Here is a 52,761-nt window from a genome sequence, read left to right on the forward strand (position 1 = left end):
AAGGCGCCCGCCGGGCGCCCGCGGATCAGCGGCGACGGGCTCGCCGCGGTCGGCGGCAGCCTGTTCGACCTCATCCGTCTCGACATCGCGCTGAAGGCTTCGGACGAGATCTATGTGACCGGCATGGGGCTCGAATCCGAATGGAAGGCCGACATCGTGCTGCGCGGGACGACCGAGGCACCGCGCGTGACCGGCGAAATCGAACTGGTGCGCGGCACGCTGGGCTTCGCGGGCCGTTCGTTCGAGCTTGAGGAGGGCCGGGTGACCTTCCCGACCGGCGATGCCTTCGACCCTGCGATCCGCCTGCTCGCCAGCGACACGATCGAAACGGTGACGGTGAACATCAGCGTCACGGGCCGCGCAAGCAACCCGCAAATTGCCTTCTCGAGCGTTCCCGGCCTGCCGCAGGACGAGATCGTGTCGCGCATCCTGTTCGGCGATTCGATCACGACATTGTCCCCGCTGCAGGCGGTGCAACTCGCCTCGTCGCTCAACACGCTGAGCAGCGGGGGCGGGGGATTGAGTCCGCTTGGCGCGCTCCAGTCGGCGACCGGCATCGACCGGCTTCGCGTCCTCGGTCCCGACGACACGGTCGGCCGCGGCGCCGCGCTCGCCGCCGGGCAATATATAACCAAGGATATCTATCTCGAGGTGATCACCGATGCGCGGGGCTATACCGCCACACAGCTCGAGATCAGCCTGACCCCGGCGTTGTCGCTGCTCAGCCAGGCGGGCGGTTCGGGCCAGTCGAACCTCAGCATCCGCTATCGCAAGGATTATTGATGCGCGCCGCCGTTGCCTTGCTCGTGCCGCTGCTGCTCCTCGCTGCGTGCAAGGACGAACCCGATTTCGATACGCGGTACGACAAGGCGGCAAAGGAGATCGAGATGCGCGCCAGGGCGATGGACGCCGACATCGCCGAGTCCGAAAAGGCTGCGGCGGCTTCGGACTTGCCAGCGCCGGCGAAGCCCGCTAACGCCGCCCCGTCATCTGGGGAGTAGCCAGCCGTCTTTCGGGACGGGCCATCGCATCAACATACTTGGCCGAGAGGTCATGGTGCGTGGGAGCGGGATCACCGCTTGGGCGAGACCAATGGCATCGCACCTTCGTCCGGGCCGGGCGGCGGGTTCGATGTCCGTTGGAATCGCAAGCTGCTCGGCCCCGGAGTACCCATGGAAGCCCTGTTCACGTCGACCGCGGTCGTCGCTCTCGCCGAAATCGGCGACAAGACGCAATTGCTCGCGATCCTGCTCGCGACGCGTTTCAACCGTCCATTGCCGATCATCCTCGGCATTCTCGTCGCGACGCTCGCCAATCATGCGCTCGCCGCACTGCTCGGCGCGTCGGCTGCAGCGTTCCTCGACAGCGACATCTTCCGGTACGCGATCGGCGTGTCGTTCGTCGCGATGGCGGCATGGACGCTGATCCCCGACAAGTTCGACGATGACGAAGCACCCAAGCCGCGCTTCGGTGCCTTCCTGACCACGCTCGTCGCCTTTTTCCTCGTCGAAATGGGTGACAAGACGCAGGTCGCGACGATCGCGCTGGGCGCGCAATATCATGACGTGGTCTCAGTGACCGCGGGCACGACGCTCGGCATGATGATCGCCAATGTCCCTGCGATCTTCCTTGGTCACGAATTGCTGAAGCGCGTCGATCTTGCCAAGGTCCGCATGGTCGCGGCGGGGTTGTTCCTGGTGATCGGTGTATGGGTGCTTGTGCAGACTGCGGGCTGGTTCGGCTAGTCCGAATTGCGCCCCGCGAGGGTGCGTTCAAAATGCCAGCTCGACGCGCACATCGCATCGAGGTCGCGCTCCGCTTTCCAGCCAAGCTCGTGCGCCGCACGTTCGGGGCTGGCAAAGCAGCTCGCTACGTCGCCGTCGCGGCGGGGCGCGATGCGATAGGGTATGCGCACCCCGTTCACACGCTCGAATGCCTCGACCATGTCGAGCACCGAATAGCCCTGGCCGGTGCCGAGGTTCCAGGTCGACAACGGCCGGTCGCTCTTAGCGATCGCGTCGAGCGCCGCGACATGGCCGTCGGCGAGGTCGACGACATGAATATAGTCACGCACGCCCGTGCCGTCGGGTGTGTCGTAATCATTGCCGAACACCGATAGCTCGCTCAACCGTCCGGCGGCGACGCGGCTGACGAAGGGCATCAGATTGTTGGGAACGCCGTTCGGATTTTCGCCGATCAACCCGCTGTCGTGCGCGCCGACGGGATTGAAATAGCGCAGGATCGCGATGCGCCATTCGGGATCGGCGGCGGCGACGTCGGCCAGCATCTCCTCGATCATCAGCTTGGTCCGGCCATAGGGATTGGTCGCCGAGGTCGGGTGGTTTTCGTCGAGCGGCAGATATTGTGGCTGGCCATAGACGGTGGCGCTCGAGGAGAAGACAAGCGTCCTGGCACCGCAATCGGCCATCGCTTCGAGAAGCGATAGCGTGCCGCGGACATTGTTGTCGTAATATTTCATCGGTTCGGCGACCGACTCGCCGACGGCCTTCAGTCCCGCGAAATGGATCACAGCCTCGATCCCATTGTCGCGGATGACCCGGCGCAGCGCCTCGCCATCGCGAATATCGCCGGTAACGAGTGGAATGGCGTGGCCCGTAATCGCCTCCAGTCGTTCGATGACGACCGGATCGCTGTTCGACAGATTATCGAAGCACACGACCTTGTGCCCGGACGATACCAGCGGCGCCGCGACATGGCTGCCGATATAGCCCGCACCGCCCGTCAGCAGGATATTCATGCCTTATCCGTCTCCATTCGTGTGCCGTTCGTCGCAGGGCTCCTATTCTATCGGCGACGACCTGCCAAATCATTGCCTCCCGACCCGCCGCAACTTTCGCACCGCCTCCCGCGAACTTGGGATGAGCGACGCCTCGATCGACACCTGCACAGCGGCCTCACGCCGATACAGCGCGGTGAGCCATGCGCGGGTGCCTCTGACCGGGTTACGATCGTCGGACCCTTGCTCCGCTGGTAATGGCAATGAAGGTCATCGGGGCGAAACGACGTGAACTCTCGTGTCCAGATCAGCAACCCATCGATTCAAAAGTTCGCCAAGTTTGTTAGGTAGATGCCATAGTCGTTCTTCGCGAAATGCCGAGCGCGTATCGACAGCTTTTCGTGATCGATCCAGCCCATATTAAACGCGACCTCATCGGGCGAGCCGACTTGCTGGCCCTGCCGTTCGGTGAGTGTGCGAACGAAGTTTCCGGCATCGAGCAGCGATGCGTGCGTGCCCGTATCGAGCCAGGCATAGCCGCGGCCCATCCGCTTGACCGAAAGTGTCCCGTCGCGAAGATAGCTTTCGAGAAGCGTGGTGATCTCCAGCTCTCCTCTGGCCGAGGGTTTTACCTGGCGTGCGCGCTCGGGGGCTGTTCCGTCGACGAAATAGAGACCCGCAACGGCGTAGTTGGACGGCGCGACAGGCGGCTTTTCGATGATCGCGCGGACCGCCCCGTTCTCGTCGAAATCGACCACGCCATAGCGTTCCGGGTCCGCCACATGATATCCGAAGATCGTCGCACCAACCGGGTTTGCGTCGGCTTCCTGCAAAAGGTCAGGCAGCCCGTGGCCAAAGAAGATATTGTCGCCCAGAACCATCGCGGACGGGGCGCCGTCCAGAAACTCCTCGGCGAGGATAAAGGCCTGTGCAAGCCCGTCAGGACTGGGCTGGACCTTATAGCCGATCCTGATGCCCCATTGGCTTCCGTCCCCCAGGGTGCGCTCGAATTGCTCCTGATCGTGCGGCGTGGTGATGACGAGGATATCCCGGATACCCGCCAGCATCAAAGCGGTCAGAGGGTAATAGATCATGGGCTTGTCGTAAATCGGCAGCAGCTGCTTCGAGATGCTGACGGTGATGGGATAAAGCCGCGTGCCCGATCCGCCGGCGAGGATGATTCCCTTGCGCGCCGTCATGCTGTTTCTTCCAGTTCTTCCAATATGTCATCGAGTGCCGCTCGCCAGTCGGGGCGGGTCAGGCCGAAGGTGGCTTCGGTCGTCCTGCAGTCGAGCCGGGAGCTGGGCGGCCGTTCAGCGCTTGCGGGATAAGCGCTTGCGGGAATTGGTCTGAGGTCCGGGGCGCTGTTCGTACGGGAAAGGATTTCCGAGGCGAATTGATACCAGCTGACGTCCGGCGCGCCGCTGAAATGATAGGTGCCGGATTTTCCTCTGTCGGCGGTCAACTGCTCCGCGATCGAGCGGCAGGCCGCGGCGATGGCCGAGGCGGGCGTCGGTCCGCCGATCTGGTCCTCCACGACATTCAGCATCTCGTGCGTTCGGGACAAGCGAAGCATGGTTTTTACGAAGTTCGATCCGTGGGCGGAAAAGACCCACGAAGTGCGGAGGATGGCATGGCAACCGGCCGCCGCCCTGATGGCCTTTTCACCGAGATACTTTGTCCGGCCATATGCATTTACGGGGCGGGCAGGATCTTCCGGCTTCGATGCCTTCCCGCCGGTGCCGTCGAAGACATAGTCCGTCGAGATATGGACAAAGGGGATGTCCATTTCAGCGCATGTACGGGCCATGGCGGCCGGTGCTTCGCCATTTATCACCCTCGCCAGAGCCTCTTCTTCCTCGGCGCGGTCGACGAAGGTGTAGGCCGCGGCATTGATGACCGCGTGCGGGGCGTGCGCGACAATGGCGGCGGCGCAGGCCGCAGGATTACCGAGATCGGCCGCGCTTCTGTCCAGCGCCGTGACCTCGGCATATTTCTGCAGTTCGATGGCGACCTGGCCGGTTTTACCGAAGACGAGGATTGTCATGCCGCCTTCCTGCCGGTTCCGAGGCGTTGACCGAGGCCTTGCTGCTCCAGCATGGGACGCCACCAGCCCTCGTTCTCGAGATACCAGCGTATCGTCGTCTCCAGCCCCTCTTCGACGGTAACGGACGGGCGCCAGCCGAGCTCGTTGCCGATGCGTGACGCGTCGATGGCATAGCGTGCGTCATGGCCCGGACGATCGGTTACATAGGCGATGAGATCGGCGTAGGACTTCCCGTTCACGCGCGGGCGAATATCGTCGAGGATCGCGCAGATGGCCTGCACGATTTCCAGATTTGTCCGCTCGTTTTCGCCGCCGATATTGTAACTGCGCCCGACGCGGCCTTTTTCGGCTACCAACAGCAAGGCCTCGGCATGGTCGAGCACGAACAGCCAGTCACGAACGTTCGAACCGTTGCCGTAGATCGGTATCGGACGGTCCGATATCGCATTGAGGATCACGACCGGAATGAGCTTTTCGGGAAATTGATAGGGTCCGTAGTTATTCGAACAATTTGTGAGGACGACGGGCAAGCCATAGGTTTCATGCCACGCCCTCACCAGATGGTCGGAACTGGCCTTGGACGCCGAATAGGGGCTGCGCGGATCATATGGCGTGTCTTCGCAGAAGCGGTCGGCTGGATCGGCGGACAGCGAACCGAAAACTTCATCGGTGCTGATATGATGAAAACAGAAACCATCAGGTTTACCGGCACCGGACCAGTATGTCCGCGCGGCCTCGAGCATGTTGAACGTGCCGACGATATTGGTCTGGATGAAGTCACCCGGGCCATCGATCGAACGGTCCACGTGCGATTCCGCAGCGAGATGCATCACCATATCGGGACGATGCTTCGAAAATATCCTCGCAATCGCGGCGCGGTCGCGAATATCGGCCTGCTCGAAACAGTACAGGGCGCTGTCCGAAACGGTCGCCAGGTTTTCCAGACAGGCCGCGTAGGTCAGCGCATCGAGATTCACCACCTCGTGTCCGCGCGATATCGCCAGCCGAACCACCGCCGAACCGATGAAGCCTGCTCCGCCTGTGACGAGTATCTTCATGCGTCACCTTCCCAGATAAATGGGCTCTCGAGATCGTGGAGCGGAGACGCCTCGGCGTCCCGGGTGCTCAGCACCGGGTGGCCCGACAGCGGCCATTCGATCCCGATCGCCGGATCATTCCAGCGCACGGTTCCTTCGGCCTCGGGCGCATAATAATCGGAGCATTTGTAGGATATTTCGGTATCGGCTTCCTGCGTGATAAATCCGTGGAGGAAGCCCGCCGGGATCAGGAGTTGCCTGGCGTTTTCAGAACTGAGCTCGATCCCGAACCATTTGCCGTAAGTCGGAGAGCCGGTGCGAATGTCCACCGCAACGTCGAATAGCCGACCGCGGCCGCAGCGGACCAGTTTCGCTTGGGCATGGGGCGGGGATTGATAATGGAGGCCGCGAACAGTTCCGGCCTGCGCCGAGAAGGAGATATTGTCCTGAACAAATTCGATGTCGATCCCCAGCCTTTTAAAGCTCCTGCGATTCCATGTCTCGCAAAAGAACCCCCGGTGATCGCCATGGCGATCCGGCGTAACAAGCTTGAGTCCGGGAATTGGTTCGTAGATTTCCATCATGGTCCGTTTGGCAATTGATATTGTCGGTCTCTGCAAGGTCTAGAATGAGTTGGTGTGCACGATCACCTTGAAGGTCTGGAACACGATCCGGATGTCATTCCAGAAGGACCAGGACTGCAGATATTGAAGATCAGCCTCGACCCGGTCGACCAGATCCTTGACGCAGCCCGTCGCGCCGCGCAGCCCCTGGATCTGGGCGAGGCCCGTAAGGCCGGGGCGGCAGGCGTGGCGGTGCCAGTAGCGATTGTCGATGTCCCAGAAGAGCCGGTCTTCGGCCGTGGAACTAACCGCATGCGGGCGCGGCCCGACGACGCTCATGTCGCCTTTCAATATGTTGATGAGTTGGGGCAATTCATCGATGCTGGTTCGGCGGATGAAGTTCCCGACGCGGGTGATGCGCTCGTCCAGACGGCTCGTCGACTGGACACCGGCCTTGTCGCAGCAATCCTGCCGCATGCTGCGGAACTTGATCAACTGAAACAGCTGGTTTTGCCGGCCGATCCGCGGTTGGACAAAGAAGACCGGACCGGGACTGTCGATCTTGATGACGATCGCCGCCGCGACGATAACGGGGGACAGCAGAACGAGGGCCATAGCGGAAAAGGCCACGTCGAAACCGCGCTTGATGATCCGGTCGTGGAGGTTCAGCGGCCCGCGCGCAACGACCACCGTGCGGCTTCCGTTATGTTCGCCGATGCCCAGCGGGCGGATGTCGGTCCATTCCCTGGCCATGAACTCGGCATGGACGTTCATCCCCTGAAGGACGTCGGCCCACGCCGGACGACGCTCGTTGGCGCAATGCACGATAACGCGGTCCGCGCCGCCGATGACATGAGCCAGCCGGTCGAAGCTGGCGGGGGTAGGCCGGGCGGGGTCGAAAAAGAAATTCGTTTCCACGCCCGGATCGCTTCCCGGATCGCTGTCCATCCCGGGAAGCGCCCCGTCATACAGTTCGATCGTCGAGTAAAGCGAGCCGCCCAGGGCCCCGTTCGTGTATTTGGCATGGAAATAGTGGATGATCGAGATCAGCACCGCCGAGAGCGCGAATGTCAGCGCCATGCCGACGCGGGACACGTGGGGCCCCACGCCCAGCGAGAAGATGATCATTCCCAGCACTGTCGCGCTGATCAGCAATGCGAGCATTACGCCGCCGATCGACGTGCTGGGCTTCAGGATTTCGGGGCCTGAGTAGGCGCGCACCATGAAAGCGCAAATCAGGAAGATCGGAATTACCGACCCGACCGCAAAACCCAGCCCGCGCAAGATGGGCGTGCCCACAAACATCAGGTTTACCGCCATGAAAACCATCTGGATCGACAGAATGTCCATCATGATCAAAATGGTAATAAGACGAAGACGCACGACCTGCTTCGAGGGTTTGCTCCGGAAGTGCACGACGACGGCATTGCGAAAGTCATGAGCGAAGCTGTTCATGGCTTGCCCCGTTCGCTGCAGTTCATGGCGCGATCGCTTGTCATCTGGCAATCACCCGCCGCGCCGGAGGCATTGAGCCCGGTCGTCGCGCGGAAATTCCGCACAGTTCCAGCGCGCCGTGCCCGGATCGCCGGGGCCCTGTTTGATATAGCTGAACGACAGGGCATCAATCGCCGCGCCCGATACGGGAAACTGGCCCGCCTTGCGGCTCGGATTGGTCCAGCCCAGAAACCGGCAGGTCGCCTTCCCCGCACAGGCTTGCTCGGCCTCGCGGATGAAATTGTCGGGACCGGACTTGTTCAGGGTCATAAGGAAGACATCGGCATCGGGAGTTCGCGCCTGATCGGGCAGCGCCTCTCGAGCGGCCGCGAGCAGATTTTCCATCCGCGCCGGTGCGGCAATCGCCGAAGGTGCGAATTGTGTTGCGGAAGGCATGGGCTCATCGCCGGGCGACCCGGGAATGCGGTGAGCGATCGACAATTGCGCCATCTTCGCGATCACGGGCTCCGATCCCGAATAGCGCGTACCGAAGGCTCGCGGCTCTCCGTAATTTCCGCGCCAGCGGAGAAACAGGTGGGTGGAGACGGATGCGATCTTCTGCATCTGCCCGCTCCAGACGGGATGGACCCAGTCGGTATGATAATGGGTGGCGAGGCCGACCGCCGGTTCGACGCGGCCGGTCAGCATTTCCATCGCGATCATGCGTGCCTGCCGCCACGCCGCGGGCGAAGGGCTGCGGCGCAGCATGGCGCCGTCGCACGTGAAGGTGAACTGGCAGCCCGTGGTCCGCTCCGAGCCCTGGAACACGACGCCGCATACCGAATGTGGAAAAGCGCTGTGACGCATCCGGTTCAAAATGACCTGCATCACCGCGCGCTGGTCAGCCGCTCCCGAACCCGCTTCATATATCCCGGCGGCGGCAAGGCAGTCGGTCGCGCGTTCGCGATCCATCGTTCCGCCGGCCCAGAAGACGGGTGCGGCCGGGACGCGCGCCTCCGGGACGAAGGCTATGCCAGCGTTGATGCTGCGCGCGACATCTGCCGCAGCGCCGACGTCGGGGGCGACCGCGGCGCCTGCAGGCAGTTCCGGCATTTTCGTCGGTGCATCGCCGACGGGGTATCCCGTCCGGACCCTTCCGACGCCCGGGGCGTCCAGCCCCGAACCGTGCTTGCCGTCGCTCGCAGTCATCACGTCAAGGATTGCGATCATCGCAAGGCTGAACCCGAGCAGCAACAGGACAAGCGCCTTGCCGTTCGCCAGCGGGCCGGTCAGTTTTCGCCATGGATCATCGGGGGTCCTGTAAGCGCCGCCTACTCGCGGATCGGGATGAGGAAGGCTTGCCACGACAGATATCAGCCCCGCCGGCCGGGCAGGGCGAGAGGATCGGAAAGGGCGCGGCAATCGCTATTCATGGAATGGCTCCGGTTCGCCCAAAGCCTGCGCCACCCCAAGCGGCATTCATATCGTCAAAAACTAGGCTGGAATCAGCCTTGAGGTTTTCCCTTCGGGATTCTTCATTGGTGGGAAAGGGGAGTGATAAATTGCCGGGATGAAGGGGGAATGCCCTTGCCGGGCCAATTGAGGCAATATGAGCCGACATGCATGGCAGGGGCAGGAAACTGGGGGAACACCGATATATAAGGCGGACGCTACCGGGCTTTGCGACAGACCTTGCAACTCGCTTGCCGGCTGTCCCGGAGGCGTTCGATACCGTCGTTCGGGGTTCGATCCGCGTCGCCTATCTCGTGAATGTCTATCCCAAGGTCAGCCACAGCTTCATTCGTACGGAAATCGCGGCGCTGGAGCGAGCGGGATTGAATGTCTCGCGCTTCACCATTCGCCGCACGCCCGAAAGCTTTGCTGACGAGGAGGATCAGGCGGAGGCCGCGCGGACGATTCCGCTGCTCGACGGAAATATCGCCCAGCTGGCGGGATCGGTCGTGCGCAGTTTTACAAGACGCCCCCGACGGACGCTGAATGCTCTGCGGCAATCGCTACGCAGCACGGGATTTTCGGTGCGCGCGCTTGCCTATTTTGCCGAGGCGGCGGCGCTCGCCGAGCGGATGGAACGCGGTAATATCCGGCATGTCCATGTCCATTTCGGAACCAACCCGGTCGCGGTCGCAAGGCTCGCCGCCCGGCTTTCGCCGATCACCTACAGTTTCACAGCGCATGGTCCGGACGAATTCGACGCACCACTCGCGCTCGATCTGCCGGGCAAGATTGCCGATGCGGCTTTCGCTGCCGGTGTTTCCAGTTTTGGCAGGAGCCAGCTCATGCGCTGGTCGTCGCCGCTGCATTGGGAGCGCATACAGGTGGTCCGCTGCGCGGTGGCGCCGCACTTCCTGGAAGAGGATGCAACCGACACGACGGGCCTGGCCACAAAGCGCCTCACATGCGTCGCCAGGCTCGGCGCCCAGAAGGGACTGCCCTTGCTGGCGACCGCCGCGGCACGGGTCGCAGATACCCATGATTTCATCATCGATGTGATCGGTGACGGGGACGGACGCGCTCAACTTGAGGAACAGATCGATCGGCTGGGGTTGACCGGTCGCGTTCGCCTGTCGGGATGGCGCTCCTCCGAAGACGTTCGCAGGGCGCTGACGGCATCGCGGGCGATGGTCTTGCCCAGCTTCGCCGAAGGCCTGCCGGTGGTACTGATGGAGGCGCTGGCGCTGGGCCGCCCGGTGATCGCGACATCGATCGCCGGCGTTCCCGAGTTGGTCGACGATGCCAATGGCTGGCTGGTGCCCGCCGGATCGGTCGACGCATTGGCCGAAGCGATGAAGGCCGTTCTCGATGCGCCGTACGAGCAGCTCCGCGAAATGGGGCAGGTTGGCCGGCAGCGGGTGCTCCTCGAGCATGACCCGGACCGCAACGCGCGTCATCTTGCGGGGCTGCTGATGCCTTTCCTTTAAGACGCGGCTTGCCGCTGCCGACCGTCAAAGCCCGGCGGGAGGGATGATCCGCAATGCAATCGACAGGCGCTTTCGCCACAACGCCGCGCTTTGCTGTCGCTGGGGAAGGGCGGTCGTCAGGCGAACGACGTCGCCGCGCGGCATTCCCGTTCTTTCGCAGAGGAACGGGTGCCGCGGATTCTGCGCGAAATAGCTGTAGAATATCGCCATCCGGTCTCGCGCGGTGGCAGGTTTCCCGCGATGGAAAAAGCGCGCCGTGTCGGTGAAGATCACGGTTCCTGCCGGTCCGCAGCAACTGATGATGTCATCGGCATAGGATGGTCCCAGCCTTTCGACCAACGTGGCGTGATCGGCGAGCTCATAGTTGAACCCGTCGTGATCGTTCTGCATCGTGTCCTGCCGCTTTATCATCTGGAACGGTCCGGCGCCTTCGTCGACATCGTGCAGATACAGGGCGACCTTGAGCATGCGCCGGTCTTCCCAGTCGCGATGCCATTTGCGCGTCGAAACTTCGCGGCCATCGGCGACCGTATAGTTGATCGTCACGCCGTCATAAGCCGGGGGAAGTCCGATATAGCTTTCCGCAATGTCCAGCAGTCTGTCCTGCAGCCCGAGCAGATAGATCGAAGGATAGTCGATGACGCGATCGGGGGGGACAAAGGTGAAGACCTCGCCCTTCGCTATCTGTTCGTGCGCTTCCTGTGCGAAGCTTTCGGCCAGAGCCTTCGCTTCGCCAACCACCCTGTCGCCATTGGCAAGCCCGAGGGCTTCGATCGTCGTGATGAAGATTCCGTCCTTTTCAAGCGCGCCGACGATTTTTGCGTCGATACCCGTGAGAGATGGCAGGGCCGGCTGATGGATATACAGCGCCTTGCCATATTTGCGGCCAAGCATGATCCGCACCCGGGGCCGGTTAAAGAGCTTCAGCGCCATCCGTGCGGGAAGATCCCTCAGCCAGCGGCGTCGCCTTGCGATCATTTGATGGAGCATTGTCGACCCTTCGCGAAAACGGAATGGAAAGACACGGGGATGCCAACCGGGCGAGAGCCGAAAAGGCCTGCCGCGCGGTTCAGGGCGGGGTGATCAGGCCCTCTCAAGCCGGTTGATGCACGGTCTCCAACAGATAATAGTCGCCATATTCAGACGTCTGCGGCGGACTGGAGATGGACATGTTGAGCACGGTACCGATCACCGGCGTCGGATTGAGCGATTTGATGGTGTTCATCAAGGCGCGCCTGGAGGTACGCGCTTCCTGAACGACCATGATGACGCTCTCGATCGCGGGAGCAATCAGCATGATGTCGTCGTGAATCACCGCCGGCGGCGTGTCGATGATGCAGATCGGCTGATCTTCCGAATTGCGAAGGGCGTCGGTCATCTCGGTCAGCTTGCTGGTGGATAGCAGGGCCTCGGGATTGGGCGTGGCGTTGCGCACACGATGAACCGTGAGGTCGGTACCGTGAATGTGGATGCCCGTTTCCTGAAGCCCGACATATCCCGCAAGATAATCGTCGATCCCGGCATGAAAGCCCGGCAGCCCAAGGCACTGCCCGACGGAGGGGCGCCGCAGATCCAGTTCGACCAGCACTGTCGGATGAATACGCGCCATTGCCGCCGCCAGATTGACCGCGACATGCGTCTTCCCGTTGCCGGGCTGAACCGACATGATCGCAAAAACCCGCTTGCCCGTGCACCGGACGTGCTTGAGCAATTGGGATCTCAGGACAGAGAAGGGGTGGACGTCCTCGCTGTTCGTGGGCTCGAAGCCGACGATCAGGTTGCGGTGAAGCAACTCGAGGTCCAGCATGTGATCCCTTATGGGGCCCAGCTTTTGATCCGGCGCGGCAGCCGCATCGCCGGCGATCGGGTTCAGCGGAACGATTTTTCCGGTTTCAGCTTCAGCGTGCATGGCGTCCTGCTTTCTGAAAATAACTGGCCCAATTGCTTGCATTCGCGTGAGCCCTGAGTCGGCTGATCCACGCATGGAGGCGCGCGTAGGGTTGCGGGCGGTCGGCTGCCGGAATGACCGTCAGGGGCGGTGCTCCGAGCAGACGGGTCAACGTTTCGGCACCATGGATCGTACCCGCCGAGAGTTCGTAGGCGAGGATCGACCCAACGCCGATCACCAGCCCGGCGAACAGGCCCGCAAGCAGGATTGCGGCGGGATGCGCGCCCAGCGGGTGATGGGGCATGCTGGATTCATCGACGACCGAGAAGCGCTCGCCCTTGTCTTCGGACTGGAGCGTTACCGACACCTGCGCGTCGAGCTGCTTTTCCCGCAACGCTTCATATTGCCGGCGAATATTCTCATACTCCCGCTCGATCATGTTCAGCTCATAGGCCGCCTGCGGGGCTTGCGCGGTGCGGCGTTCCATATCCGCAATGGATTGCACCAGTTCGGCGCGCCGCACGGAAAGCATCCGGGTGCGGGCATGGCTGGCAGCGATCTCGCGCTGGATCACACTGGGGCCTTGCGCCGCCTGCTCCTGGCGTAGCGCGGCGCGCTGCTGTCTTACCGCCGCGCGGGCGGCGATGACTTCCGGATAATCGTCGGCATATACCGCCGAGAGCTGGCTCAACCGCTCTTCGGCCCGACGCAGCGCGTCGATGCCCGGCGGGGTGCGCGTGTCTTCGTCGGCGCGGGCCGCAAGAAGGCTGGCCTGCTGTGAAAGCCCCTGCGTTTCCGCATCGATACGCGACACTTCGGCGCGCAAGGCGGAGTGCGATTGGGCACTCATCGCGACCTGATCCGGCAAGCCTCCGGCATAACGGGCCTCGACTTCGCGCCGCTTGTCTTCGAGGCTGGCAAGTTGACGGCGAAGCTCATCGGCCCGCCGTCCCAGAAAGGCCGCGGTGCCGGTGACCTGTTCGGTACGGAACCGTTTGTCCTCCACCAGAAAAGTGTTCGTCAATTGACGGGTAACGGCCTGAGCCTTTGCAGGATCAAAATAGGTGAAGGAGAGAGTGAAGGCGATTGTCGAACCGCCACCGCCCGGCTGTCCTTCGTTCGCGCCCACCAGATCGACCTTGATCGCCTTGCGGACCAGATCGAGCAGGTCGTCGATCGGCATGTTCGGGCGTTGATCGGGAAAAAGGTTATTGTCTTCGACCAGCGCGGCAAGACTCTCGCGGCTCAGGATCTGCTGGCGGATCTTGGCGATGCGTTCGTTCGCAATATGGGCGAGCGGGGAGGCGACGACGGTGGTCGGGATCTGCTGGGAATCGATCAGAAGGGTCGCCGTCGATCGGTACTGGTCTTTTTGAAGCAGGATCGCGGTCGCCGCCACGAGCAGCCCCAGCAACACCGGCACGATCACCCAAAGGCGCTTGCGGTAGAGCGCGGCGATGATCTCGCGTGGGAAGATGCCCAGACCTTCGGTGTCCTGCTCCGCGCTCATGGGCGTGCTCCTCTTATTGATAGACCGATCTGAAAGATGAATGCGTCGGCCTTTTCGCCCGCGCGCCGGTTGCGCTGCAGATAGGCGAGACTGGGGGTCAGATAGACGTTGCGGCGGACGCGGTGCTCATACCGGATCGAGCTGGCAAAGACGCGGGCGGCGGCGTCATATCCGGGAAGCCTGGCGCGACGGTAATCCGCTTCGGCGCTGACGGTCCCGAACTCCGACATCCGGTGGCGGATATCGGCTCCCACCGAAAACTCGCGCTGAAGGCCGCCGAGGCCGCTGACCTCGCTGCCGATCGCGGTCCGGATACAGGCCGTGGTCTGCGCAGGCTCGTAACAAAGATGGGCAGCGCCATTAAACCGGGCCCGGCTCTCTCGTGCCAGGCTCACCGGGGCGTACAGTTTGGACCATTCGATGCCAAGCTGCGTGCCGCCATACCAATATGCCGAAAAGCGCCGGACGGCCGTGGCGTTCAGCGACGTGACCGACGTGTCCTCGCCGCCCAGAACATTGCTCATGGTCCTGTGCGCCTGCACCCCTACCGTCAGCTTTTCATCCAGTCGCCTGCTGGCGGCGATGCCGAAATCGAAAGCCTTGGTCGTGTCGAGCAGCGTGGAGCCCGGATATCGCAGCCGGCGCCAGCCTCCGTCTCCCACAATCGTGGTTATCGCATTGGGGCTCCACGCCACGGACGTGCGGGCATCGACGCTTTCGCGGATGCTGCGGGTATCGACGGCGAAGTCGATGCTGTCGGTCAGGGAGTCGGATATGAGATCGCGTGCATAGATTGCCCGGCCGGTGACAGTCAGATGTTCGTTGCGGCGGTGGCGGACCTGCAGATCCGAACGCCCCGTCACGAAATTGCCATAGCGCCTGCTGTACTGACGAACGCCGACCTCACCCGTGAAATCGAGATTGGTCCTGGGATCGAGGTTCAACTCGGCACGCGGTCTTGCGACGAGCTCGACCGCTCCGGTCGCCCGCTCCTTCTCCGTGGTCAGGAACGGGTTGTCCGATACAAGAACATTCGCGTCGAATTCCAACGTGATCGCGGATCGCGCCTCACTCTTCACGGCAAGGGAAAATGCCACCAGAAGAGCAAGGAATCCGACCGCAATCAGACGCGAAGCCGCCTCGATATGGTCAGGGAATGACAAGAACATCGCCGCTCAGCAGCATGGGGAGCGGGTTGCTCAACATGCCCGCGTCCATTGCGCGCCCGCCTTTGAGGATGGTCGATAGCCTGACCGGTTCGACGACCTGCCCGGCGGGGGTCTGGCGCAGGATCACGGCATTCTTGATGTCGGCGAATTCGGCTGTGCCGCCCGCCATGCTGAGCGCCTGCAGGATGTTGACCGAGGTTCCGCTCGTATAGCTGCCCGGCGTCCGGACTTTCCCGACAACGTAAAATCGCATTCCGGTCGCGTCGCGGACCGACACCGTCACATCCGGAACCGACGACCGGTAATTGACCGTGATGCGTTCGCGAATCTCGGCGGCGATATCGGTCACATTGCGATCGCGAGCCTGTATGGTGCCTGCGAGCGGGAAGGCGAATGTGCCGTCCGGCTGCACCCGCACGGCGCGTTGCATCCGTTCTTCGCCCCAGACGAAGATGTCCAGTTCGTCTCCCGCGTTGACCAGATACTGGCTCTGCTGACCGGCGCCCGCCGCGGCTTCCGGGGCCATGGAGCCTTGCTGGGCGACGGCCTGGCCATGGAGTGCCATCCCGATGCAGGCTACCGCCGAGCAGGCAGACCTGACGGGATTCTTGGAGCGACGGTCTGCGGCTTCACGGCGTGTTGAGAACACGATTTCGACTCCCGGAACAATTGATCGGAGACCATCCTACTTCTCCATCTTGTCACCCGAAATTCGATGATTGCGGTCCTTCCTATGGGGTGGGGATAATTCAGATGCCTTTTTATGTGGCACGCACTGTCCCGGAGGCGGCCGCGGTTCCTCGTCCCATTGGGCATAATCGGAAGGGGATTCGCCTAGCAGAATTGGCGCGTCATATCTGCATAATGCGGCATGGTTCGCGTGCATTTCCGATGCGCGCGGCTGTCGTCTCTATCGCAAGAGGTTCGCCGCCTTGGCAACGTTGCATGCATCGCCAACATCGTCCGATCGCATGGGCCATGATGCGAGCGTCTTCATGGACCTCGCTTTCACGCCGCTGGCGATGCCTTCGGTGCTGAAAGCGATCGGCGCGCGGGGCGAAGATGCCCCGTTCGCCTATGTCGTGACGCCCAATGTCGATCATGTGGTGCGGCTGCAGCGCCGCCGGTCGGACCTGTGGCCGGCTTATCGTTCGGCATGGGCGACCTTGTGCGACAGCAGGATCATCGCGCTTCTGGCCCGTAACCTGGGCATCGCCTTGCCGGTTGTCCCGGGCAGCGACCTGACGCAGCAGATTTTCGAAAACGCCATCCAGCCGCACGACAAGATCGCGATCATCGGCGGCCACGCGGCGATGATCGGCCGGCTTTCCGGACAATATGGTCTCGAGAATGTGCATCACTACGATCCCCCCATGGGTTTCATCAAGGATCCGGTCGAGGTGATGCGGACCGTGCGGTTCGTCATCGACACCGGTGCGCGTTATTCCTTTTTTGCGGTGGGATCTCCCCAGCAGGAAATTCTTGCCTATCGCGTGAAACAGGCCGGCGGAGCCCGCGGTACCGGTTTCTGCGTCGGCGCCAGCCTCGATTTCCTCACCGGCGCCCAGAAGCGCGCGCCGCGGTTCATGCAGATGCTGGCAATGGAATGGCTCCACCGCCTTGCTTCCAATCCCGCGCGAATGTGGCGGAGATACCTGTACGACGGACCCGGCATCTTTCAGATCGCGCGGGACTGGAAACGCGGTGAGGGCCGGTGATGCGGACAAGCGCGCCGAAACTGCCGGGCTGGCGTGTGGTCGCGGCGCTGTCGGTCGTCGGCTTGGGGGGATGCATGACTGACACGAGCCCCCGCGCCCCGACGGGCATCTTCTCGGCCGCGTACGGCTCCGCAGACGATAGCCCGCGGAAACTGTTCATTTCCGGCCATAGTCTGACCGACCGGCCGCTCCCCGATTTTCTTGCGGCTCTGGCGGGCGGAGCTGGGCATGCGCTGGAATGGAATATGCAGCATCTGGAGGGTTCTTCGCTGCGCATGCGCACGCAGGGCAGCGGTCCGGGGGACCATAGTGGCTATCGTCAGGGGACCGACCGCAACCGGCAGCCGATCGACGTGCTGGATGAACTCGGGCGGCGGCCCGCCGAGCCTCCCTATGACACGCTGATCCTTACCGAAGTGCACACGCTTCTGGAAAGCCTGATCTGGAACGACACCATAGGCCATGCCGTGGACTATGAGGCCCGCTTCTTCGCCTCGAATCCCGGCGGGCAAACCTATCTCTATGCGGCCTGGCTCAATGTCGATGACCTCGACGATCCGAAGAACTGGATCGCTTATGAAGATGCAGCGACCAGAGCCTGGCAATGCACCGCCATACAGATCAACGATCGCCTTGCGGCCAAGGGGCGGACACGGCCGGTACGCCTCATACCGGCAGGTCCGGCGCTGGCCGCGCTGGTGGAGCGGGCCGTGTCGAAAGAGGGCGTGAAGGGGCTCAGTGCCTCGACACCTCGCGCGACGATGGAACGGCTTTTCAGGGACGATGTTCATCTGACCCCGCTTGGGAACTACTACATGGCGCTGGTGACCTATGTGGCGCTTTACGGCGACTTGCCCGCGGATCCGTGGCCTTCCGATCTCGATCCGTTGCTTGCTCGCGAACTACAGGTCTTCGCCGGTCGCTTTATGACGCGGTGGCACGAGGAACAGGCGCGCGTGCCGATCAATTGCTCGCAATATCTCGCGGACGAGTTCGCCGGGACCTATCTTTCCTATGTCCGCGATACAAAATGGCGCGAAGCGGACGGACGGCTCCGTGCCCATTACAAATGGGCACGTTTCTCCATGGAGTGGCCGCGTCTGTTGCGCGGAGACAGTCCGCAGAATCCCTTTCGGGCGGGTGACTCCGGATGAGGGACCCGACATGTCAATCGCCGGGCTCAAGAGCGGGGAAGCGATATGAGCATCCGCGTGCCTTTTCCGGGTACACAATGCTCAGCGGGAGATCGAAACCATGGCACAGAGCGGCGCGGGCATTCGCTCATCCATCTTCCGGGAAAGTCGATCGTTGAAGTTGGGGGCATTCATACTCGCCGCCGCAATGGCCGCTGCCGTCTTTTTCTCGGTCGTCGGCAAGGCAGACTCGGCCGAAGAGGCGAAGCCGCCCCCGCCGTTGGCGTCGGACGCGCGTACGGAACTGGGCATCAACCTGTTCGGACTTGCCAATTTCAACCGGGATCAGGTCTATCTGAATCTTATCACCCAGAGCGAATGGTTCTCGTCACACGGCGATGGCTGGACGCTGATGCCGAAGGAGCAGCTGGACCGGAATGGCTGGGTACGGGAGCTCAAGCCCGGACAGACGGCACCAAGGCCCCTGATCATGCCCCCGGCGCCATTTCGTACCGTGCAGGTTCGCTGTGAATATAAGGGGCACGGAGAAATCGCGGCGGGTGGCGTGGCACGCGTCCAGTCGCAAGGGGAAGGCTGGCTGACGCTCGACCTGTCGCCGACGGGAGCCGCGGACGAAGGTGGCTGGATCGAACTCGTCAGGACCGACGCGGCGAACCCGGTGCGCGATGTCGATTGCCGCGACGTTGCCTTTCCGCGCGGCGAACGCTTCCATCCGGCATTTCTGAAGTTCGTTCAGGATTTCAAGGTCGTCCGCTTTCTCGATTGGCAGCGGACCAACGACAATGCCGAAGTAGACTGGGCCGATCGGGCCACGCCCGAACATTCGAGTCAAGTCACGCCCTCCGGCGCGGCGATCGAAGATATGATTGCGGTCGCCAACCGGACCGGAGCCGACCCGTGGTTCCTCATGCCCTACAAGGCCGACGAGCAATATATTCGCGAATTCGCGCTGTTGGTCCACGACAAGCTCGATCCGGAACGAACCGTCTATGTCGAACTGGGCAATGAAGTGTGGAACGACATGTTCGACGCGGCGCAGCAGGCACAGCGCGAAGGCATGATGATGAAGCTCGGCGGCGGCGACGCCAAGCGTGCGCAGATGATCCGCTATGCGCAGAAGGTACGCGCGGCGATGAAGGTCTGGACCGAGGTTTACGCTGACAGGCCTGACCATCTCGTCAGGGTTGCGGCGAGTCAGCATGCCTATCCGGACCTCGCCAATATCATTCTCGAGGATGCCGATACCGTGCGCTGGGTCGACGCACTGGCTACGGCCCCCTACATCTGGTTCGACCTCAAAGGTTTCGGCACTGGCGATCTCGACAAGATATTTGCCGCGATGCCCGGGGCCATCGACCACACCATGAAATTTGCCGACGAGAACAGGGCGATCGCCGCGAAACACGCGAAACGATTCATCGCCTATGAAGGCGGCCAGCATCTTGTGACCTCAGATATCGCGCTTGCCCGCGCGGTACAGCGCGATCCGCGCATGGCCGGCGTTTACGAGCGCTATCTCGCCGAATGGGACAAGCGGGTTCGCAGCACCTTGACGCTCTATGCGTCCACGGCGCCGATCGCGGACTATGGTTCGTGGGGATTGACGGAATATGCCGGACAGCCGCTGGACCAGACACCCAAGCTTCGCGCAGTGAAGAAGTTTCAGACGGGGCGCCGCTGATGCCCGTGCCGATCATCATTCTGACCGGACTTGCCCTGGTCGTTCGCGTGGCGCTGGGCGGCTATCAGATCGTCAAACCCAGCCTGTTCGTGGGCACGGTCAGCGCCACGGCGATCTGCCTGTTTCTGTTCTGCCTCAAGAAGGATATTCGCAAGCCGATCGAAATACAGATGCTGGTGATCGCGGTGGCGATGCCGGTGTTGGCGTGGTCCGCGCCCACGCTTCCTTTGCTGTTTATCTGCATGTGTTTCTGGGTGCCGTTCGCCGCCGGGCGCTTCAGCCTTATCGTCCCGGTCTATCTGTTCAGCCTGCTATTGCTGCCAGCTCTCGACGACACGCTCTGGCTGGGGTCGCTCAAACTGGTCGAGTTCGGCGTGCACGACGCGCTGGCGCTGGGTGCGGCAGTGGCAGTCTTTGCAAATCCGGGCAAAGCCAGGTGCCGCGTCGAATGGGACATCATTGTCCTTTCGGTGGTATTCATGATCAGCATGGCCATCGCGCGCGAGACGACCATCTCGCATCATTTTCGCGCCCTCGCGGAAACGTCGCTCGACCTCGCCTTGCCATATTACATCGTCAGCCGCGGGCTGCGCACCAGCGAAGATTTGAGATCTGCCATGCTCTGGTTGGGCGCTGGCGGGGTAGTCATCGCTGCACTCCTTGTCTTCGAAGTGTGGAAGGGGTGGCCGATCTTCAATGAACTCTATCGTGTCTATGAATTGCCGACTCTGCTTCTCGTGAAAGTCAGGGCGGGGTTGATACGTGCCGGCGGCCCCTTTGGAGAGCCGACCTCGGTGGCGATGGTTCTGGCGATTTGTGCGCTGGCCCTTTACCTGTCGCGCGACTATTTCCGTAATCGTCGCACCTATATGCTGCTGATGGCCGTCATAGTAATCGGGCTGATCGCGCCTCAGTCGCGTGGTGCCTGGATCGGCGTGTGCATCGCGATTGCCGCGGCGGATATCCTGCGCGGTCATCATGTCCAGTTGGCCCGGAAGTTGTTTGTGGTTGGCGGCGCGATTTCCTGTCTGTTTCTCGCCGCACAATTCTCGTCCTACCTGTCGGAAACGCTGGGCCTCTCCGGAGGGTCGAGCGCGTCGTCGGATTACCGCCGTCTGCTGCTCCATCGGGGATTGGAAGAGTTTGCGAACCACCCGATACTCGGCCATTCCATGCAGGAACTGCAGCCCCGGATTCCCGATCTGGTCCAGGGCGAGGGGATCATCGATTTCGTCAACGCCTATATCTGGATCATGCTGATTGCCGGCTTGGTCGGCCTCGTCATCTTCGTTGGGCCTTTCATCCATTTCCTGATCGGCATTCTCCGTTCCGGACGGTTCCGGGGAGCAAGGAAGCGCGACGTCGAGGCCGGCGTGTTTGTCTTCGGCGCGCTGTTGATGTTCATGGAAATGTTGTTCTTCACCTCCTTCGGAACGACACGGCCGTCCTTCTATCTGTTCGCCTTGTTCGGCTTCGCCGCGGCCTTCCTCAGATTGCAGCGCCAACCCCATCTCTCGGCGCTGCCGGAGGAGCCGCGGGAAAAGCCGGCACCGCCGGTTCCCACGACGGGCCTGACGCCGCTTCTGTCGGATTAGGCGTTCGGCCATGGTTGACGCAGACGCCAGAGGGGCTGTGTCGCCTCCTCCGCCCGCGCAACAGCGAAAAGATCTAGACGAAGGGACGGATCAGTCGATCGCCTACCGCGCCGACAATGATCCCGGCGCCACCCGCTGCCAGAAAAAGCAGTTCCTGCCGGAGGTCCAGAAACTTCAGCCGGTGCATCTGGTTCCATTTGAGGATGACGGGAGGGATTTCCATCAATCCGACAGCGAGCACGAGGCCCAAGACCCCTCCCAGCGCATAGCCTGCAGGACCGGCAACACAGAACCATACCAGTTTTGCGACGTTCGCCTGGAAGGTCGCCTTGATATGCCCGGTTGCGGTCAGCGTTTCGTTGCCGGCGTATGATGCGAGTGCGAACAGCGGCGCGATCGCCAGTATCTGCAGATAGATGGCCGACGCTGCGTACCGCGGATCGTACAGCACGGCGATAACCAGCGGTGCGCTGCCGATCAGCCCGCCTGCGGCGAAGCAGTAGAGCAGCGACGGCAGGCGCCGTTTGGCGTAGAATAGCGCTCGCAGATTTTCCTCCCCGTCGCGCCAAGCCTGCGAATAGGTAGGAAACAATACCCGGCTGGCATAGGCGGTCGTGAAGGCGAGCGGGGCAGCGGCGAGGTTCCCGGCAAGGATGTAGAAGCCGAAATCGTCCAGCGACATCAAACTGCCCAGCGCGAATTTATCGCTCTGCAACAACAGCAGGGTGATGATGCTGGAACCCGTCACGAAACGCGCAAATTCCCAAAGCTCGCGGACATAGAGTCTGTCGAGCGCCGGCTTTCGCAGGGAGTTGGGGAATAACAGGTAGCTGAGCGACGTTTTGAACGCGCTGCCAATGAGCATGCTTACCAGAATGGCCCAATAGCTTCGCCAGAGATAGGCGAGGACGAAGGACAACAAAATCTGCAGCACGAGCACGGCCATCTCGATCAGCGAAAGCTTCAGCACCTTCCGGTGGCGTAGCGCCGTCAGCAGCGTAAGCGAGGCGAACCCTTCGATCACGAAGACGAGGGCAGATACTTCGATGAGGGATGCCAGTTCCGGCTTGCCGAACAATCCGGCGAGGGTCGGGGCGAGCATAAACGCAGCGCCGGTCAGGATGACCGACCGCAACACGGCCATTGTCCATATCGTATCGAGGAAGCGCGGTTTGTCCCCGTCGGGATGCCGCACGACGAAGGCCTGAAAGCCCAGATCCGACACCATGCCGAAAGCGAAGACGATCGATGCGATAACGCCCGAGATGCCAAACACTTCGGGGACCAGAAGGCGCGTGAGAACCACGCTGCTGAAGGCACGCAGCAGATTGCCGAGAACCACCGAGATGACGACGACATTCGTGTCTCGAAGCGCCAGATCGCGCAGCTTGTGGCCGGGCGGAGTCCGTAGCGGCACAGAATCCTCGACAAGCGCGGATGCAGGCGGGGGTGTCATTCCTTCCCGGTCCGCAGCGTGGCTTCATAGCATTCGATCAGCTGCGCGCCGACCGTCTCGACAGAAAAAGTAGCGGCGCAGTGCCGCATCCCGTTTTCTCCAACCCGGGCGGCGGCTTCCGGATGATCGAACATCCAGCCCAGCCGCTCGGCCAGAGCATCGGGATCGCCCACCGGCGTCAGGAAGCCGGTTTCGCCGTGCCGGATGATTTCATCGCTGCCCGGCCAGTCGGTCGAGAGCATCGGGCTGCCCGCCGCGAGCCCTTCCAGCAGCGCATAGGGGAAATTTTCCACCCGCGAGGCCAGAACCGTGACGAAAGCTGTCTGACGCAGCCGGGCTATTTCGACTGGCGTCAGGGTGCCGGTGAGTTCGATCTGCCGGACGGTCTCGGGCGAGAGGTTGCTGCGGGCATAATCCTCGAAACCGGCAAGCTGCCCTGGTCCCGTTTCGATACCGATCCGGGGACCGACCAGAGTCAGCTTCGCATCGGGATGGCGGCGCAGCAACTGTTCGAACGCGAGGAGCATCGTATCGGCTCCTTTCCAGTAATCGAAGCGGCCGACCATCAAGATTCGCTTGCGATCGCAGTCCTCCAGATTCCAGCGATTCTTTTCCGGTGCGGGGCGAATGGGATTGGGGATCACCGCATCACAATTCCGGGATGCCCGCCGGTAGTTTTCGCAAGTGACCTTCATCATCGCACGCGTGGGAGCGGTGAGGGTCAGCGAGGATCGCACGGCGCGGCCTTCGGTCTGGCAGCGTTGCAGGTCGTTGAGCTTTTCCCTGACCGTGCGCGGCTTGACCGGCTTCAGAAAATGAGGGCCGTGCAGGCGCGTGACGACCGGAATGCCCGTCAGCCGCCTTACCGTGTCCGACCAGCCGAAGCTCTCTTCCATTTCAACGATGTCGATCGGGTCGATTCGGTGTGCCGCCTCGACTTGAGCCGCCAGCAACTGGCCCCGGCCGGGCAATCCTCCATGGAAAGTGTCAAGCCGCCGCGAGATGCGCCGCTGCAGACGGTCGATACCGCCAAGCGTGTCGATCGGCGCAAGCAGGGGCACGTCGACGCCGCGGCTCGGAAAGAGCCGTCCATCGGACAGTATCGTCACCCTGTGCCCCTTGCCGATAAGGTGATCCCTTACCGTGGAGACATAGCTGACAATTCCGTTCGCCGCCCCCGCAGGTGGCCAGGTGGGAGAATAAAGTGCGATATGCACCGATGTCGTCTCCGGGATTTTCCGTGAGCTATTCTAACCTCGCCTCTCTTTTCTGTCGATTATGAGAACTCCCAAGGTGATTTCCCCCGGCTTGCTCCCCGATCCGCCAGCGTGTCTCATATGCCCCGATAATCCTGCCGCCCCATTCCGTGGAAAATTTGCTGGCAGGTCGACACGAACGAGATGGGAATGCATGTACTCGGTTTAACCGATCTGGGCGGATATCGGTGCTTCGATGCCGATCAATGCCGTGTGGCCGGTGATGCCTGGGGGGAGCAGTATCGGGCGAATCAGCCCTTTCCGCATATCGTCCTCGACGATTTTCTCGATCCCGACTTTCTTCGCGGTGTTGCTGCGGAATTCCCCGACAGCGAGGGGCAAAGCTGCTTCATGCGCGAGCAGGAGCGATTGAAGTTCCAGTTCCGCCCTGACGAGTGTCAGGGGCCATTGACGCGGATTTTATTCGCGGAGCTGAATTCTCGCGCCTTTTTGGCTTTCCTTTCCGGGCTGACCGGGATCGCCGGGCTGATTCCCGATCCGTACCATGCGGGCGCCGGACTGCACGAAACCAGGCAGGGTGGGCATCTCAGCATCCATGCCGATTTCCCTCATCACAAGGAAATGGGCGTGAACCGTCGGCTCAATCTCCTCATCTATCTCAATGAGGACTGGCGGGAGGAGTATGGCGGCGCGCTTGAACTTTGGGACAAGAATATGCGCGCGGCGGCGCGGCGGATCTTGCCGGTATTTGGCCGTGCGGTGATATTTTCGACTGATCGCGATACATTCCACGGCCATCCCGACCCGCTCTCCTGCCCCGACGATCGCTCACGCCGCTCTATCGCGACCTATTATTATACCGCTCGCGCTGAAAATGACGGGCTGATCGAACGGACGACCGATTTCCGCCAGCGCCCCGGAAGCGCAGACAAGCGGGACTGGCGGGTGATGCTGCAACATCTGAAGGCCGACTGGCTGCCACCCGCGTTGCAACGGCGAAGGGAAGGGTGACATCATGCCGAGGGGGCTTGGTGTCGGGGAAGGCAAGCGGTGATTGTCGCGGTCCTTTGCGTATGCGTGGCGGCGCTGGTGGCGCTTCTCGCGCTGGAGTGCCTGCTTGGCGTCAAGCGACAGGGCCCGCTCGCCTTGCGCGCGACGATGAAGCAACCGGATTTCACCGTGCTGATGCCGGCGCATGACGAGGCGCACGGTATCGCGCAGTCAATTGCGGCGGTCATGGCGCAGCTGAGTGACCGGGACAGGCTTCTGGTGGTTGCCGATAATTGCAGTGACGATACCGCGCATATCGCGCGTACCATGGGTGCGGAGGTGGTTGAACGTTTCGATCCGTCGCTCCGCGGCAAGGGCTATGCGCTCGAGTTCGGTCGCGCCTGCCTTTGCGGCAGTGCCGGCGATGTGGTCATCGTGCTCGACGCGGATTGCATCGCGGAAAAGGATGCGTTGGCGCGGCTCGCCACCGCGGCTTTCGCGCGGGATGCTGTGGTGCAGGGCGCCTATCTGCTTATGCCCCGCCCCGATGCCTCGGCCAAGGTGCGCATCTCCTGTTTCGCGTTTCTGATCAAAAATCTGGTGCGCCAGCGTGCGCTGAACCGCCTCGCCGGCGCCGCGTTGCTGCAGGGTTCCGGCATGGCGTTCCCGCGCCGGATTTTCGACAGCGTCGAGTGGAAAGCGGAATCGCTTGTCGAGGATCTCGACATGGGGGTGGATTTGCTGCTGGCGGGCGAGCGGGTCGTCTTCGAGGACTCTGCTGCATTTTTCAGCGACGCGAGTTCCGATGCGGGCACGGCGGGTCAGCGCAGGCGCTGGGAACATGGCATGCTGAATTCGATGGTGCGCCACGGACCGGCCCTGCTCCGACACGCGCTGGGGCGGGACGCGAGGCTGGCTTGGGTCGCGCTCGACTTGATGATCCCGCCGACGGTAATATTGATCGCTGGAGCGTTTCCGGTGCTCGCGATCGCGATCGCGATCGCGATGGCGGGGCTGGCCTTGCCGGTCGCATTGTTGGCATCGGCCCTGCTCCTGCTTGGCTTCGGCCTGGCGCGCGCGTGGCAAGCCGAAGGGCGCGCCATTCTGCCCCTGCAGAGCATCGGACAGATTCCAGCCTATATATTCTGGAAGCTGCCCATTGCCGCCCAGTTTATTTCTCGCCGCGAGAGGCAGTGGATACGGACGGAGCGCGAGCCGTGAGCGCCACGCCTCACCCCGCCGCGAGGTCGGCCCCGGTCGGTTTCGTTATTATCGGCCGTAACGAAGGCCACAGGCTTGCGACCTGTATCGACAGCGTGCTCAGGGAAGCGCAACTGGCGGTTTACGTCGATTCCGGTTCCGCCGATGGCAGTTGTGATCTTGCGCGTGCCCGCGGGTTGGCCGTGGTTGACCTTGACCCCGCGCGGCCGTTTACCGCGGCGCGCGCGCGTAACGCCGGAGCGGCATGGTTGATGGAGAACCATCCGGACCTGCAGTATATTCATTTCATCGATGGCGATTGCGAACTGGTGCCGGACTGGCTGGACGCAGCATTGGCGGCGATGCGCGCAGAGGCAGACCTCGCTTCGGTATGCGGCCGCAGACGCGAACGTTCTCCGGACGCGAGTCCCTACAACCAGCTATGCGATCGGGAATGGGATACGCCGGTCGGCATCGCCAGCACTTGTGGAGGAGATGCGCTGTTCCGTGTCGCCTCCTTCAAGCAGGTCGACGGTTTTTCGGAAGATCTGATCGCGGGCGAGGAGCCCGATCTTTGCCACCGTATCCGGCTCAACGGCTGGCGGATCCGGCGCATCGATCATGGCATGACCATTCACGACGCGGCGATGACCCAGTTTCACCAGTGGTGGCAGCGCAGCCGTCGTAGCGGCTATGCAACCGCCGAGGCATATAGTCGCAGGGGAGCCCACGAACCTTTGCTGGGCCGTCAGGTCGCCAGCAATACGCTGTGGGCGCTTCCGGTTTTCTGGCCGCTATGGCCTTTGCTGTGGCTCAGGGTCTATCTTAAGCAGGGGCCGCTGCAGGCCAGTTTCATCACATTGGGCAAGCTCCCGCACCTGCAGGGCCAGATCGACTTCTGGCGCCGCCGCCGCCGGCTGATCGAGTATAAATAATCGGCGCGAGATGCCGCCATTCCCTATTTTTACCACATGATTTGCCTACGGAGTTGTTGAAGTAGCTGCGTGCCGGCTTCCGACATACGATGTGTTCAAAGGAGAACACCATGGCGGGAACGGTGCCGCGCAGCATTTTGATCGGCCGCGAAACCCTGTTGGGCGAGTGCGGCAGGCTGTTGATCGACCAGCAGCACGAGATCGTTGCGGTCGTCGCGCCCGAAGGGCCCGCCGCCGCGTGGGCGCGTCGTACCGGGCTGCCGCTCTTTGCGCGACCCAAGGATCTGCTCGAAGCCGATCCGGGCCCGGTCGATTATCTGTTCAGCATCACCAATCTGTCCGTTCTGCCGGCAGATATTCTGGCGCTCGCATCGGTTGCCGCGATCAATTTCCACGATGGTCCGCTCCCCGCCTATGCCGGGCTCAATACGCCGAGCTGGGCGTTGCTGGCCGGCGAGCCCGAGCATGGGGTAACCTGGCATCTGATGACCGAAGATGTCGATTGCGGCGACATTCTGGCCAGTGAGGCGATCGCTGTCGAGGATGGCGAAACGTCGCTGTCGCTCAATACCAAATGTTTCGAGGCCGGTTTGCGGACCTTTGCAGCGCTCGCAGCGGATATGGACAGCGCGCTGGCACGCCGCCAGCCCGTGGCGGGCGCGCCCTTGCGTTTCTTCGGCAAGGAAGCAAGGCCCGCAGCGGCCGCGACCATCGACTGGCATGCGCCCGCGGAAGAGATCGCCCGGCAGGTGTCGGCGCTCGATTTCGGCGCCTATCGCAACCCGCTCGGTATCGCGAAGGCATTGCTGGGCCACCGGCTGTTGCTCGTGCGCGGCGTCACCGTGCTCGACAGCTGCAGCGGCGTGGCGCCGGGCACCGTGGTCGAGGCAGGGGAGGCGGCAATCGTCGCCACGGGAAGTCGCGACCTTCGTCTCGACCGGATCACCGGGGTCGACAGCGAACCGCTATCCGCGTCGTTTCTGAACGCAGGCGAGAGTTTCACGTCGCTGGAAGGCGAACGCCAGATCACGCTCGGCACGCTGGACAGTGCCGCGGCGCATTATGAAGGCTGGTGGCATCGCCGTCTTGCCGCGCTCGATCCCTTGCTGCTGCCACAGTTCCAGGCGACGGGTGGAGCCGGAGACGTCGCCCCTGTTGCCGCGGATCATTCCGTCGCGACGGGCCGGACGGCTTGTGACCTGCTGGCCGCCTGGGTCGCGTATCTCGGCCGCGTTGCGGATCGCGATTCCGTCGATATCGGTTACGTCGATCCGATCTACCGGTCGCGGCTCGAGGACGCTGCGCCATGGTTCGCGGATCAGATGCCGCTGCACGTCGCGATCGACTGGGAACAGCCGCTCGGCGTTTTCGCGGACCGGCTGGCGAACGAGATCGGGACAATGCACAGGGGCGTGGCCATCGCGCGCGATCTGATCGCGCGCATGCCCGATCTGCGCGGTTCGGCGGGCTTCGCCTGTCCCGTCTCGGTCGAGTTGGCCGACCAGCTAGATCAGGTCGTCGTGCCAGACGGCACGGTGCTGCATCTCGCGATCGCCAGCGATGGCAGCGCCTGCCGGTTGATCCACGACCCTGCGCGGATCGACGATGCCGCGGTTGCCGATCTGTGGACCGGTTTCGAAACGATGCTGGCTGCTTTCGATGCAGCGCCCGAGAGCGCGCTCGGCCGGCTTTCGCTGCTCGATGAAGCGGACTATCATCGCGTGATCCGGACATGGAATGCCGAAACCGGCGAAACGGCCGCGGTTGCGGGTGTCCATCACATGATCGCCGGGCAGGCGCGCCTTACGCCGGACCGGATTGCCGTCACCGCGCGTGGCCGCAGCCTGACCTATGCGGAGCTTGACGCGCGGGCGAACCGCCTTGCCCGCCACCTTCACGGGCTGGGCGTCGGACCCGACATATTGGTCGGCCTCAACGTCGAACGGTCGGTCGAGATGGCGGTCTGCGTGCTGGCGATCCACAAGGCTGGCGGGGCCTATGTTCCGCTCGATCCGGCCTATCCGCGCGACCGCCTGGCCCATATGATTTCAGACTCGGGCATGCCGGTCATCGTCACCCAGTCTTCGCTGGCCGGCGATCTGCCGCAAGCCGAGGCGCATCTTGTCTGCATCGATCAGCTGGACGCCGAGCTTTCGACCCTGTCCGCCGATCCCTTCGATGGTGGTGCGACCGGCGAGAATCTCGTCTATGCAATCTACACGTCGGGTTCGACCGGTCTGCCGAAGGGCGTGATGATCGAGCATCGGAACCTCGTCAATTTCTTTGCCGGAATGGATCGCAAGCTGGAGCCCGACGGCGTCTGGCTGGCGGTGACGAGCCTGAGTTTCGACATCTCGGTTCTCGAGATATGCTGGCCGCTGACCCGCGGCTATCATGTCGTTGTCGCCACCGAGCGCGAAGTGCGCGGCGAGGTCATATCGCGCGAAGGCAGCAAGGCGCCGCAGTTCAGCCTCTTCTATTTCGCGAGCTCGGACAGCACGAGCGCAGCTGACCAGTACCGACTGCTGATGGAAGGCGCCCGTTTTGCTGATGCCAACGGCTTCGAGGCTGTCTGGACGCCCGAACGGCATTTCCACGCCTTTGGCGGACCCTATCCCAATCCTGCCGTGATTTCGGCCGCACTGGCAGCATCGACCTCGCGGCTGAAGATTCGTGCCGGCAGCGTTGTCGCGACGCTGCACCATCCGGCGCGGATCGCGGAAGAATGGGCGCTGGTCGACAATCTGTCGGGCGGCCGTGTCGGGATCGCCTTTGCGTCAGGCTGGCAGCCGAACGACTTTATTTTCAATCCGGACAATTTCGCCGACCGTAACGGCGCGTTGAAGCGCTGCATGGACGACGTCCGCGCCCTGTGGCGCGGCGATGCGCGCAGTTTCCCCGGGCCGCTGGGCGACGTCGAGTTGCGCACCTATCCCCGTCCGGTGCAGCCCGAACTGCCCGTCTGGATCACATCGGCCGGCAACGTGCAGACTTTCGAAGAAGCGGGCCGTTCGGGCGCCAATGTGCTCACCCATCTGCTGGGACAGAGCGTCGAGGAAGTGGCCGGAAAAGTCGCCGCTTACCGCCGCGCCCGGGCAGAGGCGGGACACGCGGGCGAGGGGCATGTCACGCTGATGCTGCATTGCTTCGTCGGCGAAAATGCCGATGAGGTCCGTGCCATCGTTCAGCGCCCGCTGACCGAATATCTGCGCACGTCGACGAACTTGCTGAAGCAATATGCCTGGTCGTTCCCGACTTTCAAAAGCGCGACGGGCGCCGAAGCGAGCAACGAGCTCGATCTGTCCGGCCTCAGCGACGAGGAAACCGACGCGCTGCTCGGGCATGCGTTCAACCGTTATTTCGAAACCAGCGGGCTGTTCGGGACGCCGGAAGACTGCCTGCCGCTGGTCCGCAGCCTTCGCGGCATCGGCGTCGACGAGATCGGCTGCCTTGTCGACTTCGGCGTCGATACCGATACGGTCCTTGCCAGTCTGCCGACGCTCGATCGCCTGCGCCGCCTGTCCGCCGCCGAAGCCGAAGAGGCCGAAAACACGCTGCCCGAACTGATGGGCGAGCATGGCGTAACGCATCTTCAATGCACGCCGTCGCTGCTCAATGTGCTGGCCAGCGATGGCGCCGCCCGGCCGCATCTGGCCGAACTGAAACGTCTGATGGTCGGAGGGGAGGCGTTCCCGCCGCATCTTGCCCGCGACATGCTGTCGCTTGTCGAAGGCGCGGTCATGAACATGTACGGCCCGACCGAAACGACCATCTGGTCGACAGTCCACGCGCTGGGTGCAGGCGACGATTCACCGCCGCTCGGACGGCCGCTGCTCAATCAGCAGGTCTATATCCTGGACCGGCGGATGCAGCCGGTTCGGCCGGGAACTCCCGGCGAATTGATCATCGCCGGCGATGGCGTGGTGCGGGGCTATCTGAACCGCCCCGAACTGACGGCGGATCGTTTTATCGCCGATCCCGTATCATCGCAGGGGAGGGCCTATCGCACCGGCGATCTGGTGCGGCAGCGCCCGGACGGAACGCTGGAATTTCTTGGCCGGCTCGACCATCAGGTAAAGGTGCGCGGCTATCGCATCGAACTCGGCGAAATCGAGGCGCGGCTCGCCGAACATCCCGACGTGATCGAAGCAGTTGTCGTGGCGCATCGCGCCGCAGGGGCGGTCGATGCCCGGCTGGTCGCCTATCTGGCGGCGAACGGATCGCTGCCGAACGACATATTGCGGGATCATCTGCGCGCGAACCTGCCCGAGTTCATGGTGCCGTCGAGTTTCATTCAGATCGACGCATTGCCGAGGACGCCCAACGGCAAGATCGATCGCAAGGCGTTGCCCGACCCCGAAAGCGTCGTGATCGAGATTCCGGCAAGCCAGCCATCCGAACCGGCCAACGGGCTGGAGGCGCAGATACAGGGGGTATGGTGCGATCTGCTCAATCTGCCCCGCGTCGGGCTGCGCGACAATTTCTTCGATCTGGGCGGTCATTCGCTGCTTGCCGTCCAGCTTCACCGCCGCCTGTCGGCGGTTTCCGAAAAGCCCGTCTCGCTGACCGATATCTTCCGCTTTCCGACCGTGGCAACGCTTGCGGCCCATCTGTCGGTTTCGCAGCCGCAGGTCATCGCTGCGCGCGAGGGGCAGGATCGCGCGAGCAACCGGCGCGCAGCGCTCCAGCGGCGTGGCGCCGCGCGTGCCCTCGCCAGGAACTGATCGATGGAACAGAACCATGGTCCCTTCGATCCCGGTAACGAACCCGAGCTTCCGGAAGGCGCCATCGCCATTGTCGGCATGTCCTGCCGCTTCGCACAGGCGCGGGGCATCGACGAATATTGGGATCTGCTCCGCCATGGCCGGGAAGCGATCGAGACCTATTCCGACGAGGAGCTGATCGCGGCGGGGGTCAGCCCCGCGCACCTGCGCAACCGCAATTATGTCCGGCGCGGCGCTCCGCTGGCGGACATGGAGTGTTTCGACGCGACGCTGTTCGGGCTCAGCCCCCGCGATGCGGCGATCATGGACCCCCAGCATCGCCATTTCCTCGAATGCACGTGGGAGGCGTTCGAAAATGCCGGCCACACGCCGCAGCGCTTCGACGGGGTTGTCGGTGTTTTTGCCGGCTCGGGGCACAATGCCTATATGCCGTACAACCTGCTGACCAATTCGAAGCTGGTGCGGGACGTCGGCCTTTTCCTGCTCAGGCACACCAGCAACGACAAGGACTTCCTGACCACGCGCGTCTCCTATCTGTTCGACCTCAAGGGGCCGAGCATCAATGTGCAGACCGCCTGCTCGACGTCGCTCGTGTCGATCCATATGGCCGCGCAGAGCCTGCTCAACGGCGAATGCGACATGGCGATCGCGGGCGGTTCGTCGATCGAACTGCCGCACCGGCAGGGCTATCTCTACGAAGAAGGCGAGATACTTTCGCCCGACGGGCATTGCCGGCCGTTCGATGCCGGGTCGCAGGGCACGGTATTCGGCAGCGGCGTGGCGGTGCTCGCGTTGCGGCGGCTGGCCGATGCGGTCGAGGCGGGCGACCATATCTATGCCGTGCTGCGGGGGTCGGCGATCAACAATGATGGCGCGGGCAAGGTCGGATATCTGGCCCCGAGCGTCGACGGTCAGGCAAAGGTCATCGCCGAGGCGCTGGCGATGGCGGATGTCGATGCCGGCTCGATCAGCTATGTCGAGGCGCATGGTACGGGCACGCCGGTCGGCGACCCGATCGAACTCGCCGCGCTGACGCAGGCGTTTCGCCAGTCGACCGACGGCGTGGGTCATTGCGCGATCGGATCGGTGAAGGCGAACATCGGTCATACCGATACGGCCGCCGGCGCAGCCGGGGTGATCAAGGTCGCACTCGCGATGCACAATGGCGAGCTGCCTGCCTCGTTGAATTTCGAGGCGCCCAATCCGGCGCTGGCGCTGGAAGGCAGTCCTTTCCGGGTGCAGGCCGCCCATACGCCATGGAGCGCGTCGCCCGGGAGCGGATTGCGCCGCGCGGGGATCAGCTCGCTCGGCGTGGGGGGAACCAACGCGCATGTCGTGCTGGAAGAGGCCCCGCCGCGACCGGCGAGCGGGCCGAGCCGGCGCCGCCAGCTACTGCTTTGCACTGCCAAAACGCCGGCTGTGGTTCGGGCGAATGCCGCGGCACTGGCGGATTTTCTTGAAACGCGCGCGCATACGGATTTGGCCGATACGGCTTTCACGTTGGGCATCGGTCGCCAGCATCTGCCCGGACGTCGTTTCGTCGTTGCCGGGTCGGGCAAGGAAGCGGTTGCCGGCCTTCGCAACATTGCAGGGCAGGACGCGCCACTGCCGAAGCATGTACCGGATCGCCCGGTAGCGTTCATGTTCTGCGGCGCCGGACCGCAGCACGCCGATATGGCGCGCGGCCTTTACGATACCGAACCGCTCTTCCGGCAGGCCGTGGATGCGGGTCTGTCCATTCTCGACCGGATGGGGATGCAGACTGTGCGCCGGTGGCTGTTCCCCGGCGAAGCGGACAGGATAGCGGCCCCGGCGGAGCTGGCACGCCCGTCGGTCGCGCTGCCCGCGCTGTTCCTCATCCAGACGGCGCTGGCACGGCTGTGGATGTCGATCGGTATCCAGCCGTCGGCGATGATCGGGCACAGTTCCGGCGAATATGCCGCGGCGCATCTGGCAGGCGTCATCGATCTCGAGGCGGGGCTCCGGATCGTCACCACGCGCGGCCGCCTGTTCGAAACGATCAGCGATGGGGGCATGTTGAGCGTGCCGCTGTCCGAGGCGGAGTTGCAGTCCTTGCTGCCGCCCGACCTGTCCATCGCGGCGATCAACGCGCCGAACCTGTGTGTCGTTTCAGGGCCGGCCGATGCCATCGCGCGCTTTCATGATCGTCTCGCCGATCGCGAGGTCGAAGCGCAGATCGTCCGCATCTCGGTCGCGGCGCATTCGCCGATGCTCGATCCGATCCTTCCCGAATTCCGGGCGCTGATGCGGACGATCGATTTGCGCGCGCCGACCATTCCCTTCGCATCGAACCTCACGGGCGAGTGGGCAACGGCGGACGATGTCACCAACCCCGAATATTGGGTACGACATCTGCGCGAGACCGTGCGTTTTACGGGCGGATTGCACCGCTTGCTCGACGACGGGGAAAGGGCGCTTCTGGAAGTCGGCCCGGGTCGCGGCATGGCCAGCCTTGCCCGCCAGCATCCCGAGCGCGGGCGCGAGCAGCCGGTCATCAGTTCGATGCGCCATCCCGATCAGCAGCTCGACGATGATGCCGTCTGGCTCGATGCCCTGGGGCAGCTCTGGGCAGCGGGCGCGGCGGTGGACTGGGACGCCTTCTGGGCGGGCGAGCAACGTCTGCGGATTCCCTTGCCGACCTATCAGTTCGACCGCCAGCGTCACTGGTACGAGCCGGGCGCGCAACTCGCGGTGGCGGACGGCGCGCCGGACGATGCGGATCGTTCGGACGATACCGCCGAATGGCAGTATGAACCCGTCTGGGCGCGTTCCTTCCTTGCCGCCGCCGGCGTCCGCGAAGGCGCTGCGCTGGTGCTGGAAGACACGCAGGGACTGGGACGCCAGATCGTCGATCGGCTGCGAACAGCGGGGCGCGACGTGGTTGTGGTACGGGCGGGCGACCGCTTCCGGCGACTGGGGGAGGGGCTGTTTTCGGTCAATCCCGCCAGCCAGGCGGATTATGGCCGGCTGCTCGACACGCTGGGCGCGGAAGGCCGCCTGCCGACGCAGATCTATCACGGCTGGCTGGTCACCGGCTGTGGCCGCAAGCAGCCCGACGCGCGCAGGCTGCAGGAACTGGGCTTTTTCAGCCTGATCGCCCTTTCGCGCGAACTGGCGCATCAAATCGGCGACGAGCCGGTCGAAATCGCGCTGCTGACCGACCGGATGCAGCGCATCGGCGGCGACGGCGACCTGATGCCTCTGAAGGCGACGGTGCTCGGTGCGACCAGCGTCGTGCCGGCCGAATATCCCAATCTGCATGTCCGCTGTATCGATGTCGCACTGTCGCCGCGATCGGGCGTCCATACGAACGCGATGCTTGCCGGCGCGGTCGTGAACGAACTTGCGGCCGAATGGACCGACCGCGTGGTCGCCTATCGCGCGGGCGAGCGCTGGGTGCAGCAATTCAGCCGGGTCCCGGCCGCACACGCGGGTAGCGAGGCTGCAGAGCCGGCCCTCCGGTCGGACGCGACCTATCTCGTGACCGGCGGCCTCGGCGGTCTCGGGCTCACGATCGCGCGGCATATCGCCAAACAGGAGGGTGTTCGCATCGCCCTGCTCGGGCGGTCGGAGTTGCCGCCGCGCGCCGGTTGGGCGGATGCCCTCACCGAAGGCGCCACCGATCCGGTCGTACAGGATCGCATCCGCAAGGTGATGGCGCTGGAAGCATCGGGCGCGACGGTCGAACTCGTCACCGTCGACGTTGGCAACGCGCGCGCGCTGCGCGACGCGGTCCGGCATGTCACGACCCTGCTGGGCCCGGTCACGGGCGTATTTCATGCTGCGGGCACGCTGGATGACGGGCTGATCGAAACCAGGTCGCGCGCGGCGATGGAGGCCGTGCTGCGTCCCAAGGTCGCGGGGACGCTGGCGCTGGAAGAAGCGCTGAAAGGCCAAAGGCCGGAATTCGTCATGCTGTTCTCATCGATCAGCGCCTTTGCCGGTTTGCCCGGGCAAGCCGATTACGCCGCGGCCAATGCCTTTCTCGACAGCTACGCACAGGCACGGCATGGCGAAGACGGACCGCGCGTGCTGGCGGTCGGCTGGAGCCCGTGGCGGGAGGTCGGGATGGCGGCGGCGCTGAGCGGGAGCGGCGCCGAAGGGCTCGCTGACGAATTGCCCGAGGGCAAGGCGGTCGATCATCCCTTTCTCGAAAGCCTGCATGTCATTTCACCCGACGAGTTTGTTGTTTCGGCTACGCTTTGCCCCGAACGGCACTGGTTGCTGGACGAGCACCGGCTGGCGGGTGCGGGGACGCTGATACCCGGTACGGGCTTTCTCGAAATCGCACGGGCGGCATATGCGCTGGTCAATCCCGGGATGGTCATATTCTCCGACGTCAAGTTTCTCACACCCTTCGCAGTTCAGGACGGCGACGAACGCGCTTTGCGGGTACGGCTGAAGCGCCGCGTTGGCGATGACTGGAGTTTCACGATCCTGGGGCGGCCGGTCGATGGCGTCGCGACGGCGTGGGTCGAGCATGGCAGCGGTCAGGTGTCCGTGGTCGGCATGCTCGCCGTGCCGGATCCGATGGCTATCGCCGAACTGGAAGATCGCTGCCCGCAGGTGGCCGGCGAGAAGGAAGTCTCGAGCCCGGGGCTGCGGTTCGGACCGCGCTGGTCGAATGTCAGGCGCATTGCTTATGGCGAGCAAGAAGCGGTGCTGCGGCTGTCGATGGACCCCGCGTTCCACGACGAATTCGACCGCATACTGCTGCATCCCGCGCTGCTCGACTTCGCCACAGCAGGCGCGCAATCGCTGATCCCGGAATATGTGCCCGGCAAGGACTTTTTCGCGCCATTTTCCTATCGACGGCTCGTGTCGCATGCGCCCCTGACACCGATTATCGTCAGCCATATCCGTTATCGCCCGGTCGGAGCACACGCCAATCTGATGGCGATATTCGACGTGACCATTGCCGATGAGCATGGTCGTGTGCTCGCGGAAATCGCTGAATTCACCATGATGCGCGTGCGCGATACGGGTTTGCTGCCGCTGAAGGAGGGCGCGGCATCCGCCGGCCGCGCTGCGAACAACGACACCTCTTACCTCCAACGCCCCGATGCGATCCTGCCCGAAGAGGGGCTGAAGGTGATTGGCTCCCTGCTGGAAGGCCATGCCCGCCCGCAGGTCATCATCTCGCCATCGGATATCAATGCCGCGCTGGCGCGACTCCGGGCTCCGGCGCGCAGGCCCGGAAGGGACATCGCTGCGGACAACGGCGATGGCACCTTCGACCTGCCGGCCACGGAGATGGAACAGGCGATCGCCGATCTCTGGTCGGACCTTCTGGGTGTGCAGCCGATAGGCCGGAACGATGATTTTTTCGATCTGGGCGGCCATTCGCTGCTGGCGGTTCAGTTCACCAACCGGCTGCGCAAGAAGACCGGCAAGATCCTGCCGCTGGCAGCACTTCTCGACGCGCCCACAGTGGCATCCCTGGCAAGGAAGCTGGACCCCGAAGGCGCCGATGCTGCGGCGTCGGGCGGCTCGGTGGCGGACGTCGCCCGCCCGGCGTCGGACGAGGTGGTGACGATCCGGGGCGGGGGCGAGGAGACGCCAATCTTTTTCGTTCATGACGGGCTGGGCGAAACATTGCTCTACCGCGGCCTTGCCCTGCGGCTTGATCCGAACCGCCCGATCTATGGCGTCGAGCCGCTGAAAAATGCGGCGGGCGGCTACGCCCATACGCAAATTCACGAGATGGCCGCGAACTACATCGAGCGTATCCAGACGGTTCAGCCGCATGGTCCCTATTTTCTGGGCGGACTGTGCGCAGGCGGCGTCATCGCTTTCGAAATGGCGCGCCAGCTACAGGATGCAGGGGAAAGGGTCGCCTTTGTGGGAATCATCGACGCCGCCGACGTTTCGGCTGCGAAGCGGCCATTCTATATCACGCGCGCAAGGCTCGGCCGCGTCCGTTCGCTGTTGCAGGAAGAGCGCGTGACGACGCTCGTCCCCGCGCTCGCGCACAAGGCGACCAACGCGGTTCGATGGGAAATGGAATCCCGCATGGCAAAAGCCCGCGACCGGAGAGCCGTGCGCGAATTGCACGCCGCCGCCGCCGTAGCGGTGACCCGTCCGGCGGGGGACGAGCCCGCCATTCCCTTCCTGAAGCTTTATGAGGTGGCGCATACACGCCACCGGCCTGAAGGTCTGCTTGCTGAAGGCAGCGTCGTTCTGTTCAAGGCCGCCAATGGCAATGGCGACATCGACGACATACCCTATCAGGAAATTTACGGCGACGTTGCGTTGGGCTGGGGCAAGCGGATCGCCGGCCCGATCACCCTCGTTACAGTGCCCGGCGGGCACAGCAGCGCCTTGCAGGAACCCCATGTCGCTACGCTGGCTCCCTTGTTCCAAAATGCCCTCGACAGCGCCACGGACCGGGCGGATCTGGACGATCGAGCTGCCGGTGCGGGCATATCGCACGACCACGACATGGTAGCCGCGGAATGAGCGCGACCATATCCTATCTGCATCGACAGGGAACGGTCGACGTCGTCATCGTCAACTATCGCACCGGTACGCTCGTCATCCAGTGTCTGGAAAGCCTCGAGGAAGATCGGGAACAGTGTCCGGGTCTGCGGGTCATTGTCGTCGACAACGCTTCGAATGACGGGTCGGCCGACCTGATCGACGAGATCATCCGGTCGCGGGACTGGAACTGGGTTACCCTGATGCGGTCCGGGGAAAACCGGGGTTTCGGGGCCGGTAGCAATCTGGGCATCGCCTGGGCGCTGGACCGGCCCGATCCCGCCGACCTGATCTGGCTTCTCAATCCCGACACGCGGGTCATTCCGGGGGCGGGCGCCACATTGGCAGGCTTCATGGCGGCCCATCCCGAGGCAGGCATTGCCGGCAGCGCCTTGCTGGACGCCGACGGGAAGCCCTGGCCCTTTGCCTTCCGCTTTCCAAGCCTTCTGGGAGAGATCGAACGTGGATCGCGGCTGGGCTTCGTATCGCGACTGCTGCGCGACAGTGCCACGCTACGCCGGATGGGTGACCATTGTGAAAAGGTCGACTGGGTTTCGGGCGCCAGCTTCATCATCCGGCGCGAATTGCTCGAAGACGGCATGCGGTTCGACGAAGGCTATTTCCTCTATTATGAGGAAACCGATTTCTGCCTGCAGGCGCGGCGGAAGGGGTGGGATTGCTGGTATGTGCCGCATGCGGTGGTACTGCACATCGCCGGGCAAAGCACGGGCATCACCGGCAAGCAGATGAAACTGCGGCGTTTGCCTGCCTACTGGTTCCACTCGCGCCGGCGCTACTTCCTCAAGAACCACGGGCGGCTATACGGGGTGCTGGCGGATTTCAGCTGGATCGCCGCGCATGTCCTCGCGCGGTTCAAGCAGATGGTGCGGCGCGTCGCCGATCCCGACCCGCCGCATCTCTTTCAGGATTTCATCCGCCACGCGTCGTTCCTGCCCCGGCGTCGCTGACGGGCCGTCGTGACAACCGGGTTCGCCACATCGAGGTCCGAGACCGTTCTGAGCCTGCACGGGCTCGATGCACAGCGCCTGTCGTCTCCGCCCGACGGGTTTCCCATGTGGTTGATCGACACCCGGCGCTTCGATCCGCAAGCCCTGCAAGATGTGCTTTCCGAAGATGAAATGGCCGCGGCCGGTCGATTTCGCGAAGCGGCGCTGCGTAGCCGCTACATCGCCGCGCACGGCGGGTTGCGCGTTCTTTTGCGGGATCGCCATGATATCCCGCTCGACGCCCAGGCGATGGAATGGAGCCGTTTCGGAAAGCCGCGCCTGACGCGATATCCGCGGCTGCATTACAGCATCAGCTACAGCAGTCATTATGTCATGGTGGGCATCGGCGAAGATGAACCGGTCGGGGTCGATGTCGAAGTCGTCCGTCCGATCGAGGATGCAGCCGAGTTGATGGGCATGCATTTCACCGCGGCCGAGCAGGCCAAGGTCCGGAGCGGGGGGGCTTCCGGAACATGCGTCTCGAGACGATTTCTCGAGATATGGGTACGTAAAGAAGCCTGTCTGAAGGCTTTTGGCTGCGGCCTGACTATTCCGTTGAATAGCGTGGAATGCGCGCAGGAAGACCAATTGACGACGGTGCAGTCAAGCGAATGCCAATTCCGCACCGGCGCCCCTCAAAATATGGGCGACCCAATCATGGCTTGGTCTCGTCGTATAAGCGTCTAATCTCGGCGCGCTTTAATGCGCACCATTCATTTAGTGGGCAGTAGCCGCAATCTCGGGGTTGCCCCGATCTTGAGGAAGCAGCCCTTCCCTGATCACATGGGCGATCAGGTGTGCGCGGTTTCGCGTTCTGGTCTTGAGGCGAACGTTTTCAACGTGTCGTTCCACCGTGCAGGGCGCGATGGCAAGTTCCAGGGCCGCTTCTTTGGCTGAAAGGCCGAGGGCAACGAGACGAAGCACTTCATACTCGCGATCTGTAAGTCGAATATCCTCTGTATACCTAGACATGTGGTCCCTCCTCTGGCGATAAATGAGTAGTTAAGAAAGCCATGAGTGGGGTTAGAGTGTCCCAAGCATATGGGGTGAGTCACGCGAAATTTTATTGCGGAATCCGTGCTCGATCGGGCCTGCAAACGACCTGCGGCAGCCAATGATTAAAACTTGCTCATATGGCATTGACTCTGGAAAACTTTAGATTGTTCAATAATTTATTTCAATTTGATCTCGATCGATGGCGAGAGAGGCGGAAAACGGACGCCGATTTTCATTATGAATCTTGAGAGAGCCGGACATTCTTCATGTTTAAGGCTGTTCCAATTTGGGATAATAAATGGTAGTTAACGGCTCCGCGCCACGCGCGGCGCGAGACGATAGGGCGTGAAGGTCCCCAAATCGGACGAATCGACTCGTTTCAGACCACGCCGCGCACAGTATTCCGGTTTTCCGGATACCTCATCGCCGAGTCGAAATGGAATCGGGCATCGGAAGCCGGCGCAACATCCTGTGCTTCGTGCGCAGGAATAATCCCTTCCCGCAAGGCGTGAGCATCGCGAGCGTATCTGGTTTTTTCAGGATACCGGAGCCGGATGCATTGTGCGAACATCCTTCCCGGATGAACAATTGACGAGCAGTTTTGCCCGTACGGCACGTTCCGTCAGATGTTCAGGGGACAAGGGGTGGGGCGGAAAATGAGTTTTCCCGCTTTCGTAAAAAACTTGACGGTGCGTCGCACGGTCGTCCGCGACAGCCTGTCTGATCGTCCGGCCTATGGAGCCTGGTTGTGGCATCGTTCGGCCGAGATCGCCGGCGGACATTCCCCCGGAGCCGTCGCGAGGCGTATTCGCTTCCTGTACTTCGGGTGGAAACATCAGGATCTTCTGGAATGTTTCCAGGGCGGCTACCCCAATCATATATTGGGCAGGCTCGTCAGCGAGCGTCCCGATATCCTCAACGTCCTGGTCGCGCCCTATCAATCGACCAATTGGGACGTGCGCACGCGCCTTCGCAAGCTCCATTCCCATTATCAGGCGATGGACGAACTCGGGTGGCTGTTCGACCCGCTCACCGAGCGAGAGGTCGTGTTGGGCCGGGTTCCCGTCGTGCATCCACAGCTACGCATCGTTCTCGATTATGCGATCTGGTTCAATGACGAGGGGCCGCTGGTCTTCAATCTCTTCCTCGGGGACACGCGGATATTCTCGCTCGCTTTCGCGCTGCGTTTCGAACATGGCGAGTTGATCGCGCATGTTGGTGCCGTGCAGGGCCGCAACGCGCTCGAACTGCCCGAAGTGAAGGACATCTATCGCGAACTGACACATGGCGCCTTCGGGATGCGTCCACGCGATCTTCTCATCGAGACATTCCAGATACTTTGCCAGCATATCCGGGTGGCGCGGATTTTCCTCGTGTCGAGCGATCATCAGCAGCGCCGCGACGACTTGTTCGCGACAAGGCGGCACGAGGTGCACGCCAATTACGACGCGATCTGGCTCGAGCGCGGGGCTTGGCGACTGGACAAATCGACGTTCGAATTGCCGCTCCATCCCCGACACCGCGATCCTGCCGACATCCCGTCGCGCAAGCGCCGGCAATATGAACGCCGTTACGCCATGCTCGACGCGGCATCGGCGGATATCGCCGCGACGCTGCGCGAGCGTCGGGGCGAGGTTTCAGCCTTATCCGGAAAAGGGCAGGACGTTGCTCACCAATCTGCGTAAGCGCAATCTGACCGCTCGCCTTCGCCAGCCCGCCGACGAGCTCTGGGACCGCTATCTTGGCGTGCATACCTTCGGATATCATCCCGGCAGCGGCGGGCCCGGCGAACGCGAATGGTACATGCATTATATCCCTTCATCCTACAGAGACGTGTTCGCCGTTCTGGACCGGGCAGGCGTCGGCCCGGATGATGTCGTAACCGACCTCGGCTGCGGACTGGGCCGCGTCGTGTTTGCGGCCGGTCATCGCAGTGCTGCGCGGGTGGAGGGCGTCGATCTGGTCCCGTCGCTGATCGATGCAGCCAAGGCCAATCTGGCGGGCAGCCGGCTGAAGCATCGCGATATCCGGTTCCATGCGCGCAACGCGCTCGATCATGATCTTGGCATGACGACCCTCCTGTATCTCTTCCACCCCTTCGGGCCGGAGATACTGGGCGAGGTCATAGAAAAGGCGCGCGCAGATCGCCGCTCGGCCGGTGCCCGGCGTTCGCTGCGGATCGCATATGTCAATCCGGTCGCGGAATCGGTCCTGAATGAAGCTGGCTGGCTGCGGCCCGTCGGGGACATGCCGCCCCGGCCGGAGCTGTTCTCCAACGCGTTGCACTACCGCACGGCATTCTGGGAATCCACCGACGTCTGATTCCGCGATCGCCACCGGAGCCGGGTTCCCGGAGCCCGGGCAAGTCGAGTCACGATGGCTGCGTTTTCCGGAAAATGGTGAGCCCTGCTGGGTTCGAACCAGCGACCTACTGATTAAAAGTCAGTTGCTCTACCGACTGAGCTAAGGGCCCTTTCGGCGCCCGGATGTCGTGGCGCGCGAAATGAGCCGCCGCCCTAGTGCGACGATGCGCCCCGGTCAACCGGCTTTGGACGTGTCAGGCGCGCGGCAAGCTGGCGGATGCTGCGCCCGCTCAGCGGGTGCTGCCATCCGGGGACGATCGCGCGCAGCGGGCCGAGCACGAAGGCGCGCGCTTCGATCGCCGGATGCGGGATCGTCAGCCTGTCGTCCGACCAGACACCGCCCGACCAGAGCAGGATATCGAGATCGAGGGTGCGGGCGCTCCAGCGCTGGCCGGTGCGGCGGCCGAAACGCGCTTCGATCGCCTGCAGCCGTTCGAGCATTTCGGGCGGGCTCAGGGTCGATGCGACAAGCGCGACGGCGTTGGCGTAGCGTCGTCGCGACGGTCCTATCGGGTCGCTGGCGATGATCGCGCTCGCGTCAACCGCTTCGATATCGTCGCTTTCGAGCGCGGCGAGCGCAGCCAGCAGCACCGCGCGCGGATCGCCATGGCGCGCATGCCGCCGGTTCGACCCGAGGCCGATCGCATAGAGGGGAAGCGGCATTGCATTGCTCATGCCGCCGCGCCTATCGCAGATGCGTGGAGATTGACAGCCCGTTGCCCGGAACCGAGCCGCCGCGCGACTGCCCGCGCTGCCCGCGGCTCGTTGCGCTGCGCCGCGAATGCCGGGCCGAACATCCCGACTGGTGGAATGCGCCGGTCCATGCGTTCGGCGATCCCGATGCCTGGCTGGCGTTCGCCGGCCTCGCGCCGGGCAAGCACGGCGCGAACCGGACGGGGCGCCCGTTTACCGGCGACTATGCCGGCGACCTGCTCTTCGCGACGCTCGCCGAATTCGGGCTGAGCCAGGGGTGTTACGATGCACGTATCGACGACGGGCTGACGCTCGACGGTGCGATCATCGTCAACAGCGTCAAATGCCTGCCGCCGCAGAACAAGCCGATCCCGGCGGAGATCGCGAACTGCCGCCCGTTTTTCGAAACCCAGCTGGCAGCGCTGCCGCAGGTAAGCGTGATCATTGCGCTCGGGCGGATCGCGCATGATGCCGCGTTGCGGGCTTTCGGCGAGCGGCTCGCAGCGCATCCCTTTGCGCACGGCGCGATCCATATGCTGCCGGACGGGCGCCATCTCGTCTATAGCTATCACTGCTCGCGCTACAACACGAACACGGGTCGGCTGACGCCGGAAATGTTTGCCGATGTCTTCCGTACCGCGATCGCGCTCAAGGATCAGACGAGCGGACCGAATTCCTCGACCAGCCCGCGGTAAAGGACGCGCTTGAACGGCACGATCAGTTTCTCGATCTCGTTCAGTTCGGCCCATTTCCACGCGCGGAATTCCTGATGCTTCGTATGGATGTTGACGTCGCTGTCCTCGCCCATGAAACGCATCAGGAACCAGTGCTGGCGCTGGCCGCGATATTTGCCGCCCCACATCTTGCCGATCAGATGGTCGGGCAGGTCGTAGAAATATTCCTCGCGGCTGCGCGCTATGATTTCGACCAGCCCGCCATGAATGCCGGTTTCCTCGCCGAGTTCGCGGATAGCTGCTTCCTCGGCATCCTCGCCGTCATCGATGCCGCCCTGCGGCATCTGCCAAGCTTCGCTCGTCGTATCGAGACGCTGGCCGACAAAGACACGGCCGTCGCGGTTCGCAAGCATCACGCCGGCGCAGGGGCGATAGGGAAGGGCATTATGATCGATCATGCCGCCCCGGTAGCCTCGGCAACGATCGCCTTCAATACGGTCAATGCACCGCGAATATCTTCCTTGGCGCTCGGGATGCCCTGCGACAGGTTGATATAGCCGTGAATCGTGCCCCGCGCCTCGCGATAGGTGGTCGGCACGCCCGCCTCGATCAGCTTGGCCGCATAGGCGCGGCCCTGATCGCGCAGGGGATCGAGCCCTGCGGTGACGAGCAGCGTCGGCGGCAAGCCTTCGGCCGGAAAATCGAGCGGCGCCGCGCGATAGTCGGCGGGGTCCGCCGCATAATGATTGCCGAACCAGGTCATGCTGCCCTGCGTCAACAAATGGCCTTCGCCGAAATCGCGATAGCTCTGCCAGTCGTCGTGCGTCGTAACCGCGGGATAGATCGGATGGATCGCGACGACGGGTTTCAACGCGGGCTTGTCGCGCAGCGCCAGCGCGGTGGCGATCGTCAGATTGCCCCCGGCGCTTTCGCCCGAGAGGACGAGTCCGGTACAGGGGATGTTATCGGCGACCCAGCGTGTCGCGGCTTCGCAATCGATGGGCGCGGCGGGGAAGGGGTGTTCGGGCGCGAGGCGATAGTCGACCGCGATCACGGGCATGTCGAGCAGCCGCGCGGCCTCGGCGCAATAGGGATCGTGGGTGTCGAGATCGCCGATCACCCAGCCGCCGCCGTGATAGAAAACCATGACCGGGCCCGTTTCGCGGTCGGGGCGATTGTCATAGAGCCGGATGGCGATGTCGCCCGCGGGTCCCGGAATCGTCCGGTCCTCGACCTTCGCGATCTCGCCGCGCGGCACGTCGGCAAGCTGCCCCATCACGCGGAACATCTCGCGCGCGCCCTCGGGCGGCATCTCTTCCATCTTCGGGCCCTCCTGCGCGTTGAGGAAGGCGAGGAAAGCCGCCACGTCGGGGCGCGTGAAATGGGTGGTGCCGTCGGTCATCTGCGTCTCTCCCTGATCGCCGTTTTGGCCATGCTATTCGGTATCGACGGGGCAAATTCAATCCCGAAATGAAACTCACCGGCACTTCACCCTTTGCGGCGCACAATTTTTTCTGAATTGCGGCTTGGCGCGCACAGGCCTAGGCCAATGTCACAGGTTCGCAAAATTGAGGCAGAAGTGACAATGGCGACAGCGGTAGCGGACGGAACCGACAAGCGGACGTCCCCCCTTTCGGACGCGGTGGTAGTAAGATTTGCCGGAGACAGTGGCGACGGGATGCAGCTGACCGGCGGTCAGTTCACCCTTTCGTCTGCGCTGGCGGGCAACGACTTTGCGACCTTCCCCGATTTTCCTGCCGAAATCCGCGCGCCGCAAGGCACGCTGTTCGGGGTGTCGGCGTTCCAGATCAATTTCGGATCGTCGGCGATCGACACTGCGGGCGACGCGCCCGACGTGCTCGTCGCGATGAACCCCGCTGCGCTCAAGACCAATGTGCCGCAATTGAAGCAGGGCGGTCTGATCATCGCCGACGAGGGCGAGTTCAACGACCGCAACCTTGCCAAGGCGAAATATGACGCCAATCCGCTCGAGGACGGCAGCCTCGCCAAATGGCAGCTTCTGAAGCTCAACATCAGTCAGCTCACGATGGACGCGGTCAAGCCGTTCGGCCTCGGCAACAAGGAAGCGCTGCGCTGCAAGAACATGTGGACGCTGGGGCTTGCGCTCTGGATGTTCGACCGCGACCGCCAGCCGCTGATCGACTGGCTCAACGCGAAATTCGCAAAAGATCCCAATCTGGCAGCAGCGAACGTCGCGGCGCTCAACGCGGGCCACGCCTATGGCGAGACGGCCGAACTCGCGGGGCCGCTCAGGCAGCATCATGTCGATCCCGCGCCGGTTGCGCCTGGTCTCTATCGCACGCTGACGGGGGCCGAGGGCATCGCGCTCGGTCTCGTCGCGGGCGCGCAGCTGGCGAAGCTGCCGATGTTCTTCGGCGGCTATCCGATCACCCCCGCATCGGCGATCCTTCACCATCTGTCGCGCCTCAAGGAATATGACGTCACGACCTTCCAGGCCGAGGACGAAATCGCCGCGATCTGCTCGGCGATCGGCGCGAGCTATGGCGGTTCGCTCGGTGTCACCAGCTCGTCGGGTCCCGGTATCGCGCTGAAGGGCGAGGCGATGGGCCTTGCGATCATGACCGAGCTGCCGCTCGTCATCGTCAATTCGCAGCGCGGGGGACCGTCGACGGGCCTGCCGACCAAGACCGAGCAGTCCGATCTCTATCAGGCGGTTTATGGCCGTAACGGCGATGCGCCAATGCCGGTGATCGCCGCGCGCTCGCCGGGCGATGCGTTCGAATGTGCGATCGAGGCGGTACGGATTGCGGTGCAGTATATGACCCCCGTGATGCTGCTGACCGACGGCTATATCGCCAACGCCGCGGAGCCTTGGGCGGTGCCCGATCTCACCGCCTATGAGGCTTTCCCGGTCGAATTCCTCACCGAGGTGCCCGAGGGCGGCTTCAAGCCTTATGGCCGCGATGAAAAGCTGAAGCGCCCGTGGGTCAAACCCGGCACGCCGGGCCTTCTCCACCGCATCGGCGGGATCGAGAAGGAGCTCGACACCGGCCACATCAACTATGCGTCCGACAACCATCAGGCGATGACCGACATCCGCAAGAACAAGATCGATGGCGTCAAGGTGCCCGATCAGGTGGTCGAACTGGGCGCGGAGGGCGGGAAGCTCGCGGTGGTCGGCTGGGGATCGACCTTCGGTCCGATCCATCAGGCGGTGCGCCGCAAGCGCGCCGAGGGTGCGGACGTGAGCCACATCCATATCCGCCACATCTGGCCGTTGCCGGCGAACCTTGGCGAGTTGCTCAAGAGCTATGACAGGGTGATCGTGCCCGAAATGAACACCGGGCAATTGAAGACCGTGCTGCGCGACCAGTTTCTGGTCGATGCGAAGCCGGTGAACAAGGTGTCGGGCCAGCCCTTCACCATCGCCGAAATCGAAGCCGCCATCGAGGAGGCACTCAAGTGAACGAGATGACGACCATCGCGCGGACGACGACGCTCAAGGACTGGGAAACCGATCAGGAAGTCCGCTGGTGTCCCGGCTGCGGCGACTATGCGATCCTGAAGGCCGTGCAGCGCACGATGCCCGAGATTGGCACCGCGCCCGAAAATACCGTGTTTATCAGCGGTATCGGCTGCTCGTCGCGTTTCCCCTATTATATGGAAACCTATGGCTTTCACACGATCCACGGCCGTGCGCCGGCGTTTGCGACGGGGCTGAAGCTCGCCAATCCGTCGCTCGACATCTGGATCGTCACCGGCGACGGCGACGGGCTGTCGATCGGCGGCAACCACACGATGCACCTGATCCGCCGCAACCTCGATTGCCAGATCATGCTGTTCAACAACGAGATTTACGGACTGACCAAGGGGCAATATTCGCCGACGAGCCGCGTCGGGACGACGAGCCCGTCGACCCCCTATGGCTCGGTCGATCGCCCGGCGCAGCCCGCGGCCTTCGCGCTCGGTGCCGGCGCGCGCTTCGTGGCGCGCGGTTTCGACGTATCGAAGGAATTGCCGAACGTGCTGAAGGCGGCACACGCGCACAAGGGCGCGGCATTTATCGAGATTTTCCAGAACTGTATCGTCTACAATAAAGACGTGTTCGAGGATTTCGCGGCGCCCAAGGGGGCCGAAGACCGCCAGCTCTGGCTGAAGCAGGGCGAGCCGATGCTCTATGCCAAGGGCACGAAGGGTATCGCGCTCGACGCCGACGCGTTGCACCTCAAGACCGTCGATGTCGTCGATGGCGACTGGGAGGGCGCAGGGGTGATCGTCCATGACGTCACCAATCGCAGCGTCGCGCACATGCTCGTCGAAATGCGTTTCGGCGAGTTTCCGATGGCGCTTGGCGTACTGTACGACGATCCGCGCCCGACCTTCGAGGCCGATGTCGTCCGCCAGAATGAAGCCGCTGCCGCGGGCAAGACCGCCGATCTGCAGGGGTTGCTCAAGAAGGGGCAGACCTGGACGGTGACCGAGGGCGGGCCGGAGTTATAGGAATTAGCTCACACAAAGGCACGAAGGCACAAAGAATTTGGCTATTGATATCGAGATCGTTGCGCGGACCGCCATCGATTGTGGATATCATTTGCATAAAGATCTTGAGCCGGGCCTTTTAGAGGGCGTGTACGAAATTTTGATGGCCCAAGCCTTGCGGGATGCCGGATTGCATGTCGCTCGGCAGGTTCCTGTGCCCATCGAATATAAGGGTGTGACAATCGACAAGGCGTTTCGGATCGACCTCTTGGTCGAAAACCATTTGGTCATCGAACTCAAATCGGTCGAGCGCATGGCGCCCATTCACGGCAAGCAAGTTTTGACATATTTGCGGCTCATGAAGCTGCCTTTGGGCCTGCTCATCAACTTCGGGCAAGAGATGTTTCGCGAGATGTTTCGCGATGGTGTTAAGCGCGTCGCCAACGACTATTACGCGCCCTCTCGCCAATGACCCTTTGTGCCTTCGTGCCTTTGTGTGAGATCATTATTTCATGGACAACTTAACCCACAGCCTTGCCGGCGCCGTGCTCGGCCAGATGGGGCTCAAGAAGAAGACCGGGCTGGCGATGCCGACGCTGATCATCGCGGCGAATCTGCCCGATATCGACGCCGGATGCGCGATTTACGGCATCGAATCCCTGTCGATGCGGCGCGGGATCACGCACGGACCGATCGCGCTTGTCCTGCTGCCGATCCTGTTATGGGCGCTCATGATCGCGTTCGACCGCTGGCAGGACCGGCGTGGCAAGCGGCCGGCGGGGCGGTTGCCGGTTCATAAGGGCTGGCTCCTCGCGCTCGCCTTCATCGGCTGTTTCAGCCACCCCGCGCTCGACTGGCTCAACAATTACGGCATCCGCCTGCTCGAGCCGTTCAGCCATCGCTGGTTCTACGGCGACAGCATCTTCATCATCGACTTGTGGATATGGATCGCGCTCGGGCTATCCGTCTGGCTGTCGCTCCGCAGCGAGCGGCGCGGGGATGCGCGCTGGCAGCGACCGGCGTGGATCGGTTTTGCGGCGGTTTGCGCCTATATCTTCGCCAACGGCCTGATCACCGGCGCCGCCGAACGCATGGCATCGGGCGCGCTGGAAGCCGGCGGTCATCATGATGCGCTCGTCGTGGCGAGCCCGCCGCCGCTCGCCTTCTGGAAACGCGACATCTTCTGGCGGACCGCCGACCGCTATGGCACGGCCAGCTTCGTGCCCGGCGTTGGCGGCGACGTCGACCTGACGGGCGCGCCGACGGGCATGGGCGACCCGCGTCTCGCGGCGTGGGCCAAGGCCGATCCCGCGGCGCGCGCCTTCCTCTTCTGGTCGCGGATGCCGGTGGCGCAAGAGGATGGCGACGCGATCCTCCTCCGCGACCAGCGGTTCATGCATCCGCTCGCGCAGGACCGATTCCAGGTCCGGCTGACCGCGCCCGATACCGCGAGCTATCCCGAATGATCGGTCGCGGATGACGTCATGGCGGCGCGTGTTTCAACCGATTGTCAGCGCGGCGCGTTTGGGGCAGGAAGGTGATAATGAACACGCATGTCAGCCCGCGCCGCGGTAAGGAACTGCTCCGCGCCGACCGCGCCTATCGCACGGGGGGCGGCTTCGCCCGGCTGATCGCGCTGGCCCCCGCCGGCCTGTTCCACCGCATACTCGACCGGATCGACGCGGGGCTGATGCTCGGCACGATCGAGGGGCATCTGCCTGACGGTAGCGTGCGCCTGCTCGGGGGGCGCAGCAAGGGGCCGATCGCGGTCGTGCATCTTCATAGCTGGGCGGCGCTTGCGCGCCTTGCGCTGTCGGGATCGGTCGGCTGGTATCGCGCGTGGGAAGCGCGCGAATGGTCGTCGCCCGACCCGGTGCCGCTCTTCGATCTGTTCATGCGTAACGGCGAATCGCTGGGCAATGTCGGACGCGCGCATGGCCCGTGGCGCTGGCTGAACAAGGCGATCCATGCCCTGCACCGCAACGATCGGCGTGGCGCGAAGCGGAACATCCATGCCCATTATGATTTAGGCAATGATTTCTATCGCTTGTGGCTCGACGATGCGATGAATTATTCGAGCGCGCTGTTTACCGACCCAACGCAGTCGCTGGCCGAAGCGCAAGCGGCAAAGATCGACGCGATCCTCGATCGTCTCGATCTGCGTTCGGGGAGCCGGTTGCTGGAAATCGGCTGCGGATGGGGCGCGCTGGCGCAGCGTGCGATCGAGCGACACGACGTGCTTTATACCGGGATCACCCTGTCACCCGCACAGGCGGAAGTCGCCGATGCCCGGTTGCATGCCGTCGACCTGTCGGGGCGTTCGCGGATCGAGCTTTGCGATTATCGCGATGCGCAGGGCCCCTATGACGCGATCGCCAGCGTCGAGATGGTCGAGGCGGTCGGCGAGGCCTATTGGCCCGCCTATCTCGACGCGATCGCGCGGCTGCTGCGCCCCGGCGGCAAGGCGGCGATCCAGTATATCCTGATCAGCGACGCGCTGTTCGAACGTTATGCCGCGAGCAGCGACTTCATCCAGGCCTATATCTTTCCGGGCGGGTGCCTGATTTCGGAGGGCCGGTTTCGCGCCCTCGCCGAAGCGCGCGGGTTCGCGTGGCGCGACGTGCGCCGGTTCGGCAGTGATTATGCCGAAACGCTGCGCCAGTGGCGCGAGCGCTTCGACGCGGCGGTCGCGGCCGAGCAGCTACCGTCGGGGTTCGACGAGCGCTTCGTGCGACTCTGGCGTTATTATCTGCAGTATTGCGAGGGCGGCTTTCGCGGTGGCGGCATCGACGTCGCGCAGGTAACGCTCGAAAAAACAGCCTGAAAAGGGGAGGAAAGCATATGCGACGATTTTTGGCAGCGGTGCTGCTGTGCACCGCGGCGGCGGGGTGCAGCGCGCCCGCACCCACCGGGACGAACGACAAACTGCCAAAGGATCTGAATGTGCTGTTCTGGACCCAGGATCAACGCGACGCCGCCTTCCGCACGATGGAAACCGTCCCCAAGGTCGTGGTCAACAAGGTCGAGGCGGGCGGTCCCGTCTATCCGCTGCCGCAGGGCAAGCCGATAGACCTTGGCGTAGATGTCGACGCCTATATGGCGAAGCAGCGGAATGCGGGGCTGATCATCGTTCAGGACGGCAAGATCCGGCTCGAGAAATATGCGCTCGGCTATGGCGCCGCGGGGCGCTGGACGAGCTTTTCGGTGGCCAAGAGCTTCACCTCGACGCTGGTCGGTGCGGCGGTGAAGGACGGCTATATCAAGAGCCTCGACGACAAGGTGACCGTTTATATCCCCGGACTCAAGGGTTCGGCGTATGACGATGTGTCGGTGAAGCAGCTACTCACCATGACATCAGGCGTCAAATGGAACGAGGATTATACCGATCCCAAATCCGACGTCGCGCTGTTCAATATGCAGAAGCCGGTTGCGGGAGAAGACATAACGGTCAGCTATATGAAGACCTTGCCGCGCGAAGCACCCGCGGGATCGAAGTGGGTCTACAAGACCGGCGAGACCAATTTGATCGGCGTGCTCGTGTCGAGCGCGACGGGCAAGACGCTGTCGGCCTATCTGTCCGAAAAGGTCTGGAAGCCGTTCGGCATGGAGCAGGACGCAGTGTGGATGCTCGGCGCGACGGGGCACGAAATCAGCGGCTGTTGCATGTCGGCCAGCCTCAAGGATTATGCGCGCTTCGGCCAGTTCATCCTGAATGGCGGCGTCGCGGGCGGCAAGAAGGTGCTGCCCGACGACTGGCTCCCCGCTGCGACGACGAAGCAGGCGTCGATCGACCTGCCGGGCCGCGGCTATGGCTATCAATGGTGGACCAACGACGACGGCAGCTTCGCCGCACAGGGCATTTTCGGGCAGGGGATTTTCATCGATCCCAGGCGCAAGCTGGTGATCGCGTCGAACGGCAACTGGCCGACCGCGACCGATCCCGAAGGCGTCGGCGCGGCGCGCGAGGCATTCTACAAGAGCGTGCAGGCGGCGGTAGACAAGGAAGCCAAGTAAGCGTCGCCCCCGCGAAGGCGGGGGCCGCTATCGGCTTAGCGCAACATCTCCAGCGGCCCCC

At 63.1% G+C, this 52,761-nt stretch carries 42 protein-coding genes, 1 tRNA gene and 1 riboswitch; of the genes, 24 read left to right on the plus strand and 19 right to left on the minus strand.

Annotation, left to right across the window (positions count from 1 at the left end; translation table 11 throughout):
- The 3 genes from VN047_RS17065 to VN047_RS17075 all read left to right on the plus strand — a co-directional run.
- On the plus strand, nt 1–783 hold a 783-nt coding region (locus VN047_RS17065), incomplete at its 5' end, for a translocation/assembly module TamB domain-containing protein (RefSeq protein ID WP_325544757.1).
- Entirely contained in the window at nt 783–1,001 is a 219-nt protein-coding gene (locus tag VN047_RS17070) for a hypothetical protein (RefSeq protein ID WP_325544759.1), read from the plus strand. The genes VN047_RS17065 and VN047_RS17070, both read left to right, overlap by 1 nt.
- Nucleotides 980–1,155: riboswitch (yybP-ykoY riboswitch) on the plus strand. Its footprint overlaps the gene before it by 22 nt.
- Nucleotides 1,156–1,172: 17 nt before the next feature.
- On the plus strand, nt 1,173–1,745 hold the full coding sequence (locus tag VN047_RS17075; protein WP_325544761.1) for a TMEM165/GDT1 family protein: 573 nt from the start codon (nt 1,173–1,175) through the stop codon (nt 1,743–1,745).
- On the opposite strand, the gene galE is transcribed toward VN047_RS17075, so the two are convergent.
- The 7 genes from galE to VN047_RS17110 all read right to left on the minus strand — a co-directional run bounded on the left by galE (nt 1,742) and on the right by VN047_RS17110 (nt 9,183).
- The gene (gene galE / locus VN047_RS17080; RefSeq protein WP_325544763.1) at nt 1,742–2,758 is read right to left on the minus strand and encodes a UDP-glucose 4-epimerase GalE; all 1,017 of its coding nucleotides are present in this window, start codon (nt 2,756–2,758) and stop codon (nt 1,742–1,744) included. The genes VN047_RS17075 and galE overlap by 4 nt on opposite strands.
- A 302-nt stretch (nt 2,759–3,060) precedes the next feature.
- Nucleotides 3,061–3,936 (minus strand): glucose-1-phosphate thymidylyltransferase RfbA, encoded by an 876-nt coding sequence (gene rfbA, locus VN047_RS17085; RefSeq protein ID WP_325544764.1) that lies wholly within the window; start codon nt 3,934–3,936, stop codon nt 3,061–3,063.
- The gene (rfbD, locus tag VN047_RS17090) at nt 3,933–4,784 is read right to left on the minus strand and encodes a dTDP-4-dehydrorhamnose reductase (protein WP_325544766.1); all 852 of its coding nucleotides are present in this window, start codon (nt 4,782–4,784) and stop codon (nt 3,933–3,935) included. The genes rfbA and rfbD overlap by 4 nt, the downstream gene beginning before the upstream one ends.
- Nucleotides 4,781–5,842 carry a dTDP-glucose 4,6-dehydratase gene (gene rfbB, locus VN047_RS17095; protein ID WP_325544768.1) on the minus strand — a complete coding sequence of 354 codons (1,062 nt, stop codon included), beginning with the start codon at nt 5,840–5,842 and terminating at the stop codon, nt 4,781–4,783. The genes rfbD and rfbB overlap by 4 nt, the downstream gene beginning before the upstream one ends.
- Entirely contained in the window at nt 5,839–6,405 is a 567-nt protein-coding gene (gene rfbC / locus VN047_RS17100) for a dTDP-4-dehydrorhamnose 3,5-epimerase (protein ID WP_325544770.1), read from the minus strand. Before rfbC ends, rfbB begins: the two co-directional genes overlap by 4 nt.
- Before the next feature lie 39 nt (nt 6,406–6,444).
- The gene (locus VN047_RS17105) at nt 6,445–7,839 is read right to left on the minus strand and encodes a sugar transferase (protein WP_325544772.1); all 1,395 of its coding nucleotides are present in this window, start codon (nt 7,837–7,839) and stop codon (nt 6,445–6,447) included.
- A gap of 51 nt (nt 7,840–7,890) precedes the next feature.
- Nucleotides 7,891–9,183 carry a cell wall hydrolase gene (locus VN047_RS17110; protein ID WP_325544774.1) on the minus strand — a complete coding sequence of 431 codons (1,293 nt, stop codon included), beginning with the start codon at nt 9,181–9,183 and terminating at the stop codon, nt 7,891–7,893.
- A 338-nt stretch (nt 9,184–9,521) separates the two neighbouring features.
- Here VN047_RS17110 and VN047_RS17115 point away from each other — a divergent pair, with 338 nt between their 5' ends.
- A complete protein-coding gene (locus tag VN047_RS17115; RefSeq protein ID WP_325544776.1) occupies nt 9,522–10,757 on the plus strand; it encodes a glycosyltransferase in 1,236 nt (411 codons plus the stop codon).
- Between the two features lie 24 nt (nt 10,758–10,781).
- Here the strand turns inward: VN047_RS17115 and VN047_RS17120 are convergent, their stop codons facing one another.
- The 5 genes from VN047_RS17120 to VN047_RS17140 all read right to left on the minus strand — a co-directional run bounded on the left by VN047_RS17120 (nt 10,782) and on the right by VN047_RS17140 (nt 15,850).
- Entirely contained in the window at nt 10,782–11,735 is a 954-nt protein-coding gene (locus tag VN047_RS17120; RefSeq protein WP_325544778.1) for a hypothetical protein, read from the minus strand.
- A gap of 115 nt (nt 11,736–11,850) precedes the next feature.
- Nucleotides 11,851–12,666, minus strand: coding sequence for a CpsD/CapB family tyrosine-protein kinase (locus VN047_RS17125; protein WP_325544780.1), 816 nt, complete (start codon nt 12,664–12,666; stop codon nt 11,851–11,853).
- Complete coding sequence (locus VN047_RS17130; RefSeq protein WP_325544782.1) at nt 12,656–14,155, minus strand: lipopolysaccharide biosynthesis protein; 1,500 nt, start codon at nt 14,153–14,155, stop codon at nt 12,656–12,658. Before VN047_RS17130 ends, VN047_RS17125 begins: the two co-directional genes overlap by 11 nt.
- Nucleotides 14,152–15,324, minus strand: a complete 1,173-nt coding sequence (locus VN047_RS17135) for a hypothetical protein (RefSeq protein ID WP_325544784.1) — start codon at nt 15,322–15,324, stop codon at nt 14,152–14,154. Before VN047_RS17135 ends, VN047_RS17130 begins: the two co-directional genes overlap by 4 nt.
- A complete protein-coding gene (locus tag VN047_RS17140; protein ID WP_325544785.1) occupies nt 15,305–15,850 on the minus strand; it encodes a polysaccharide biosynthesis/export family protein in 546 nt (181 codons plus the stop codon). The genes VN047_RS17135 and VN047_RS17140 overlap by 20 nt, the downstream gene beginning before the upstream one ends.
- 469 nt (nt 15,851–16,319) lie before the next feature.
- On the opposite strand from VN047_RS17140, the gene VN047_RS17145 reads away from it, so the two are divergent.
- The 4 genes from VN047_RS17145 (at nt 16,320) to VN047_RS17160 (ending at nt 21,472) form a co-directional block, all read left to right on the plus strand.
- On the plus strand, nt 16,320–17,042 hold the full coding sequence (locus VN047_RS17145; RefSeq protein WP_325544787.1) for a WecB/TagA/CpsF family glycosyltransferase: 723 nt from the start codon (nt 16,320–16,322) through the stop codon (nt 17,040–17,042).
- 74 nt (nt 17,043–17,116) lie between these two features.
- Nucleotides 17,117–18,196 carry a hypothetical protein gene (locus VN047_RS17150; protein ID WP_325544789.1) on the plus strand — a complete coding sequence of 360 codons (1,080 nt, stop codon included), beginning with the start codon at nt 17,117–17,119 and terminating at the stop codon, nt 18,194–18,196.
- 154 nt (nt 18,197–18,350) lie between these two features.
- Nucleotides 18,351–19,877, plus strand: a complete 1,527-nt coding sequence (locus VN047_RS17155) for a hypothetical protein (protein WP_325544791.1) — start codon at nt 18,351–18,353, stop codon at nt 19,875–19,877.
- Nucleotides 19,877–21,472 (plus strand): O-antigen ligase family protein, encoded by a 1,596-nt coding sequence (locus VN047_RS17160; protein ID WP_325544793.1) that lies wholly within the window; start codon nt 19,877–19,879, stop codon nt 21,470–21,472. The genes VN047_RS17155 and VN047_RS17160 overlap by 1 nt, the downstream gene beginning before the upstream one ends.
- Nucleotides 21,473–21,545: 73 nt before the next feature.
- On the opposite strand, the gene VN047_RS17165 is transcribed toward VN047_RS17160, so the two are convergent.
- Together VN047_RS17165 and VN047_RS17170 are read right to left on the minus strand one after the other, a co-directional pair.
- A complete protein-coding gene (locus tag VN047_RS17165) occupies nt 21,546–22,928 on the minus strand; it encodes an oligosaccharide flippase family protein (RefSeq protein ID WP_325544795.1) in 1,383 nt (460 codons plus the stop codon).
- A complete protein-coding gene (locus VN047_RS17170) occupies nt 22,925–24,145 on the minus strand; it encodes a glycosyltransferase family 4 protein (protein WP_325544797.1) in 1,221 nt (406 codons plus the stop codon). The genes VN047_RS17165 and VN047_RS17170 overlap by 4 nt, the downstream gene beginning before the upstream one ends.
- A 189-nt stretch (nt 24,146–24,334) precedes the next feature.
- Between VN047_RS17170 and VN047_RS17175 the strand changes: the two genes are divergently transcribed.
- The 7 genes from VN047_RS17175 (at nt 24,335) to VN047_RS17205 (ending at nt 40,186) form a co-directional block, all read left to right on the plus strand.
- The gene (locus VN047_RS17175; protein WP_325544799.1) at nt 24,335–25,156 is read left to right on the plus strand and encodes a 2OG-Fe(II) oxygenase; all 822 of its coding nucleotides are present in this window, start codon (nt 24,335–24,337) and stop codon (nt 25,154–25,156) included.
- 39 nt (nt 25,157–25,195) lie between these two features.
- Nucleotides 25,196–26,356, plus strand: a complete 1,161-nt coding sequence (locus VN047_RS17180; protein WP_325544801.1) for a glycosyltransferase family 2 protein — start codon at nt 25,196–25,198, stop codon at nt 26,354–26,356.
- Entirely contained in the window at nt 26,353–27,270 is a 918-nt protein-coding gene (locus tag VN047_RS17185; RefSeq protein WP_325544803.1) for a glycosyltransferase family 2 protein, read from the plus strand. The genes VN047_RS17180 and VN047_RS17185 overlap by 4 nt, the downstream gene beginning before the upstream one ends.
- Before the next feature lie 110 nt (nt 27,271–27,380).
- Nucleotides 27,381–31,994 carry a MupA/Atu3671 family FMN-dependent luciferase-like monooxygenase gene (locus VN047_RS17190; RefSeq protein WP_325544805.1) on the plus strand — a complete coding sequence of 1,538 codons (4,614 nt, stop codon included), beginning with the start codon at nt 27,381–27,383 and terminating at the stop codon, nt 31,992–31,994.
- Between the two features lie 3 nt (nt 31,995–31,997).
- A complete protein-coding gene (locus VN047_RS17195; protein WP_325544807.1) occupies nt 31,998–38,474 on the plus strand; it encodes a polyketide synthase in 6,477 nt (2,158 codons plus the stop codon).
- Nucleotides 38,471–39,460, plus strand: coding sequence for a glycosyltransferase family 2 protein (locus VN047_RS17200; RefSeq protein WP_325544809.1), 990 nt, complete (start codon nt 38,471–38,473; stop codon nt 39,458–39,460). Before VN047_RS17195 ends, VN047_RS17200 begins: the two co-directional genes overlap by 4 nt.
- 105 nt (nt 39,461–39,565) lie before the next feature.
- Nucleotides 39,566–40,186, plus strand: coding sequence for a 4'-phosphopantetheinyl transferase family protein (locus VN047_RS17205; RefSeq protein ID WP_325544811.1), 621 nt, complete (start codon nt 39,566–39,568; stop codon nt 40,184–40,186).
- A gap of 30 nt (nt 40,187–40,216) precedes the next feature.
- Here VN047_RS17205 and VN047_RS17210 read toward each other — a convergent pair whose 3' ends face one another.
- Complete coding sequence (locus VN047_RS17210; RefSeq protein ID WP_325544813.1) at nt 40,217–40,471, minus strand: helix-turn-helix transcriptional regulator; 255 nt, start codon at nt 40,469–40,471, stop codon at nt 40,217–40,219.
- A gap of 713 nt (nt 40,472–41,184) precedes the next feature.
- Here VN047_RS17210 and VN047_RS17215 point away from each other — a divergent pair.
- Nucleotides 41,185–42,180, plus strand: a complete 996-nt coding sequence (locus VN047_RS17215) for a DUF535 family protein (protein ID WP_325544815.1) — start codon at nt 41,185–41,187, stop codon at nt 42,178–42,180.
- The gene (locus VN047_RS17220) at nt 42,161–42,817 is read left to right on the plus strand and encodes a class I SAM-dependent methyltransferase (protein ID WP_325544817.1); all 657 of its coding nucleotides are present in this window, start codon (nt 42,161–42,163) and stop codon (nt 42,815–42,817) included. Before VN047_RS17215 ends, VN047_RS17220 begins: the two co-directional genes overlap by 20 nt.
- 75 nt (nt 42,818–42,892) lie before the next feature.
- On the opposite strand, the gene VN047_RS17225 is transcribed toward VN047_RS17220, so the two are convergent.
- Nucleotides 42,893–42,968 (minus strand) — tRNA-Lys (locus VN047_RS17225).
- 43 nt (nt 42,969–43,011) lie between these two features.
- A complete protein-coding gene (gene folK, locus VN047_RS17230; protein ID WP_325544818.1) occupies nt 43,012–43,533 on the minus strand; it encodes a 2-amino-4-hydroxy-6-hydroxymethyldihydropteridine diphosphokinase in 522 nt (173 codons plus the stop codon).
- 23 nt (nt 43,534–43,556) lie between these two features.
- Here folK and VN047_RS17235 point away from each other — a divergent pair, with 23 nt between their 5' ends.
- The gene (locus tag VN047_RS17235; protein WP_325544819.1) at nt 43,557–44,246 is read left to right on the plus strand and encodes a uracil-DNA glycosylase; all 690 of its coding nucleotides are present in this window, start codon (nt 43,557–43,559) and stop codon (nt 44,244–44,246) included.
- Here VN047_RS17235 and VN047_RS17240 read toward each other — a convergent pair.
- Both VN047_RS17240 and VN047_RS17245 read right to left on the minus strand, forming a co-directional pair.
- Entirely contained in the window at nt 44,207–44,683 is a 477-nt protein-coding gene (locus VN047_RS17240) for an RNA pyrophosphohydrolase (RefSeq protein ID WP_325544820.1), read from the minus strand. The genes VN047_RS17235 and VN047_RS17240 overlap by 40 nt on opposite strands.
- Nucleotides 44,680–45,627 carry an alpha/beta hydrolase gene (locus VN047_RS17245; protein WP_325544821.1) on the minus strand — a complete coding sequence of 316 codons (948 nt, stop codon included), beginning with the start codon at nt 45,625–45,627 and terminating at the stop codon, nt 44,680–44,682. Before VN047_RS17245 ends, VN047_RS17240 begins: the two co-directional genes overlap by 4 nt.
- A 183-nt stretch (nt 45,628–45,810) precedes the next feature.
- Here VN047_RS17245 and VN047_RS17250 point away from each other — a divergent pair, with 183 nt between their 5' ends.
- The 6 genes from VN047_RS17250 to VN047_RS17275 all read left to right on the plus strand — a co-directional run bounded on the left by VN047_RS17250 (nt 45,811) and on the right by VN047_RS17275 (nt 52,700).
- Nucleotides 45,811–47,673 (plus strand): 2-oxoacid:acceptor oxidoreductase subunit alpha, encoded by a 1,863-nt coding sequence (locus VN047_RS17250; RefSeq protein WP_325544823.1) that lies wholly within the window; start codon nt 45,811–45,813, stop codon nt 47,671–47,673.
- On the plus strand, nt 47,670–48,707 hold the full coding sequence (locus VN047_RS17255) for a 2-oxoacid:ferredoxin oxidoreductase subunit beta (RefSeq protein ID WP_325544825.1): 1,038 nt from the start codon (nt 47,670–47,672) through the stop codon (nt 48,705–48,707). The genes VN047_RS17250 and VN047_RS17255 overlap by 4 nt, the downstream gene beginning before the upstream one ends.
- 37 nt (nt 48,708–48,744) lie before the next feature.
- A complete protein-coding gene (locus VN047_RS17260; protein WP_325544827.1) occupies nt 48,745–49,158 on the plus strand; it encodes a GxxExxY protein in 414 nt (137 codons plus the stop codon).
- Nucleotides 49,159–49,198: 40 nt separating this feature from the next.
- Entirely contained in the window at nt 49,199–50,152 is a 954-nt protein-coding gene (locus VN047_RS17265; RefSeq protein ID WP_325544829.1) for a metal-dependent hydrolase, read from the plus strand.
- 77 nt (nt 50,153–50,229) lie between these two features.
- Nucleotides 50,230–51,510 (plus strand): cyclopropane-fatty-acyl-phospholipid synthase family protein, encoded by a 1,281-nt coding sequence (locus VN047_RS17270; RefSeq protein WP_325544831.1) that lies wholly within the window; start codon nt 50,230–50,232, stop codon nt 51,508–51,510.
- 17 nt (nt 51,511–51,527) lie between these two features.
- The gene (locus VN047_RS17275; protein ID WP_325544833.1) at nt 51,528–52,700 is read left to right on the plus strand and encodes a serine hydrolase; all 1,173 of its coding nucleotides are present in this window, start codon (nt 51,528–51,530) and stop codon (nt 52,698–52,700) included.
- Nucleotides 52,701–52,761 lie beyond the last annotated feature (61 nt).

The organism is Sphingopyxis sp., from assembly GCF_035565275.1.
Classification (GTDB): domain Bacteria; phylum Pseudomonadota; class Alphaproteobacteria; order Sphingomonadales; family Sphingomonadaceae; genus Sphingopyxis.

Bases quoted from the DNA above. Each gene is read 5' to 3' on its own strand.
- VN047_RS17070 (WP_325544759.1), top strand. From the start codon at position 783: ATGCGCGCCGCCGTTGCCTTGCTCGTGCCGCTGCTGCTCCTCGCTGCG.
- VN047_RS17075 (WP_325544761.1), top strand. From the start codon at position 1,173: ATGGAAGCCCTGTTCACGTCGACCGCGGTCGTCGCTCTCGCCGAAATC.
- galE (WP_325544763.1), bottom strand. From the start codon at position 2,758: ATGAATATCCTGCTGACGGGCGGTGCGGGCTATATCGGCAGCCATGTC.
- rfbA (WP_325544764.1), bottom strand. From the start codon at position 3,936: ATGACGGCGCGCAAGGGAATCATCCTCGCCGGCGGATCGGGCACGCGG.
- rfbD (WP_325544766.1), bottom strand. From the start codon at position 4,784: ATGACAATCCTCGTCTTCGGTAAAACCGGCCAGGTCGCCATCGAACTG.
- rfbB (WP_325544768.1), bottom strand. From the start codon at position 5,842: ATGAAGATACTCGTCACAGGCGGAGCAGGCTTCATCGGTTCGGCGGTG.
- rfbC (WP_325544770.1), bottom strand. From the start codon at position 6,405: ATGATGGAAATCTACGAACCAATTCCCGGACTCAAGCTTGTTACGCCG.
- VN047_RS17105 (WP_325544772.1), bottom strand. From the start codon at position 7,839: ATGAACAGCTTCGCTCATGACTTTCGCAATGCCGTCGTCGTGCACTTC.
- VN047_RS17120 (WP_325544778.1), bottom strand. From the start codon at position 11,735: ATGATCGCAAGGCGACGCCGCTGGCTGAGGGATCTTCCCGCACGGATG.
- VN047_RS17125 (WP_325544780.1), bottom strand. From the start codon at position 12,666: ATGCACGCTGAAGCTGAAACCGGAAAAATCGTTCCGCTGAACCCGATC.
- VN047_RS17130 (WP_325544782.1), bottom strand. From the start codon at position 14,155: ATGAGCGCGGAGCAGGACACCGAAGGTCTGGGCATCTTCCCACGCGAG.
- VN047_RS17135 (WP_325544784.1), bottom strand. From the start codon at position 15,324: ATGTTCTTGTCATTCCCTGACCATATCGAGGCGGCTTCGCGTCTGATT.
- VN047_RS17140 (WP_325544785.1), bottom strand. From the start codon at position 15,850: ATGGCCCCGGAAGCCGCGGCGGGCGCCGGTCAGCAGAGCCAGTATCTG.
- VN047_RS17145 (WP_325544787.1), top strand. From the start codon at position 16,320: ATGGACCTCGCTTTCACGCCGCTGGCGATGCCTTCGGTGCTGAAAGCG.
- VN047_RS17150 (WP_325544789.1), top strand. From the start codon at position 17,117: ATGACTGACACGAGCCCCCGCGCCCCGACGGGCATCTTCTCGGCCGCG.
- VN047_RS17160 (WP_325544793.1), top strand. From the start codon at position 19,877: ATGCCCGTGCCGATCATCATTCTGACCGGACTTGCCCTGGTCGTTCGC.
- VN047_RS17165 (WP_325544795.1), bottom strand. From the start codon at position 22,928: ATGACACCCCCGCCTGCATCCGCGCTTGTCGAGGATTCTGTGCCGCTA.
- VN047_RS17175 (WP_325544799.1), top strand. From the start codon at position 24,335: ATGCATGTACTCGGTTTAACCGATCTGGGCGGATATCGGTGCTTCGAT.
- VN047_RS17190 (WP_325544805.1), top strand. From the start codon at position 27,381: ATGGCGGGAACGGTGCCGCGCAGCATTTTGATCGGCCGCGAAACCCTG.
- VN047_RS17195 (WP_325544807.1), top strand. From the start codon at position 31,998: ATGGAACAGAACCATGGTCCCTTCGATCCCGGTAACGAACCCGAGCTT.
- VN047_RS17200 (WP_325544809.1), top strand. From the start codon at position 38,471: ATGAGCGCGACCATATCCTATCTGCATCGACAGGGAACGGTCGACGTC.
- VN047_RS17205 (WP_325544811.1), top strand. From the start codon at position 39,566: ATGTGGTTGATCGACACCCGGCGCTTCGATCCGCAAGCCCTGCAAGAT.
- VN047_RS17210 (WP_325544813.1), bottom strand. From the start codon at position 40,471: ATGTCTAGGTATACAGAGGATATTCGACTTACAGATCGCGAGTATGAA.
- folK (WP_325544818.1), bottom strand. From the start codon at position 43,533: ATGAGCAATGCAATGCCGCTTCCCCTCTATGCGATCGGCCTCGGGTCG.
- VN047_RS17240 (WP_325544820.1), bottom strand. From the start codon at position 44,683: ATGATCGATCATAATGCCCTTCCCTATCGCCCCTGCGCCGGCGTGATG.
- VN047_RS17245 (WP_325544821.1), bottom strand. From the start codon at position 45,627: ATGACCGACGGCACCACCCATTTCACGCGCCCCGACGTGGCGGCTTTC.
- VN047_RS17250 (WP_325544823.1), top strand. From the start codon at position 45,811: ATGGCGACAGCGGTAGCGGACGGAACCGACAAGCGGACGTCCCCCCTT.
- VN047_RS17265 (WP_325544829.1), top strand. From the start codon at position 49,199: ATGGACAACTTAACCCACAGCCTTGCCGGCGCCGTGCTCGGCCAGATG.
- VN047_RS17270 (WP_325544831.1), top strand. From the start codon at position 50,230: ATGAACACGCATGTCAGCCCGCGCCGCGGTAAGGAACTGCTCCGCGCC.
- VN047_RS17275 (WP_325544833.1), top strand. From the start codon at position 51,528: ATGCGACGATTTTTGGCAGCGGTGCTGCTGTGCACCGCGGCGGCGGGG.